General features: G+C 62.0%; 46 protein-coding genes, 1 tRNA gene and 1 pseudogene (2 of these 48 running past the window's edge). 21 read left to right on the top strand and 27 right to left on the bottom strand.

The window, feature by feature from the left end:
• From GV002_RS19865 to hutC, 6 genes are all read left to right on the top strand, one after another.
• Positions 1 to 347, top strand: the final stretch of a protein-coding gene (locus GV002_RS19865; protein WP_160019981.1) for a TonB-dependent receptor. The gene continues 1,714 nt to the left of window position 1, outside the view; only the last 347 of its 2,061 coding nucleotides appear in the window; the start codon falls outside the window, past its left edge; its stop codon occupies positions 345 to 347.
• Positions 348 to 629: 282 nt separating this feature from the next.
• A complete protein-coding gene (gene hutI, locus GV002_RS19860; protein WP_160019980.1) occupies positions 630 to 1,868 on the top strand; it encodes an imidazolonepropionase in 1,239 nt (412 codons plus the stop codon).
• On the top strand, positions 1,858 to 2,793 hold the full coding sequence (hutG, locus tag GV002_RS19855; RefSeq protein WP_160019979.1) for a formimidoylglutamase: 936 nt from the start codon (positions 1,858 to 1,860) through the stop codon (positions 2,791 to 2,793). Before hutI ends, hutG begins: the two co-directional genes overlap by 11 nt.
• A 26-nt stretch (positions 2,794 to 2,819) precedes the next feature.
• Entirely contained in the window at positions 2,820 to 4,484 is a 1,665-nt protein-coding gene (gene hutU, locus GV002_RS19850) for a urocanate hydratase (RefSeq protein WP_160019978.1), read from the top strand.
• A gap of 157 nt (positions 4,485 to 4,641) precedes the next feature.
• Positions 4,642 to 6,177 (top strand): histidine ammonia-lyase, encoded by a 1,536-nt coding sequence (gene hutH, locus GV002_RS19845; protein ID WP_160019977.1) that lies wholly within the window; start codon positions 4,642 to 4,644, stop codon positions 6,175 to 6,177.
• A gap of 116 nt (positions 6,178 to 6,293) precedes the next feature.
• Complete coding sequence (gene hutC, locus GV002_RS19840) at positions 6,294 to 7,007, top strand: histidine utilization repressor (RefSeq protein ID WP_160019976.1); 714 nt, start codon at positions 6,294 to 6,296, stop codon at positions 7,005 to 7,007.
• An 84-nt stretch (positions 7,008 to 7,091) separates the two neighbouring features.
• Here the strand turns inward: hutC and GV002_RS19835 are convergent, their stop codons facing one another.
• From GV002_RS19835 to GV002_RS19825, 3 genes are all read right to left on the bottom strand, one after another.
• The gene (locus GV002_RS19835) at positions 7,092 to 7,751 is read right to left on the bottom strand and encodes an endonuclease (protein ID WP_160019975.1); all 660 of its coding nucleotides are present in this window, start codon (positions 7,749 to 7,751) and stop codon (positions 7,092 to 7,094) included.
• 415 nt (positions 7,752 to 8,166) lie between these two features.
• Positions 8,167 to 9,198: an AraC family transcriptional regulator gene (locus GV002_RS19830; protein WP_160019974.1), complete on the bottom strand. Its 1,032-nt coding sequence runs from the start codon at positions 9,196 to 9,198 to the stop codon at positions 8,167 to 8,169.
• Positions 9,199 to 9,208: 10 nt separating this feature from the next.
• The gene (locus GV002_RS19825; protein ID WP_160019973.1) at positions 9,209 to 10,126 is read right to left on the bottom strand and encodes a GGDEF domain-containing protein; all 918 of its coding nucleotides are present in this window, start codon (positions 10,124 to 10,126) and stop codon (positions 9,209 to 9,211) included.
• Between the two features lie 374 nt (positions 10,127 to 10,500).
• On the opposite strand from GV002_RS19825, the gene GV002_RS19820 reads away from it, so the two are divergent.
• The 6 genes from GV002_RS19820 (at position 10,501) to GV002_RS19795 (ending at position 19,151) form a co-directional block, all read left to right on the top strand.
• On the top strand, positions 10,501 to 13,011 hold the full coding sequence (locus GV002_RS19820; protein WP_160019972.1) for a TonB-dependent receptor: 2,511 nt from the start codon (positions 10,501 to 10,503) through the stop codon (positions 13,009 to 13,011).
• 62 nt (positions 13,012 to 13,073) lie between these two features.
• The gene (locus GV002_RS19815) at positions 13,074 to 15,035 is read left to right on the top strand and encodes a phytase (protein ID WP_178094735.1); all 1,962 of its coding nucleotides are present in this window, start codon (positions 13,074 to 13,076) and stop codon (positions 15,033 to 15,035) included.
• 140 nt (positions 15,036 to 15,175) lie between these two features.
• A complete protein-coding gene (tolQ, locus tag GV002_RS19810; RefSeq protein WP_160019971.1) occupies positions 15,176 to 15,886 on the top strand; it encodes a protein TolQ in 711 nt (236 codons plus the stop codon).
• A 10-nt stretch (positions 15,887 to 15,896) separates the two neighbouring features.
• The gene (gene tolR / locus GV002_RS19805; RefSeq protein ID WP_160019970.1) at positions 15,897 to 16,346 is read left to right on the top strand and encodes a protein TolR; all 450 of its coding nucleotides are present in this window, start codon (positions 15,897 to 15,899) and stop codon (positions 16,344 to 16,346) included.
• A complete protein-coding gene (locus GV002_RS19800) occupies positions 16,343 to 17,128 on the top strand; it encodes an energy transducer TonB (protein WP_256667144.1) in 786 nt (261 codons plus the stop codon). The genes tolR and GV002_RS19800 overlap by 4 nt, the downstream gene beginning before the upstream one ends.
• A 67-nt stretch (positions 17,129 to 17,195) precedes the next feature.
• Positions 17,196 to 19,151: a PhoX family protein gene (locus GV002_RS19795; protein WP_160019969.1), complete on the top strand. Its 1,956-nt coding sequence runs from the start codon at positions 17,196 to 17,198 to the stop codon at positions 19,149 to 19,151.
• A gap of 207 nt (positions 19,152 to 19,358) precedes the next feature.
• Here the strand turns inward: GV002_RS19795 and GV002_RS19790 are convergent, their stop codons facing one another.
• From GV002_RS19790 to GV002_RS19755, 8 genes are all read right to left on the bottom strand, one after another.
• Entirely contained in the window at positions 19,359 to 20,237 is an 879-nt protein-coding gene (locus GV002_RS19790; RefSeq protein ID WP_160019968.1) for an alpha/beta fold hydrolase, read from the bottom strand.
• Positions 20,234 to 20,815 (bottom strand): TetR/AcrR family transcriptional regulator, encoded by a 582-nt coding sequence (locus GV002_RS19785; RefSeq protein ID WP_160019967.1) that lies wholly within the window; start codon positions 20,813 to 20,815, stop codon positions 20,234 to 20,236. The genes GV002_RS19790 and GV002_RS19785 overlap by 4 nt, the downstream gene beginning before the upstream one ends.
• 159 nt (positions 20,816 to 20,974) lie before the next feature.
• Positions 20,975 to 21,604 carry a hypothetical protein gene (locus GV002_RS19780; protein ID WP_160019966.1) on the bottom strand — a complete coding sequence of 210 codons (630 nt, stop codon included), beginning with the start codon at positions 21,602 to 21,604 and terminating at the stop codon, positions 20,975 to 20,977.
• A gap of 131 nt (positions 21,605 to 21,735) precedes the next feature.
• Entirely contained in the window at positions 21,736 to 22,293 is a 558-nt protein-coding gene (locus GV002_RS19775) for an NADPH-dependent FMN reductase (protein ID WP_160019965.1), read from the bottom strand.
• A 259-nt stretch (positions 22,294 to 22,552) separates the two neighbouring features.
• Positions 22,553 to 23,881, bottom strand: a complete 1,329-nt coding sequence (locus tag GV002_RS19770) for a hypothetical protein (RefSeq protein ID WP_160019964.1) — start codon at positions 23,879 to 23,881, stop codon at positions 22,553 to 22,555.
• Between the two features lie 127 nt (positions 23,882 to 24,008).
• A complete protein-coding gene (locus tag GV002_RS19765) occupies positions 24,009 to 25,568 on the bottom strand; it encodes an acyl CoA:acetate/3-ketoacid CoA transferase (protein WP_160019963.1) in 1,560 nt (519 codons plus the stop codon).
• A 145-nt stretch (positions 25,569 to 25,713) separates the two neighbouring features.
• Entirely contained in the window at positions 25,714 to 27,099 is a 1,386-nt protein-coding gene (locus GV002_RS19760; RefSeq protein WP_160019962.1) for a GntP family permease, read from the bottom strand.
• Positions 27,100 to 28,173: 1,074 nt separating this feature from the next.
• Positions 28,174 to 29,634 carry a sigma-54 interaction domain-containing protein gene (locus GV002_RS19755; protein WP_160019961.1) on the bottom strand — a complete coding sequence of 487 codons (1,461 nt, stop codon included), beginning with the start codon at positions 29,632 to 29,634 and terminating at the stop codon, positions 28,174 to 28,176.
• 300 nt (positions 29,635 to 29,934) lie between these two features.
• Here GV002_RS19755 and GV002_RS19750 point away from each other — a divergent pair, with 300 nt between their 5' ends.
• From GV002_RS19750 to GV002_RS19735, 4 genes are all read left to right on the top strand, one after another.
• Positions 29,935 to 30,936 (top strand): DctP family TRAP transporter solute-binding subunit, encoded by a 1,002-nt coding sequence (locus GV002_RS19750; RefSeq protein ID WP_160019960.1) that lies wholly within the window; start codon positions 29,935 to 29,937, stop codon positions 30,934 to 30,936.
• Positions 30,937 to 31,092: 156 nt separating this feature from the next.
• Positions 31,093 to 31,569: a TRAP transporter small permease gene (locus tag GV002_RS19745; RefSeq protein WP_160019959.1), complete on the top strand. Its 477-nt coding sequence runs from the start codon at positions 31,093 to 31,095 to the stop codon at positions 31,567 to 31,569.
• Positions 31,559 to 32,854, top strand: a complete 1,296-nt coding sequence (locus GV002_RS19740; RefSeq protein WP_160019958.1) for a TRAP transporter large permease — start codon at positions 31,559 to 31,561, stop codon at positions 32,852 to 32,854. The genes GV002_RS19745 and GV002_RS19740 overlap by 11 nt, the downstream gene beginning before the upstream one ends.
• Before the next feature lie 83 nt (positions 32,855 to 32,937).
• Positions 32,938 to 34,038 carry a GGDEF domain-containing protein gene (locus GV002_RS19735; protein ID WP_160019957.1) on the top strand — a complete coding sequence of 367 codons (1,101 nt, stop codon included), beginning with the start codon at positions 32,938 to 32,940 and terminating at the stop codon, positions 34,036 to 34,038.
• Between the two features lie 7 nt (positions 34,039 to 34,045).
• On the opposite strand, the gene GV002_RS19730 is transcribed toward GV002_RS19735, so the two are convergent.
• Positions 34,046 to 34,414 carry a hypothetical protein gene (locus GV002_RS19730; protein ID WP_160019956.1) on the bottom strand — a complete coding sequence of 123 codons (369 nt, stop codon included), beginning with the start codon at positions 34,412 to 34,414 and terminating at the stop codon, positions 34,046 to 34,048.
• 196 nt (positions 34,415 to 34,610) lie between these two features.
• Between GV002_RS19730 and GV002_RS19725 the strand changes: the two genes are divergently transcribed.
• Complete coding sequence (locus tag GV002_RS19725) at positions 34,611 to 36,242, top strand: hybrid sensor histidine kinase/response regulator (protein ID WP_160019955.1); 1,632 nt, start codon at positions 34,611 to 34,613, stop codon at positions 36,240 to 36,242.
• A 3-nt stretch (positions 36,243 to 36,245) separates the two neighbouring features.
• Here the strand turns inward: GV002_RS19725 and GV002_RS19720 are convergent, their stop codons facing one another.
• Complete coding sequence (locus GV002_RS19720) at positions 36,246 to 36,881, bottom strand: response regulator transcription factor (RefSeq protein ID WP_160019954.1); 636 nt, start codon at positions 36,879 to 36,881, stop codon at positions 36,246 to 36,248.
• 159 nt (positions 36,882 to 37,040) lie between these two features.
• Between GV002_RS19720 and GV002_RS19715 the strand changes: the two genes are divergently transcribed.
• The gene (locus GV002_RS19715) at positions 37,041 to 37,199 is read left to right on the top strand and encodes a YqaE/Pmp3 family membrane protein (protein WP_003084988.1); all 159 of its coding nucleotides are present in this window, start codon (positions 37,041 to 37,043) and stop codon (positions 37,197 to 37,199) included.
• Positions 37,200 to 37,629: 430 nt separating this feature from the next.
• Here the strand turns inward: GV002_RS19715 and egtD are convergent, their stop codons facing one another.
• The 3 genes from egtD to GV002_RS19700 form a co-directional block, all read right to left on the bottom strand.
• A complete protein-coding gene (egtD, locus tag GV002_RS19710) occupies positions 37,630 to 38,592 on the bottom strand; it encodes an L-histidine N(alpha)-methyltransferase (RefSeq protein ID WP_160019953.1) in 963 nt (320 codons plus the stop codon).
• 2 nt (positions 38,593 to 38,594) lie between these two features.
• The gene (egtB, locus tag GV002_RS19705; protein WP_160019952.1) at positions 38,595 to 39,878 is read right to left on the bottom strand and encodes an ergothioneine biosynthesis protein EgtB; all 1,284 of its coding nucleotides are present in this window, start codon (positions 39,876 to 39,878) and stop codon (positions 38,595 to 38,597) included.
• Between the two features lie 160 nt (positions 39,879 to 40,038).
• Positions 40,039 to 40,584, bottom strand: coding sequence for a Bro-N domain-containing protein (locus tag GV002_RS19700; protein ID WP_160019951.1), 546 nt, complete (start codon positions 40,582 to 40,584; stop codon positions 40,039 to 40,041).
• A gap of 97 nt (positions 40,585 to 40,681) precedes the next feature.
• On the opposite strand from GV002_RS19700, the gene GV002_RS19695 reads away from it, so the two are divergent.
• Positions 40,682 to 40,939 carry a helix-turn-helix domain-containing protein gene (locus GV002_RS19695; RefSeq protein WP_160019950.1) on the top strand — a complete coding sequence of 86 codons (258 nt, stop codon included), beginning with the start codon at positions 40,682 to 40,684 and terminating at the stop codon, positions 40,937 to 40,939.
• 235 nt (positions 40,940 to 41,174) lie between these two features.
• Here the strand turns inward: GV002_RS19695 and drt3b are convergent, their stop codons facing one another.
• The 6 genes from drt3b to GV002_RS19665 form a co-directional block, all read right to left on the bottom strand.
• Positions 41,175 to 43,184: an antiviral reverse transcriptase Drt3b gene (gene drt3b, locus GV002_RS19690; RefSeq protein WP_160019949.1), complete on the bottom strand. Its 2,010-nt coding sequence runs from the start codon at positions 43,182 to 43,184 to the stop codon at positions 41,175 to 41,177.
• A complete protein-coding gene (drt3a, locus tag GV002_RS19685) occupies positions 43,168 to 44,391 on the bottom strand; it encodes an antiviral reverse transcriptase Drt3a (protein WP_160019948.1) in 1,224 nt (407 codons plus the stop codon). Before drt3a ends, drt3b begins: the two co-directional genes overlap by 17 nt.
• Positions 44,392 to 44,393: 2 nt before the next feature.
• Positions 44,394 to 45,011, bottom strand: a complete 618-nt coding sequence (locus GV002_RS19680) for an SLATT domain-containing protein (protein WP_160019947.1) — start codon at positions 45,009 to 45,011, stop codon at positions 44,394 to 44,396.
• An 87-nt stretch (positions 45,012 to 45,098) separates the two neighbouring features.
• The gene (locus GV002_RS19675) at positions 45,099 to 45,869 is read right to left on the bottom strand and encodes a nuclease-related domain-containing protein (protein WP_160019946.1); all 771 of its coding nucleotides are present in this window, start codon (positions 45,867 to 45,869) and stop codon (positions 45,099 to 45,101) included.
• Positions 45,870 to 46,205: 336 nt separating this feature from the next.
• Entirely contained in the window at positions 46,206 to 47,540 is a 1,335-nt protein-coding gene (locus GV002_RS19670) for a type II toxin-antitoxin system HipA family toxin (protein WP_160019945.1), read from the bottom strand.
• A gap of 2 nt (positions 47,541 to 47,542) precedes the next feature.
• Positions 47,543 to 47,803: a helix-turn-helix transcriptional regulator gene (locus GV002_RS19665; protein ID WP_074917247.1), complete on the bottom strand. Its 261-nt coding sequence runs from the start codon at positions 47,801 to 47,803 to the stop codon at positions 47,543 to 47,545.
• Positions 47,804 to 48,608: 805 nt separating this feature from the next.
• On the opposite strand from GV002_RS19665, the gene GV002_RS19660 reads away from it, so the two are divergent.
• Complete coding sequence (locus tag GV002_RS19660) at positions 48,609 to 49,814, top strand: acyltransferase family protein (RefSeq protein ID WP_160019944.1); 1,206 nt, start codon at positions 48,609 to 48,611, stop codon at positions 49,812 to 49,814.
• A gap of 115 nt (positions 49,815 to 49,929) precedes the next feature.
• On the opposite strand, the gene GV002_RS19655 is transcribed toward GV002_RS19660, so the two are convergent.
• A complete protein-coding gene (locus tag GV002_RS19655; protein ID WP_160019943.1) occupies positions 49,930 to 50,883 on the bottom strand; it encodes a hypothetical protein in 954 nt (317 codons plus the stop codon).
• Positions 50,856 to 51,236, bottom strand: a pseudogene (locus tag GV002_RS19650) (hypothetical protein); the annotation flags it as partial. The pseudogene GV002_RS19650 and the gene GV002_RS19655, both read right to left, overlap by 28 nt.
• Positions 51,237 to 51,240: 4 nt before the next feature.
• On the opposite strand from GV002_RS19650, the gene GV002_RS19645 reads away from it, so the two are divergent.
• Entirely contained in the window at positions 51,241 to 52,014 is a 774-nt protein-coding gene (locus GV002_RS19645; protein WP_160019942.1) for an SH3 domain-containing protein, read from the top strand.
• A gap of 99 nt (positions 52,015 to 52,113) precedes the next feature.
• Here the strand turns inward: GV002_RS19645 and GV002_RS19640 are convergent.
• From GV002_RS19640 to rpoD, 3 genes are all read right to left on the bottom strand, one after another.
• Positions 52,114 to 52,190 (bottom strand) — tRNA-Ile (locus tag GV002_RS19640).
• 16 nt (positions 52,191 to 52,206) lie between these two features.
• Positions 52,207 to 55,941 carry a bifunctional diguanylate cyclase/phosphodiesterase gene (locus GV002_RS19635; protein ID WP_160019941.1) on the bottom strand — a complete coding sequence of 1,245 codons (3,735 nt, stop codon included), beginning with the start codon at positions 55,939 to 55,941 and terminating at the stop codon, positions 52,207 to 52,209.
• 155 nt (positions 55,942 to 56,096) lie between these two features.
• Positions 56,097 to 57,671 carry the 3' portion of an RNA polymerase sigma factor RpoD gene (rpoD, locus tag GV002_RS19630; protein WP_160019940.1) on the bottom strand. The gene runs 273 nt beyond the window's last position, so the window shows 1,575 of its 1,848 coding nt (coding positions 274-1,848); its start codon lies beyond the right edge, outside the window; it ends in the stop codon at positions 56,097 to 56,099.

The following is a 57,671-nucleotide window of genomic DNA, read 5'->3' as shown; positions in this document are numbered from 1 at the left end:
TGCGTGGCAAGTTGCGTCAGGGTGGCGGTGACCTGCCACGTATTCCGGCAGACCGCCTTGGTGTGCGCCTGGATCAGGCGTTCACCTCGGCCATCGACGGTCAGTTGGAGTTCTATCGGGTGCAGCGCCAGAGTGATAGCGCGGACTACGAGGGTGATACCGGCGGCTATAACATGCTCGGTGCCGGCGTCGGCTATCGCGGTAACCTCGGCCGGACCGACTACAAGGTCTATCTGCGCGGTGACAACCTGCTCGACAGCAAGGCCCGTGAACACACTTCGTTCATCAAGGATGAGGTGCTGCTACCCGGTCGCAACCTGACGCTGGGCATGCGCTTGACCTTCTGAGTGCGTTGATTGGAGGGGGCGGTGCCTTTGAATGCCGACCTGCTCCCCTCCCTCTCCTCCGTTTCGCGGCGCCGCCCTGGCGCCGTCGCCTTGTTCGACCTCCGTCCGGATGATTCGACAAGGCGTTATGTATATACAATATGGATAGTTCTCATACCTTCCCCAAGTCTCAGCAGACTTTCGTGTCCGGTTCTGTCTGATTCCGGTCTTAAGGACTGGGAGGGGCTTGACGGCGTCTGTCCTGCCTCATATTGTATATACAAATTGCAGGTGGAGGCTTCCATGTCAGTGCATTCCCATTCACGGCTGTTGTGGCGTGACGTGCAGCTCTTCGATGGGCTGATGCAGCTGGACGAGGCGATGACCGTGCTTGTCGAGAACGGCCGCATTGCCGGCCTGTGGCCGTCGCGCAGTTTCGACGAGATGCAGGCTCAGGACGCTGTCGAAGCTGGGCGCGGCGGCGTGATGACGCCTGGCCTGGTTGACTGCCACACCCACCTGATCTATGCCGGTAACCGCGCCGTCGAGTTCGAGCAGCGCCTTGAAGGCGCGAGCTACGAAGAGATCGCCCGCGCCGGTGGCGGCATTCTCAGCAGCGTGCGCGCCACTCGTGCAGCGAGCGAGGACGAACTGATCGCCGCCAGCCTGCCGCGTCTCGATGCGCTGCTGGCCGATGGTGTGACCACGGTGGAGATCAAGTCCGGCTACGGCCTGACCGTCGACAGCGAGTTGAAGATGCTGCGCGTGGCCCGCCGTCTCGGTGAACTGCGCCCGGTGCGTGTGCTGACCACGCTGCTCGGTGCCCATGCTTTGCCGCCGGAATATGCCGGGCATGCCGACGACTACGTGAGCCTGGTCTGCGAGGAGATGATTCCGGCTGCCGCCCGTGAAGGGCTCGCCGATGCAGTGGATGTGTTCTGCGAAGGCATCGGCTTTTCCCTGGCGCAGTGCGAGCGCATCTATCAGGCGGCCAAGGCGCATGGCCTGGCGATCAAGGCGCATGCCGAGCAACTGTCCAATCTCGGTGGCAGTGCCCTGGCTGCACGTTACGGCGCGCTGTCAGCCGACCATATCGAATACCTGGATGAGGACGGCGTGCGCGCCATGGCCGAGGCCGGCACAGTCGCCGTGCTGTTGCCCGGCGCCTTCCATGTGCTGCGCGAAACCCAGCTGCCGCCCATCGAGCTGCTGCGCCAGTACGGTGTGCCGATGGCCGTGGCCAGCGACGCCAACCCCGGCACCTCGCCGATCTGCATGCCCACGCTGATGGCCAACCTGGCCTGCACCCTGTTCCGGCTGACCCCGCGCGAGGCCCTGGCCGGCATGACCGCCCATGGCGCCCGCGCCCTCGGCCTGCCCGAGTTGGGGCGCATCGTCGTCGGCGCCCCGGCGGACCTGTGCCTGTGGGATATCCAGCAACCGGCCGAGTTGGCCTACGCGGTGCAAGCCGGGCGCCTGCGTCAGCGCGTGTTCAAGGGTGCTATCAGCTATGACAAAGGGGTCATCACTCATGCTCGCTGATCGTCACAGCATGGCCGCCTGGAGCGGTCGTACCGACCCGGAAAGCGACAGCGCGCGCTGGCACCAGCGCATCCGCGCACTCACTGAAGACAGTCAGCCGGGCCTGGCTCTGCTCGGCTTCGCCTGCGACGAGGGTGTGCGCCGCAACCATGGCCGCGTCGGTGCTGCCGCTGCGCCCCAGGGCGTGCGCAAGGCGCTGGCCAACCTGGCCTGGCACCGTCAGGCGCCGGCCTACGATGCTGGCGACGTCGTCTGTGAGGATGGTGACCTGGAAGCAGCACAGGCTCGCCTCGGTCGCAATGTCTGCGCGCTTTTGGATGCCGGCCACCTGCCCGTGGTTATCGGCGGCGGTCATGAGGTGGCCTTCGGTAGCTGGTCGGGACTGGCCGAACACCTGAGCGGGCAGGCCGCCCCACGTATCGGCATCGTCAACTTCGACGCGCACTTCGACCTGCGCGACCCGGCCCACATACATTCCTCCGGTACCCCCTTCGCACAGATCGCCGAACAGTGCGCGGCGCGCGGCTGGCCGTTCCGCTATGCCTGTCTGGGCGTCAGCCGCGCCAGCAACACCCGCGCGCTGTTCGCCCGCGCCGCCGAACTGGACGTGCTGGTGCGCGAGGATCACGAGATTCGTGAATCGACCCTCGATGCTATCGGCGCCGACCTGGACGCCTTCGCTGCCAATTGCGACGCGCTCTACCTGACCCTCGACATCGACGTGCTGCCGGCCTGCGAGGCGCCGGGCGTCAGCGCACCGGCCGCGCGTGGCGTGCGTCTGGAACTGCTCGAGCCGCTGCTCGAACGGCTCAAGGCCAGCGGCAAGCTGCGCCTGGCTGACCTGGCCGAGATCAATCCGCAATACGACATCGACAACCGTACCGCCAAGGTGGCGGCGCGACTGATTCATCTGCTCAGCCTCTGAGCACCGAACAACAAGAGGAAAACGCTGTGACCACCAAGTACCGCGATATCGAAATCCGCGCCCCGCGCGGCACCACGCTCACCGCCAAGAGCTGGCTGACCGAGGCGCCGCTGCGCATGCTGATGAACAACCTCGACCCGGACGTGGCCGAGAATCCCAAGGAGCTGGTGGTGTATGGCGGTATCGGCCGCGCCGCGCGCAACTGGGAGTGCTATGACAAGATCGTCGAGAGCCTGACCAACCTGAATGACGACGAGACCCTGCTGGTGCAATCCGGCAAGCCGGTCGGCGTGTTCAAGACCCATAGCAACGCGCCGCGCGTGCTGATCGCCAACTCCAACCTGGTGCCGCACTGGGCGAGCTGGGAGCACTTCAACGAGCTGGATGCCAAGGGCCTGGCCATGTACGGCCAGATGACCGCCGGTAGCTGGATCTACATCGGCAGCCAGGGCATCGTCCAGGGCACCTACGAAACCTTCGTCGAAGCCGGTCGCCAGCACTACGCCGGCAACCTCAAAGGCCGCTGGGTGCTGACCGCAGGCCTGGGTGGCATGGGTGGCGCCCAGCCGCTGGCCGCCACCCTGGCCGGCGCCTGCTCGCTGAACATCGAGTGCCAGCAGACCAGCATCGACTTCCGCCTGCGCAGCCGCTACGTCGACGAGCAGGCCACTGACCTCGACGACGCCCTGGCGCGTATCGCCAAGTACACCGGCGAAGGCAAGGCCATCTCCATCGCTCTGCTGGGCAACGCCGCCGAGATCCTGCCGGAGCTGGTACGCCGTGGCGTGCGCCCGGACATGGTCACCGACCAGACCAGCGCCCACGATCCGCTCAATGGCTACCTGCCGATCGGCTGGAGCTGGGCCGAGTACAAGGATCGTGCAGCCACCGATCCGGCTGGCGTGGTCAAGGCCGCCAAGCAGTCCATGGCCGTGCACGTGCAGGCCATGCTCGACTTCCAGAAGATGGGCGTGCCGACCTTCGACTACGGCAACAACATCCGCCAGATGGCCAAGCAAGAGGGCGTGAGCAATGCCTTCGACTTCCCCGGGTTCGTCCCGGCTTACATCCGTCCGCTGTTCTGCCGCGGTGTCGGCCCGTTCCGCTGGGCGGCGCTGTCCGGCAACCCCGAGGACATCTACAAGACCGACGCCAAGGTCAAGGAATTGATCCCGGACGATGCCCACCTGCACCGCTGGCTGGACATGGCCCGCGAGCGCATCTCGTTCCAGGGGCTGCCGGCGCGTATCTGCTGGGTCGGCCTGGGCCTGCGCGCCAAGCTCGGCCTGGCGTTCAACGAGATGGTGCGTTCGGGTGAGCTGAGCGCGCCCATCGTCATCGGCCGTGACCACCTGGACAGCGGCTCGGTATCGAGTCCCAACCGCGAGACCGAAGCGATGCAGGATGGCTCCGATGCCGTGTCCGACTGGCCGCTGCTCAACGCCCTGCTCAACACCGCCAGCGGTGCGACCTGGGTCTCGCTGCACCATGGCGGTGGCGTGGGCATGGGCTTCTCCCAGCATTCGGGTATGGTCATCGTCTGCGATGGCACCGACGAAGCTGCCGCGCGCATTGCCCGCGTGCTGACCAACGACCCGGGTACCGGTGTGATGCGTCACGCCGACGCCGGTTACCAGATCGCCATCGATTGCGCCAAGGAGCAGGGTTTGAATCTGCCGATGATCGGCTGAGAGCATGTCCAAAGTCTGCTGCGCGTCGGCCAAACGGCGTTGCAAACGACTTCGGACTGCTCATTTACAGCTCGTAAACTCCGCGTCCTCAGCCATTTGCGCCACCGTTTGGCTCTAGCTCGCGAGACTTTGAACACGCTCTTTGGAAGAACACTTGATGAATACCCTGAACCTGAAACCCGGCCACCTGACCCTGGCCGACCTGCGCTCTGCCTACCAGGCCCCCGTGCAACTGCGTCTGGACGCCAGCGCCCACGAGGCCATCGACGCCAGCGTCGCCTGCGTCAACCAGATCATCGCCGAGGGCCGCACCGCCTATGGCATCAACACCGGTTTCGGCCTGCTGGCCTCGACCCGCATCGCCAACGACGACCTGGAAAAGCTGCAACGCTCGCTGGTGCTGTCGCATGCCGCCGGCATTGGCGAGCCGCTGGAGGACGCCATGGTGCGCCTGATCATGCTGCTGAAGATCAACAGCCTGGCGCGCGGCTTCTCCGGTATCCGCCGCAAGGTGATCGACGCGCTGATCACCCTGGTCAACGCCGAGGTCTACCCGCACATTCCGTTGAAAGGCTCGGTCGGTGCCTCCGGTGACCTGGCGCCGCTGGCGCACATGTCGCTGGTGCTGCTCGGCGAAAGCCAGGCGCGACACAAGGGCCAATGGCTGCCGGCCACCGAGGCGCTGGCCATCGCCGGCCTGGAGCCGATGACCCTGGCCGCCAAGGAGGGCCTGGCCCTGCTCAACGGCACTCAGGTGTCCACTGCCTATGCCCTGCGCGGACTGTTCGAGGCCGAAGACCTGTACGCCGCTGCCAGCGTCTGCGGCGCGCTGAGCGTCGAGGCGCTGCTGGGCTCGCGCTCGCCTTTCGATGCACGCATTCATGCTGCCCGTGGTCAGCGCGGGCAGATCGACGCGGCGGCGGCGTTCCGTCACCTGCTCGGCGACAGCAGTGAGATCGGCCGCTCCCACGTCGACTGCGACAAGGTGCAGGACCCGTATTCGCTGCGCTGCCAGCCGCAGGTCATGGGCGCTTGCCTGACCCAGCTGCGTCAGGCTGCAGAAGTGCTCGGCGTCGAGGCCAACGCCGTGTCGGATAACCCGCTGGTGTTCGCCGCCGAGGGCGAAGTGATTTCCGGTGGCAACTTCCACGCCGAGCCGGTGGCCATGGCCGCCGACAATATCGCCCTGGCCATCGCCGAGATCGGCTCGCTGTCCGAGCGCCGTGTATCGCTGATGATGGACAAGCACATGTCGCAACTGCCGCCGTTCCTGGTGGCCAATGGCGGCGTGAACTCCGGCTTCATGATCGCCCAGGTCACCGCTGCGGCACTCGCCAGCGAGAACAAGGCACTGTCTCACCCGCACAGCGTCGACAGTCTGCCGACTTCGGCGAACCAGGAAGACCACGTTTCCATGGCCCCGGCTGCCGGCAAGCGCCTGTGGGACATGGCCGCCAACACCCGTGGCGTGCTTGCCGTGGAATGGCTCGGCGCCTGCCAGGGCCTGGATTTCCGTGAAGGGCTAAAGAGCACCCCTGCGTTGGAACAGGCACGTCAGGCGCTGCGCGCCAAGGTGCCGTATTACGTCGAAGACCGCTTCTTCGCCCCGGACATCGCTGCAGCCGATGCACTGCTCGCCGAGCGCGTGCTGACGCCGCTGCTGCCGGCCGGCATGTTGCCTTCGGTAGACTGAGCCGCAATCCGGGGTCCTGGTTTCGGGGCTCCCGGATTTCATCCGGGCTACGGCGCTGGGAGCGGAGTGGTTCGCTCCGCTATCATCCGCGCACCGGGCATTTCCAAGGAGCAGTCGTGACCAGTCCCACCCCGCGCTACAAGGCCATCGAGGATTTTCTCCTCGAGCGCATTCACGGCGGTGCCTATCCGGTCAATCATCAGATTCCGCCCGAGGAACAGCTGGCGCGCGACTTCGCCGTCAGCCGCATGACTGCCAACAAGGCGATCCAGAATCTGGTGCAGAAGGGCTACCTGGTGCGTCAGGCCGGGCTTGGCACCTTCGTCACCGACCGCAAGGCCGAGTCGCCGCTGCACGAGGTGATGAACATCGCCAGCGAAGTGCGTGGTCGCGGCCATGCCTACAGCAATACCGTGGTGCGTTGCGAGGCCATCGCCGCCGATGATGAGGTGGCCCTGCGTCTGGGGCTGCGCCTGGGCGGGGAGGTGTTTCACAGCATCCTCGTGCACCTGCAGGACGATCTGCCGATCCAGCTCGAGGACCGCTTCGTCAACCCGCGCTGGGTACCGCATTACCTGCAGAGCGACTTCACCCAGGTCACGCCCAACGAGGTGCTGGTCGCCAGTTGCCCGATCTCGGATGTCGAGCATGTGGTTGAAGCGGTGCTGGTGGATGCGCGCACGGCCGAGCTGCTGCAGATCGACCCGGCCATGCCTTGCCTGAGCGTGATTCGCCGCACCTGGTCGGACGATCACCTGATCAGCTATGCACGGCTGATCCATCCCGGTGACCGCTATAAGCTGCGTTCGCTGCACAAGCGCAGAGGGTAGTCTGTCCACAAACCGTAGGAGCCGGCTTGCCGGCGATCCGCAGTGGTTTCGTCGCGGCTAAAGCCCCTCCCACAGTGAGCAGGGTCAATCGCGGATCAGTTGATCCACCAACGCGGGATCGTCGATAAAGCGATTGCGGGTGCCCTGCAGGATCTCGATCTTGTCGTTGCGTGCCTTTTCCTCGGCATCAGCCGGGTCCATGCGGTGCCAGGCCTTGTACATCGGCGTGAGGCCGACGATGGGCAGGTCGTACTCGACATGCATGTAGAAGATCGCTCTGGCGATGTTGCCCTTGGCTTCGTCACGCGGCTCCACCAGCTGGAAGCTGGCTTTCATGTCGCAGCCTATGTCGGCGAACTTGCTCGGTACGTCTTCGGCCAGTTCGGCGAACTGGGCGTTGCGTCGTGCCAGCTCCACGCGGCTGAGCGCCGGGTAGTGGTTATGCAGGTCGGCGGCGATGTACGGATAGCGCGGATTCATGATGGTGCATTGGCGGTCGGTGACGCAGCGCATCGCGCTCTTGAGCTGCTTGCTGCTGTAGATCGGGCTGGCAGTCAGGGTGCCGCTTTCGCGGGCGAAGGTCTGGCCGCAATAGAGCGTGGTGCCGCCATTACCGTAGAGATCCTGCCAGAACGCCTGATCGATGGCCTGTTTGACATCGCCCAGTTGGGTCTGGCCATTGGCCAGGGAGAACGTGCTGATGCAGGTTGCCAGGCAACCGAGAAGCAAGGTGACTGCGCGCATACTCTAGCCCCAGTGACCACCGTTGTCGGAGTCTGTTGTTTTTGTAGGACAAGATGGAGTCTAGCAAGACGCACGTCGCAAAAAACATGGCTAAATGCTTTCTCCCAACCCAGGATCGCCACAGCAAAGTCGAGCGGCTGAAAGAGGGAGAGCTCGTGTAAGCCATTGCTTACACGATGTCACGTGTTTTGCCACTGTCGGTCGATCAGGTACGAGCGTACTATGCCGCTTATGGATTCAGCGCAGGAAGCGCCTAGACGAACAAGGACACGCTGGACAGCCGCCAGGATGGTGAGCAGATCAAGGATGTCAGGACTACAGTCTGCAAGGCCCCGCGAACGCGGGGTTTTCTTTTTTGGGCGTTCGCCCATCCCCGCTCGATCCCCTCCGAATCGCCTCAACAGGGTGCGCGCCATCAACCCAGCAACTGACGCAGCGCACTGGGTGACAGACCGGTCCAGCGTTTGAACGAGCGGCGGAAGTTGGTGCTGTCGTGGAACTGCAGGTAGGCGGCCACTTCGTCATTGCTGTAGCCCTTGACCCGGTACAGGTGCAGCGCCACGTGCTTGCGCACCAGATCGAGTTGCTCCTGAAAGTGGCTGTCGTGCTTGCCCAGCTTGCGCTTGAGAGTGGCCGGGCTCATGGCGAAGGTGTGCGCCACCTTGTCCAGATTAGGCGTCTCGCGAATCTGCTCGTGCAGGTGATCGTAAAGGCGATCGAGCAGGCTGGCGGAGAATCCCAGCGCCTCCAGTTGCGTCAGGCTCTGTTGCTCGGCCACCTGTCCGGCGGTGAGAGAAGCGCCTGGCCAGGGGCGGGCCAGGTATTCACGCGGCAGGCTCATCATGTCCACCTGGCGTGCGAACGCCACGTCTTCTCCCAGGTGCACCCAATACTGTTCGATGTAGCGTGGCTGCTCGTGAGCGAATTCGAACTGCCAGGGCAGGCGTTCGCCAGCCAGCCAGCGGCTGCAGGAGGCCAGGGCGGTCATGCTCGCCTCGAGCAGAAAGCGGCGTTGCTCGCCGCAGCCGCAGGCATCCAGCCAGACGATGTAGATGCGCTGTTCGTCGAGCAGCAGGCGCGGCGCTAGCAGCGGGCTGAGCAGGGCGCGCAGACGTGTCAGCAACTCCAGCGCCTGCTGCAGGTTGCCGGCTTGCTGCAGGGCCTGGCTGGCGGCGCCGTAGTGGCCAGGCAGCAGGCGCTGGCCGAACAGGAAGCTGCTGTCGTCGGCGTCCAGCAGGCGCCGCGTGTTGTCGATCAGTTGCAGAAACTGCTGTGGGCTGATGCGCGCCTGACCGCTGAGAATGTCTTCGTGGAACAGGCCGCTGCCGCGCAGCAGGCGATGGCTGTCCAGCTCGCGGGCCAGAGCCAGATCGAGCAGCAATGCTGGTTGGTGGTGGGCGGCGATGAAGCGGCTGTCGCGTTCGTACCAACTGCCCTTGATGGTCATGGCGTCTTCCTCAGGCGCGCTTGGCAGATGGCGTTTGCTTGGCCCGCGCCAGGGCCAGGTTGAGGCGCTTGAGCAGGCTGTCGCCGTCCTCGTCCTGCGCCAGCACGCTGGCCACGCTGGCCGACAGCTGCAGGCGCTCGCCGTTGCGGCTGCTACGGTAGGCAAGGTGGCGTACGGCGTCCTGCAGCTCGATGGCGATCTGTTGCGCCTGTTGCGCGCCGGTGCCTGGCAGCAGCACGACGAAACGGTCGCCAGCCAGGCGGCAGAGCAGGTCCTGGCGGCGCAGGTTGAGCAGCAGCAACTGGGTCAGGCTCTGCAGCACCCGATCACCCTCGGCGTGGCCGTGCTCGCGATTGAGGCGGTCGAAGCCATCCAGGTCGAGAATCGCCAGGGCCAGCGGCTGGCCTTCGGCGCGGCTTTGCTGCAGCGCCTGCTGTACTTGCAGGCGCAGGTACTCGGCGCCGCCCAGTGGGGTGAGCTTGTCGAACAGGCGGTGTTCGCGAAACAGCCGCTCGCGCTTTTCCATCTGCGCGCTGATCGCCAGCTGCTCGCGGTGCCAGTGGTAGATGCCCAGGGTCATGAGGATGAAGCCTACCGGCATCGGCCCGGACTCCAGCCACTTGTCCCAGTTGGCGCTGGCCGGCAGTTGCACGAACTCGTCCACCGAGTCCATCCACAGCGAGAGGAACAGGCAGGCCAGGCCGCAGAACAGCAGGTTGGTCACCCGGCCGGCCGGGCGGCTTTTCAGCAACAGGCCGATCCACAGCAGCACCAGTAGCGCCGAGCCACCTTCGCCGAGGATATCGGTCCAGTTCCATTCGCTGACGGGTTTGATATGGCCGGCGATCAGGTGAGCGAGCAGGCCGAGGTTGGCCAGCAGCAAGAGGCCGGCGAGTTTCCAGGCATGCAGTTTCAGCAGGGGTGGCATCGGCGGTGCTCCGCGGGCTTCGATGGCGGCAGCAGAACAGATGCCCATGACACTTTGGTTGCAGCCGGGGAGGTCGATTCGGCTCAGGGCAGTTGCACGATTTTTTGCTGCGCACGGCCGTAGGGTGCGCCGCGCGCACCAACCCCGCGGCCGTTCAGGCGCCACACACCACTTGCCACGAGCAGGCAGCCCGCCGTCGAGGCGCGCCGCGTCAGGTCATTTCGGCTCATCTGCCGCCGATAGTGCCGCTAAAACCCGGGTATTTGCGCTGTTCGCTCCAGGTCTGTCACAGAAGCGTCATTCGCCCCACCTAGCTTGCGCCTCCAGCGAGCCGGCCCCGTGCCGGTAGATTTCACTCTTGGGGAGAGCAGGCCATGCGCCTAGGTCACAGCAGCACCCGCCATGCGGGCTTTCGTATCAGCACCCTGGCGCTGGCCATCGCCGCCAGTACCGTCGTCCTGGCCGAGGAGCCGGTGCTCCTCGAACACGTCGAGGTGGTCGGCCAGGCGGTGAGCATCGACAAGGCGTTGCAGGATCAGCGCCGCTCCGACAGTGTCACCAGCGTGGTGCATGCCGACGGCATCGGCCAGTTGCCGGACGACAACGCCGCCGAGGCACTGCAGCGTATTCCCGGCCTGTCGGTGGAGCGCGACCAGGGCGAGGGCCGCTTCGTCAGCGTGCGCGGCATCGGCCCGGACCTGAACAGCGTGACCATCAATGGCACCTTGGTGCCCTCGCCGGAGAGCGACCGCCGCGCGGTGGCCCTGGACGTACTGCCGTCCGAGTTGGTGCAGTCGCTGTCGGTGGTCAAGACCCTGACTCCGGACATGGACGCCAACTCCCTCGGCGGCACCGTGCAAGTGGAAAGCCTGTCGGCCTTCGACCACGACGGTCTGTTCTACACCCTCAGCGGCGAGGCCAGCCATGACGACAACAGCAGCCAGACCAGCCCGAAATTCTCCGGCGCGATCAGCGAGCGCTTCAGTCTCGGCGACGGTATCGACAACTTCGGCGTGGCCGCGGCGCTGAGCTGGCAAAAACGCGATTTCGCTTCGGACAACGTGGAGACCGGCGGTGCCTGGGACTTCAGCGACGGTGCCAGGCTCGAAGAGCTGGAACAGCGCGCCTACGACATCCGCCGTGAGCGCACCGGCTTCGGCCTGAACTTCGACTACAAGCCGGACGACGCCTCCAGTTACTACCTGCGTACTCTCTACAGCCGCTACAAGGACACGGAAACGCGCAACGCCGCCGGCGTCGGGTTCGCCGACGCGCAGTTGCCCGGTGAGACTGGCGAGGCCGAAGGCTGGCGTGAGCTGAAAAGCCGTGAAGAAACCCAGCAGATCCAGTCCTACGTGTTCGGCGGCGAGCGCAGCCTGGGCCTGTGGACGGTCAGCGGCCAGCTTGGCTACAGCAAGGCCAGCGAGAAGACCCCGGAAGGCATCGCCGGCGCCACCTTCGAGGGCAACGACGACTTTGCCGATGTCGGCTTCGGCGGCACGCGCAAGCCGAAGCTGAACATCGGTTCGGATTTCTACGACCCGGCCAACTTCACCCTCGACGAAGTGGCGTGGGAGAAGCAGAAGACCACTGACACCGAAAAGAACATCAAGCTCGACCTTGCCCGCGACTACGAGCTAAGTGGCTATGCGGCACAGGCCAAGTTCGGTGGCAAGCTCAGCCGGCGCAAGAAGGACAACGACCTGGAGGCCTGGGTCTATGAGGATCTGGGCGACTTCGGCCTGACGGACGAGCAGCTTAACCTCGGCCAGTTCGTCAAGGGCGAGGTCGACTACGGTCTCGGCCGCTTCGGCCCGGGCATCAGCGCGAAGGCCATCGAGCGTCTGCTCGCCGGGCTGAACAAAGCCGACTTCTATGACGAGGAAGAATCACGCATCAACGACTTCTCGATGCGCGAGGACATCAACGCCGCCTACCTGATGAACAGCGTCGACATCGACGACTGGCGCTTTATCGCCGGCATGCGCTACGAGGGCACCGAGTTCGAGGCCAAGGGCACCGGCCTGCGCGACGATGCCTACGAGTCGATCAGCAGCCGCAAGCGCTACGACCACTGGCTGCCGGGCTTGCACGCACGCTATCAGCTCGATGCCAGCACGCAGATCCGCGCCGCCTGGACCAACTCGGTGGTGCGCCCGACCTTCGGCCAGCTGGCGCCAGGTTTCGTCATCGACGGTGACGAGGCCAGTTTCGGCAACCCCAACCTCAAGCCGCTGGAGTCGAGCAACTTCGACCTCGGTATTGAGCGCTACCTAGGCCGCGCCGGGGTGGTCTCGGCTTTCGCCTTCTACAAGGATATCGACAATTTCGTCTATGCCACGGACCTGGCCGGCAGCGGCGCCTGGGCCGATTTCAGCGAGGCCAATACCTTCGCCAACGGCACCAGCGCCAAGCTCTACGGCATCGAGCTGGCCTACTCGCAGAAGTTCGAGTGGCTGCCGGCACCCTGGAACGGCCTGCTGCTGGGCGCCAACGCCACCTTCAGCCGCTCCGATGCGCGCATTGAAGGCCAGGGCAGCAAGCGCAGCATCGACCTGCCGAACCAGTCCGACCAGGTTGGCAACCTGACCCTGGGCTGGGAGAACGACCAGCTCAGCCTGCGTCTGGCGGCCAACTACAAATCGAGGTACCTGGCCGAGGTGGCGGCTGTGGACGACAAGGCCCATGACCTCTATGCCGATGCTCAGCTGTTCGTCGATTTCAGCGCCGGGTACTTCCTCAGCGACAACCTGCAGCTCAAGTTCGAGGCGCAGAACATCACGGACGAGTCTTATTACCTCTACACCGGCAACCGTCGCTACAACGCCCAGTACGAGGAATACGGCCCGACCTACACGCTCGGCCTGACCTTTACCCACTTCTAAAAGCTCTGCCCTGCGCGCCCGCCGGGCAGCGCAGGGCGACCCGTACAAGGATCGCCCCTGTAATGAACCGTGTTATTACCCCTTCGCCCCTGGCTCTCGCTCTACTCGCCAGTGTCCTGCTCCTCGCTGGTTGTGAGCCACAGGCGCAGGCCGTCCAGGCCCAGCCCTCTGCGGACGAGGCTGCGCCGCTGGCACCACAGGCCTGGCAGCCTGCCACCGAGATTGCTGTCGAAGACCTGCAACTGCTGACCGACACCACGTTCTGGCCGGGTGCGCGCTACCTGCTCAGCAGCGAGAAGCAGGGCCTCTACCTGCTCGATGAACAGGGCGCCAAGCTGGCTCATCTGCCCGGTCGCTTCGGCGCCCTGGATCAGCGCGTCGATGCCGAGGGCCTGCTGCTGGCCAGTGTCGACATCGACCGTCAGCAGCCCGTGCTGGTGGCGCTGCGCGGTGCCGAGCGGCGCTGGGGGGCGCCGGTATATCTGCCGCGCGCCAGCTTCAAGGTGGACGGCCTGTGCCTGTCGCGCGACGAGGCCGACAACCAGTTCCTGTTCCTGGTCGGCGAAGAGGGCATTGGCGAACAGTGGTTGGTGGCCCAGGGCCTGCAGCCGCTGGCCGAGCCGCGCCTGGTGCGGCGCCTGAGCCTGCCGCCGGCCAGCGAGCATTGCCGCGTCGATGACGCTGCCGAGCTGCTCTACGTAAACGAGGAAAACGTCGGCCTGTGGGCCTACGCCGCCCACGCCGAGGCCGACCTGACCCGCCAGCCAGTGGGCCTGCGTCAGCCGTTCGGTGATATCGCCGAGGCCATGGCCGGCATGGCCGTGATTCCTGCTGGCGTGCTTGCCCTCGACCCCGAGGCCGGCGTGCTGCACCGCTACAGCCGCCAGGGCAAAGGCTGGCGCGCCGAGGCGCCGCTGCCGCTGGCTGGGCTGGAGGAGCCTGAGCGCCTCAGTGCGCGGGTGGTCGAGGGCGGTCTGCAATTGCTGATCGGCGACGACCGTGGCCTGCACCGTGCTCAGCTCGACTGGCTGCCGGAGCCACCGGCGCCGATCAGAGCGCTGCCGGTGCTGACGTCGCTGGTACAGACCGACGAGGTGCCGAGCCTGGGCGACGCCGCCGACGACCCGGCGATCTGGCTGCACCCGGACGAGCCGAGCCGTAGTCGCGTGCTGGGCACCGACAAGCAGGGCGGCCTGCTGGTCTACGACCTGCAGGGCAAGCAGCTGCAGGACCTGCGCGTCGGCCGGGTCAACAACGTCGACCTGCGCCCGGGTTTTCGCCTCGGCAGTGCCACGGTGGACCTGGCCGTAGCCAGCCACCGCGACCACAACAGCCTGCAGTTCTTCGCCATCGACCGCGCCAGCGGCGAGCTCAGTGATCTCGGCCAGGCGCCGACCGAACTGACCGATATCTACGGCCTGTGCCTGTTCCAGGAGCCCGGCGGCGCAATCCACGCCATCGCCAACGACAAGGACGGCACCTTTGTGCAGTACCGCCTGGACGGCAGCAGCGGCCGTGTACAGGCCACCTTGGCGCGCCAGTTCAAGGTCGCTAGCCAGCCAGAAGGCTGCGTCGCCGATGACCGTAACCAGCGCTTGTTCGTCGGCGAGGAGGATGTCGCTGTGTGGGCTCTGGATGCTGGCGCAGAGGTGCCGGCCGAGCTGCAGCAGGTAATCGGTGTCGGCGACGTGGTGCACGCCGATATCGAGGGTTTGGCCTTTTACCAGGGCGAGCAGCGCGACTACCTGGTGATCTCCAGTCAGGGCAACGACAGCTATGTGGTGCTCGACGGCCAGGCGCCCTATGCGGTGCGCGGCGCCTTCCGTATCGGTCTGGATGCAGAGCGCGGCATCGACGGTGTGTCGGAGACCGATGGCCTGGAGGTGACTTCGGCCAACCTTGGCGGCCCCTGGAGCCAGGGGATGTTGGTGGTGCAGGACGGCCGCAAGCGCATGCCCGAAGGCCGGCAGAACTACAAGTACCTGCCCTGGAGCGCAGTGGCCGAAGCCTTGGGCCTGGAATAGCGACGCATGAGGGGCGGTAGTCGAGGGGCGAAAAGCTCGCGGCTAAAGCCCCTCCCACGGCAGCGGGGCAATTTCGCCGGTAACCGCAATAGACATGGCGCTCGCCACCCATGGTGGGCGCGACAAGCAAGGAGTCGAAGATGCACAGTTCACTCGAACAGATGACCGTCTGGAGCCTGGTCAGCGAGGCCAGCCTGCTGGTGCAGGCAGTGATGCTCAGCCTGGTGCTGGCGTCGCTGGCCAGCTGGTATTTGATCGTTCAGCGCAGCGCCGTGCTGCGCCGTAGCGAGCGTGAGGCGCGGAGCTTCCTGCAGCGCTTTCGCGGCACCGCCGATCTGGCCCAGTTGCAGCGCGAATGCGGCGCCGAGGCGGATCAGGATGCAGGCCTGCAGCAGTTGTTCCAGGCCGGTTACCGCGAGTACCAGCACCTGCAACGCGAGCCCGGCGTCGCCAGCGAGGCGGTGGTCGAGAGTGTCGAACGTAGCCTGCTGGTGGCCATCGCCGAACAGGAAGAACGTCTGGAAAAGGGCCTGCCGCTGCTCGCCACGGTAGGTTCGGTGAGCCCCTATGTCGGCCTGTTCGGCACCGTCTGGGGCATCATGAATTCCTTCATTGGCCTGTCCCAGGTGCAGCAGGCGACCCTCTCCACCGTCGCACCGGGCATTGCCGAGGCGCTGATCGCTACCGCCATCGGCCTGTTCGCGGCGATTCCCGCAGTAATCGCCTACAACCGCTTCTCCGCTCGGGTAGCCAGCCTCGGCGCGCGCTACTACGGCTTCGGCAACGAGTTGCAGGGGCGCCTGCAGCGCAAGCTGCACGCCGGTAGCGGCCGCATCGCCGCAGCGGCCTGAGGGGAAAGCCATGCGCAGGCCACAGAGCAAGCACGGCCCCAAGGCCGAGATGAACGTGGTGCCCTATATCGACGTGATGCTGGTGCTACTGGTGATCTTCATGGTCACCGCGCCCATGCTCACCCAGGGGGTGCAGATCGAGTTGCCCAAGGTCGCCGCCGAAGCGCTGCCCAGTGATCACCAGCAACGCATCCTGACCCTCTCGGTACAGGCCGATGGCAGCTACTACTGGAACCTCGGCAGCGAACTGGACACCGAACTGGGCGCGGCCAGCGAGCAGGCGGTGGACCTGACGGTGATGAGTGCGCGGGTGGCGCAACTGGTCGCCGAGGGTGGCGACACCCAGGTGTATATCCGCGCTGATCAGGCCGCCGACTACGCCAGCGTGGTGGCCGGCATCGCCGCCTTGCAGCAGGGCGGGGTGAGCAGCCTGGGGTTGGTCACCGAGGCTCCGCAATGAGCAGCCTGGCCATGCCTGCCGTAGACGATGCTCGACGGTCAGTACTGCTGTCGTTGCACTGGCGTCGTCGCTGCGTGGCCCTGGGCGCGACCCTCGGTCTGCACCTGGGGCTGGGCGCGCTGTTGCTGACTCATTGGCAGGTTGACGAACCACCGGTGCCGCTGGTCAGCACGGTGCAGTTGCAACTGCTGACCCTGACCCCGCCGGCACCGCCGCAGCCGCCTGCCGTGATTCCCGAGCCACCGCAGCCGGCCCAGCCCGATCCGGCCATCGAGCAACAGCGGCTGGAGCAGGCTGCCCTGGCGCGCCAACGCGTCGAGCAACAGCGCCTTGAGCAGGAGCAGCAACGCCAGCGCGAGACGCTGCGGCGTGAGCGAGAGCGCCGCGAGGCCGAGGTGCGCGAGCAACTGGAGCAGCAGCGTCTGGCCGAGCTGCGTGAACAGGCCGAGCGTCAGCAGGCGGCCGCTGCTGCGGCCGAACGCGCGCGCCAGGCCGAAGCAGCTGCAGCCGCCAGTCGCGAGTTCCTGCCCATCGCCAAACAGGCCCCGGCCTATCCGCAGCGCGCCCTGGACAAGGGGCTCGAAGGACAGTGCACGGTGCGTTACCGGGTCAATGAGCAGGGCCGGGTGGAAAACCCCGAGGCCGAACCCGACTGCCACCCACTGTTCGTCCGCCCCTCACTGAACGCGGCGAAGAGCTTTCGCTACCAGCCACGGGTGATCGATGGCCGCGCCGTGGCGGTGGCCAACGTGAGGAACACCTTTACCTACCGTATCGAATAACGCTGCTCCTCAATCCAACCGTAGCCCGGATGCAATCCGGGAACACCAGCCAGCATAGAGAAGCTCGATGAAGCACGATCTGCAGGACTTTCACCAACGCCTTGAAGCCCACGACGACCAGTCGATCAACCCCAGCGCCAATGCGCCGCTGGCCACGCTGATCGACCCCACCCGGCGCAACCTGCTCAAGGGCGGCCTCGGCCTGGCCGCCCTGGGCTTCTTCGGCGTCGGCCTGGCCGCCTGCGGCAAGGCGTCGGCCAGCCCGTTGCTGAACTTCACCAGCGTGCCGCTGCAGTTCGATGCCCAGTTCGATCAGGTGCTGGTCCCGCCGGGCTACCGCGCTGTGCCGTTCTTCTCCTGGGGCGACGCGGTGGAGCCCGGCGCGCCGGACTGGCGCCCGGATGCCAGTGACGACTGGCATGCCCAGCTCAAGCAGGCCGGCGACAACCACGACGGCATGAACTTCTTCGCCTTCGAGGGCGAAGAGGATCGTGGCCTGCTGGTGATGAACCACGAATACGTCAATCCGCCGCTGCATCCGTCTGGGGTGATCGACCAGTCCAAGCCGCGCCCGCTGGATGAGGTGCGCAAGGAGCAAGCCGCTCATGGCGTCTCGGTGATCGAAGTGAGGAAGGGCTCGGACGGCCAGTGGCACAGAGTGCTGGATTCGCCCTACAACCGGCGCATCAGCATGTTCACGCCGATGCGCCTGTCCGGGCCGCTGGCGGGTTTGGAGATGATGAAGACCGCCAGCGATCCCGAAGGCCTGACGGTGCTCGGTACGTTGAACAACTGCGCCACCGGTGTCACGCCCTGGGGCACATTCCTCACCTGCGAGGAAAACTGGCACAACTACTTCATCAACCGCGACAAGCAGGACTACCCGCGTCGGGTGTCGCACAAGCGTTACGGCCTGGCCAACGAGGGCACCAGCAAGAACTACGCGTGGGAAACCGCCGATCCGCGTTTCGACGCCACCCCCTATGCCGACCAGCCCCACGGCGGCCACGTCAACGAACCGCACCGCTTCGGCTGGGTGGTCGAGATCGACCCCTTCGATCCGAGCGCGCAGCCGATCAAGCGCACCGCCTTCGGCCGCATCAGTCGCGAGTGCGCGGCACTGGCGCTTGGCGAAGATGGGCGTATGGCCTTTTACTCGGGCGATGACGCCCGCGGCGAGTACGTCTACAAGTTCGTCCCGGCCGGGCGTTTCGACGCCGCCAATCCTCGCGCCAACCGCGACCTGCTGGACGAAGGCACCCTGTACGCCGCACGGTTCGATGCTGATGGCAGCGGTCAGTGGCTGGCCCTGGTGCACGGGCAGAACGGCCTGAGCGCCGAGCACGGCTTCGCCAGCCAGGCTGAGGTGCTGCTCAACGCTCGTGCCGCCGCCGACCGTGCTGGCGCCACGCCGATGGATCGTCCCGAGTGGGCCACGGTGCACCCCGGCACCCGCGAAGTCTATGTCGCCTTGACCAACAACGATGGCCGTGGCGACAAGCAGCCTACCGACGCCGCCAACCCGCGTCCGCACAACCTGCACGGGCAGATCCTGCGCTTCAAAGAGCAGGGCGCCGACCCGACCGCCACCGCCTTCACCTGGGAGCTGTTTCTGCTGGCCGGAGAGGCCAAGGGCGCGCGGACTGCCGAGGGTGAGCCGGTATCGGCCAACCTCACCGGCACCGTCAATGGCGACATCTTCTCTTCACCGGACGGCCTGGCTTTCGATGCCGCCGGGCGCCTGTGGATCCAGACCGACTATGACGACGAGGAGGCGTCGATGCAGGGCATGGGTTGCAACATGATGCTCTGCGCCGACCCCGTTACCCGCGAGGTGCGTCGCTTCATGGTCGGCCCGCGCGGCTGCGAGATCACCGGCTTGGCCTGGAGCCCTGACGGCAAGGCGATGTGGGCCAACATCCAGCACCCGGGCATCAGCTACCCGGCCAGCGATGGACGTAGCCGTCCGCGCTCGACCACGGTGCTGGTGACCCGGATCGACGGCGGAGTGATCGGCGGCTGATTCCTGCGGCGCACCCTACGTAAATGTCCAGGCTGCAGGGCTCCGCCGTAGGGTGCGCCGTGCGCACCAATGTCTCCGCCCACCATGGCCGGTGCGCACAGCGCACCCTACGTAAATGTCCAGACTGCAGGGTTCCCCCGTAGGGTGCGCCGCGCGCACCAATGCCTCCGCCCACCATGGCTGGTGCGCACAGCGCACCCTACGAGATCAGGCTGCCTGTCGCCCGGCGTTGATCTGCTCGAACCAGTCCAGCGTCTCGTCCCACAGACGCTGTGCGGCGGGACGGAAATAACCCATATGACCGATAGTGCCCAGGCCCTCGGCTTGCGAGTCGAGCGTGCGCGCCTGGTAGGGCGCATTCACATAGGCGGCCATGAAGGCATCGCGTGATGCGGGCGGCGCCCAAAGATCGTCCAGGCTGTTGAGCGCCACCATCGGTGTGTTCACCTGGGCGAAGCGCTCGGCTAACCCCTGCATCTGCGGGTCGTCGAAGAAGTAGCGCGGGAAGCGGCACCAGCGCTTCCACTGACGGTATACGCCCAGCGGCAGATCTTCGCCCATGCCCAGTTTGCTCCAGGCCAGATAACCTTTGTAGCGCGTCATCAGTGGGCCGATCACTCGCCACATGGCCAGGACGCGCACCTGCTCGGCCCTGGGCATCCAGCCGTGCCAGCCGGCACCGGTGCCGAAAGTGTAGAGGCCGGCGACCTGATCATGATTGGGCAGCAGGCCAAAGGCGTGACCGCCGAACGAGTGGCCGATCATGAACAGCGGGCGCTCGGCGTGCCGGTGCTGATCCACCGCCGCGGCCAGGTCAAGATTGGCCCAGTCCAGATACTCCATCTCGAAACCACGCAGGCTGTCTGGCCTGGATTGGCCGATGCCACGGTAGTCCAGGGTCATGGTATTGAAACCGCGGCTGGCGGCATGTTCGGCGAAGCGCCGATAGAAACCTTGCGGCACCCCGGTTGCGCCGGCGATCAGCAACTGCGCCTGTGGTCGCTCGGCGTGATAGCGCGTGGCGGTCAACTGGTAGTCGTCGAGGGCGAGCAGTGGCAGGGTTTCGCTGCGAATGGCTGTGTTCATGCTGGCGGGGACTCCGTGCGGTGCTGGCGGGTCAGGTGGAGCAGGGTGGCAACGGCCTGTTTCAGCGGCTCGCTGCTGCCGGCGACACGTGCTTGCAGCAGACCGCCTTCGTAGAGCGCGACGAACAGGGCAGCGAGCCCCTCTGGCTGTGGGTAACCATGGCGCTGCAACTGCTGCTGCAGTGCCTGGCGAATGGCGACGAAGGCACTAGCCAGGGCTGCACGAATTTCATGATCTTGCGGACCACTCTCCAGAGCGACGGTGGCCAACGGGCAGCCGCGCTCGAAGGCGCTGTCCTGCAACTGGCCAAGCGCACTCTGCAACCAGATAGTCAACGCATCGAGCGGATCGGACTGACGTTCGAAGAGCGTGGCGAACGCCTGCTCGGCGCGCTGGCCGACGCGTTCGATGGCGGCTACCGCCAGTTCGGTCTTGCCGTTCGGGAAGTGGTGATAAAGGCTGCCCTTGGGCGCATCGGCGGCGGCCAGCAGTTCGCTCAGGCCGACGCCATGCAGGCCTCTGCGCTGCAGGGCATCGATCATGGCGTCGATCAGTTTGTCGCGAGTGGTCTTGGTCATGGGCGGAATTATGTAGACCGGTCGGTCTAGTTGGGCAAGCGACATTCAGGCCATGAATCAGGTCATATCGGCAGTCAGGGTCTGCTTAGCGACCGACAGATTTTCGCCGCTCGTTGGCGTGGAGCAGGCGTCGCAGTGGCGCCGGGGAGCTTGTCAGCTCTAGCTGGGCTCGTGCCCGCAATGCTGCAGAAGCTCGGCAAGCCCTTGCTCGTAAAGCGGCGCTGCCATTTCTCGACTCTGCCTGGGAATTACATAGGCAAGCCCCATGATCCGTTGGGACGTGCTGGCCAAGCGATAGAAGCTGGCGCTTCGGGTTACGCAGGCGATGGTTTTCCAGGCGATTTCCGTCTGTTGTCCACCTGGTGAAGTCATTCGCAGTGCCTGAGGGGTTATCTGCCAGACATGTACGCCCAGCAGCTGGTCGCGGTTGCTTTCCAATTGCTTGTGCAGGCTGATGCCCAGCCTATCGCTGCTGCGCTGACGGATGCGGGCGTTTCGCTCCTGCCCTTGCTCGGTAAGGCGAGAGGTATAGCGTCGTCCGAGCACGAACAGCAGTGGCATCGCCAACAGCAGGGCAATGATGCTTTCCGCTGTATAGCGACCGTACACAACCCAGGGCGCCAACGCCGCGCAAGTCAGGGCCAGGCCGAGGATCAGAGCGGGCGCATAGCGCTTCTGCCAATTGCCTAGCGTCTCGAAGTGTTGGTCATTGTCCTTCACGCGCGCATCGACGGTTTCGTCGGCCAGCGTCTGAAGGTCTGCGGGGGTGAGGCTGAAACGGATTTCCATATCGTGTCGTTCGGGTGTGGGGATGAGCTTACCTGACGGACTTTCGGCACTGGGTGTGCTTGAGTTTCCTGGCATCAATGCCGCTCTGGGCCGAGTTTCTTCCCAGGCCCCGAGCGGCAACTATTGTCGGCTCAGCCTGCGTGCTTGGCCACCCACGCCGCGTAGGCGTCGATGAATTTCTGCAGGAACGGCTTGATGCCGTCGCTCAGCTTGCCGTTGTCGTCGAAGAAACTGCCAGCGCCGCCGAGGTAGGCTTCCGGCTGCTGCATCATGTGCACGTCGAGAAACACCATGCATTGGCGCAGGTGGTGGTTGGCACCGAAGCCGCCAGCGGCGCCCGGCGAGGCGCTCAACACGGCGCCGGGCTTGCCGCTGAATGCGCTCTGGCCATAAGGGCGCGAGCCGACGTCGATGGCGTTCTTCATCGGCGCCGGCATCGAGCGGTTGTACTCCGGGGTGACGAACAGCAGCGCATCGGCGCCCTTGAGCTTGGTGCGGAAGGCGCTGTAAGCGGATGGCGCCGGGTCGACGTCGATGTCCTCGTTGTACAGCGGCAGTTCGCCGATCTCGACGATCTCCAGTTGCAGCGAGGCTGGCGCCAGTTCGGCCAGGGCCAGGGCCAGTTTGCGGTTGATCGAGGCCTTGCGCAGACTGCCGACCAGTACGGCGACCTTGTGAGTCGTGCTCATGAAAACTCCTTGCGGCGGGAACGAATGGGAGTGAACAACTATAGACCCCGGTTTTTGCCGTACGTCGCTTCGTGGACTCAGGTCAGGGTAACCGCCTGTCTTCAACGAATGCCTGCCGCGCTTCATTTGGCGGTGGCTGCGCTCCGTCTCCCTGGCTCGTCGTTTTGCAGTTACGACGCAGGGGCAGGGATGGTTCAGGTTGTCTGTCTGGCGTTGGTCGAAGCCAGCCCGGGGCAGTCCGTAGCCGGCTGTGCGGCACTTAACCCCTGAGCAGAATTGCTGTCAGCATTGCAACGATCACGGCGGCCAGGAGCAGAGGTCCGTAGCTGCCCGACTTATGGGGAGTCGCTTGGTCGTTACGCGGGCTCGCTGCCGGCTGTTCGACCCCTGCTGCGCCAGCCTCCAATGCCGGTGCCGGTGTCTGTTCGGCCTCCGGCAAGGGCGTCGCTGCGACCTCCTCTGCCTGCTGTTCGGCGGGTTCTGCCATGAACTCGCTGTCGCGGTAGCTTTCCAGCACCTGCAGTTGCTGCTCCGCACCGATGGCGAGCACCTCCAGTGTGCAGGCCACTTCCAGGTTGAGCATCAGTGAGCGGTCTGCCACGTCCTTGCTTGTTTGCACCCTCTGCCATTCGACGAGCATGTCTTCGTGTGCCAGAGCCTCCCATATCTGCTCCAGGGCCGGCAGGTCGAGATGGTCCGGCAGCAGAATGCTCTGCGTACCCGCCAGCTTCAGGCCGCGCACCGCGTTACCGAAGGCCGGCTGATAGGTCTCGGGGTTGAGCATGAACTGCGCGCTGTAGTGCAGACCGCTGCCGATCACCAGGCGTACCCGCTGCCATTGTTGCTGGCGCGCGGACAGGTCGGGTTGATCGTTCTCGAGTGCGCGCTGGCGCAGCAGGCGAAGCATCATGGACAGGATGTCGTAAGCGATGCCGTATGCCGGCTGCGCTTCGTTCAGCAACTGGTCGCCGAGCAGGATTTCACAGCGCTGTTGCGGCAGGCCGGCCAACTCTTCGAGTTTGAGCTGCTGCTGATAGGTGTCCAGCCGGCTTGGGTAAACCAGGGTGCGGCTATCGGCGAAGGGCGGGGTCAGGGTGATGGTCATGCCTGGCAGCAGTGCGCATATCAGGTTGATGGGCGGCATGTCCGAGGCCTGCAACTTGGCCAGAGCGTTGGTCGTGGCATCTACCGGTTTCAGGCGTTCATGCAGTTCCTCGATGCCGACACAACCCGGCTCGTTCGCAACCAGAAGCAGTTTGCCGATGGCAAGGCCAGGCGTCACCTGATGCTCTTTCACTTCAGCATCCGAATGCTCGTCGCCGAAATCGAAACAACCACCTGAGTGCAATTGCACATGAGCCCGTAAACCATAGAGCGCCGACTCGACATCGCTTGCCTGCTTGAGGCGCTCAGGTTGCTGGTCGACCAGCGCCTGGCGCACCAGAAAACCTGCCAGGTTCAGAAGGTTTTCGTTGTGTTCGGGCTGGCCATCAATTTCCAGAGACAGATCGGACCAGGCCTGGAAAGGCAGGTCGCCGTCGAAGGGGTTGGAGCAGAAAACCAGCGGAGTGGGGGCAGGCAGGCTCATTCGGTAACGTTCCTTGTTAATGAGAGAGGCGCACCATGCCAGCCTCGAACTGTGCACGCAACCGACACGGTCAGGCAGCGTGAGCCTGAGCAAAAAAACGGGCCTGTTCAGGCCCGCAAGTTCACGCTCAAAGAGTTTCCAGGCATTGCGCCAGGCCAATGGGCTCGGGCTTGAATAGCCGTGCATCCATCAGTTTCGGTTCACGCACGATGGGGGCGAAATCCATGCGTGCGAGGATGTCGCGCTGGATATCCACGCCCGGCGCCACTTCGATCAGTTCCAGCCCTTCGAGGCTCAGGCGCAGCACACAACGTTCGGTGACGTAGAGCACCGGCTGGCTGCGTTCGGCGGCCAGGCGGCCGGCGAAGGTACGGTGTTCAACCTCGGCGACGAACTTGCGCAGCTCGCCGTCCTGGACGATACGCAACTGGCCGTTTTCGATGCGGATCTCCTGTTTGCCAGCACTGAACGTACCGACGAACACGACCTGCTTGGCGTTCTGGCTGATGTTGATGAAACCGCCGGCACCGGCCAGGCGTGAGCCGAACCTGGACACGTTGAGGTTGCCCGCCGCGTCGGCCTGGGCCAGGCCGAGGAAGGCGATGTCCAGGCCGCCGCCATCGTAGAAATCGAACTGATAGGGCTGGTCGAGCAAGGCGCTGTGGTTGCTCGCTGCGCCGAAATCCAGGCCGGAGGCCGGTACGCCGCCGATCACGCCGGGCTCGGCGGTCAGGGTCAGGCGCTCGATCACACCTTCTTCGGCAGCCACCGCAGCGACACCCTCGGGCATGCCGATGCCGAGGTTGACCACCGCACCGCTTTTCAGCTCCAGCGCGGCGCGGCGGGCGATCAGCTTGCGCACGTCCAGCGGCATCGGGGTCAGGCTGTCCACCGGTACGCGGGTCTCGGCGGCGAAGGCGGGGTTGTAGGCGGTAGCGAAGGTCTGCTGGTGATTGGCCGGCTCGGCCACCACCACGCAGTCCACCAGGATGCCGGGAATCTTCACATGTCGTGGGTTGAGCGAGCCGCGCTCGACCACCCGCTCGACCTGGGCGATGACCAGGCCGCCGCTGTTGCGCGCAGCCATGGCGATGGCCAGGCTCTCGATGGTCAGCGCCTCGCGCTCGAAACTGAGGTTGCCGTCAGGGTCGGCACTGGTGGCGCGAACGATGCCGACGTTGATCGGGAAGGTTGGGTAGAACAGGTAGTCCTCGCCGTCGATGGGCATCAGCCGCACCAGATCGGCAGTGGTGCGCGCATTGAGTTTGCCGCCACCATGGCGCGGATCGACGTAGGTGCCCAGGCCGACGCGCGACAGCTGTCCCGGCTTGCCGGCGGCTATGTCGCGAAACAGTTGGGAAATCACCCCCTGCGGCAGGTTGTAGGCCTCGATGCGGTTGTCCACCGCGAGCTTCTGCAACCCCGGCACCAGGCCCCAGTGACCGCCGATCACCCGGCGCACCAGGCCTTCATGGGCCAGGTGGTTGAGGCCGCGACCCTTGCCGTCGCCTTGGCCAGCGGCATACACCAGGGTCAGGTCGCGCGGCGCCTGTTCAGCCACGAAACGCTGCTCCAGGGCGATGGCGATCTGCTCGGCGAAACCGATGCCGACGAAGCCGCCGGTGGCCAGGTTGGCGTTGTCCGGGATGCGCGCCACGGCTTCGGCGGCGGTCATGATCTTGCTCATTAACGGGTACTCGTGACGAAGGGGCCATGTAGGAGCCGGCTTGCCGGCGATCCATGCGGTTCAAAAGCATTCGCCAGCAAGCTGGCTCCTACACCTTTTGTTGAGCGACAGTGCAGCGTCTGGAGGGCTCCTGGAGGCTTATGGCTTAGAAACTGCCGAACAGCGTGCCCAGCGTGATGACCACGGCCAGTGCCACCATCGGGAAGGCCACGGTGTTAACGAAAATGAACTTGTACGACTCGCGGTGGGTGAGCTTGCAGATCGCCAGCAGCGAGATCACCGCGCCGTTGTGCGGCAGGGTGTCCATGCAGCCCGAGGCCATGGCGGCGACGCGGTGCAGCAGCTCGGGGCTGATGCCGGCGGCGTTGGCCATTTCCAGGTACTGCGCACCGAGGGTCTTCAGCGCGATGGACATGCCGCCGGAGGCCGAACCGGTGATACCGGCGAGGATGTTCACCGCCACCGCTTCGGAGATCAGCGGGTTGCTGGAGACGCCCAGTACCAGGTCACGGATGATCACGAAGCCGGCCAAGGATGCGATCACCGTGCCGTAACCCACCTCGGCGGCGGTGTTGAGGATCGGCAGCATGGAACCGAAGGCGCCGTCGTTGACGCTCTTCTTCAGGTCCATCCAGCGCTTCCAGTGCATCGCGATCAGCAGCACGATGGCGGCGCTGAGAGCGACGATGATCGACCAGATACCGATCAGCGACTTGGCATCCTGCAGGCCGCCGTATTCCGGCTTGGCCAGGTAGCTGGTGTCGACGCTCGGCAGAATCTGCTTGGCCATCAGGAAGTTGAGGCCGATGACCACGAAGATCGGCAGCAGCGCCAGCCAGAAACCGGGAATGTCGCGGCGCTCTTCGACGACCGGGTCGTCGCGGTGCTCGCCGTAACCTTCGCCCGCCGCCATCAACTTGCGCGACTGCGCAGTGAGCCACCAGGTGCCGAGGCCGAACATGATCAGGCCGGCGATCACTCCCAGGCCCGGGGCTGCGAATGCGTCGGTGCCGAAGAAGGGGTTGGGAATGGCGTTCTGGATCGCCGGGGTGCCGGGCAGCGCGGTCATGGTGAAGGTGAACGAGCCGAGGGCGATGGCACCGGGGATCAGGCGTTTGGGAATGCCCGCCTCGCGGAACAGCGCGGCGCCGATCGGGTACACGGCGAAGGCCACCACGAACAGCGACACGCCGCCGTAGGTGAGGATGCCGCACGCCAGCACGATGGCCAGAATCGCCCGCTCGCTGCCGACCTTGGCGACGATGCCGTGGGCGATAGCGCGCGCTGATCCCGAGTCGTCCATCAACTTGCCGAACAAGGCGCCGAGCAAAAACAGCGGGAAGAACTGGATCACATAGCCGCCCATGGCCTTCATGAACACCTGGGTGTAGGTGGGCAGCAGCAGGGCGATATCGCCGGCGAACAGCAACGCCAGCAGGGCCAGCAGCGGGGCGAGGATCAGGACGTTGATGCCGCGATAGGCGAGGTACATCAACAATGCGAGGGAAATCAGAATACCGAGGGTACCCATGGGTGGTTCCTTTTGTTGTTGTTCTAGCGGCTCGAGGCCGTTTTATCGGAAGGCGCGGATGCGGCAGCGTGCCTTTGCCGGATACAGAGCCAGAGTCGTGCCAGGCGGCGTTACGACTTTGGTCGATAGGGCGGGAAGCCGCTCCCGACGGGGTTTTCGGGCTGGTTTGGGTACGTACGTGAGGCTGGGGGTGGTGAATCGCTTGTCCATAATTATGGAATTTGTCCAGATTAATGGATTATTTGGTGGATAATTTGTCCAGATTTCTAGACGTCTGGGTGCGTGAGTCGCGTCGTCCTGTAGGAGCGAGCTTGCTCGCGATCAGATCGGCAGGCGGACACTGAGGGATCGCCGGCAAGCCAGCTCCTACGCAAGCGATGGCGCGGGTAGCCCGGATGCAATCCGGGAGCTTTGTGGGCGCCTGATCCCGGATTTCATCCGGGCTACGTAATTACGGCCGGCCACGCTTTTTGTAGGAGCGAGCTTGCTCGCGATCAGATCGGCAGGCGGACACTGAGGGATCGCCGGCAAGCCGGCTCCTACGCAAGGGGCGCACGGGTAGCCCGGATGCAATCCGGGGCTTCTGTGGGCGCCTGATCCCCGGATTTCATCCGGGCTACGCAATTGCGGCCGGCCACGCTTTTTGTAGGAGCGAGCTTGCCCGCGATCAGATCGGCAGGCGGACACTGAGGGATCGCCGGCAAGCCGGCTCCTACGCAAGGGGCGCGCGGGTAGCCCGGATGCAATCCGGGAGCTTTATGGGTGCCTGCTCCCGGATTTCATCCGGGCTACGTAATTGCGGCCGGCCACGCTTTTTGTAGGAGCGAGCTTGCTCGCGATCAGATCGGGAGACGAAGATCGAGGGATCGCCGGCAAGCCGGCTCCTACGCAAGGGGCGCGCGGGTAGCCCGGATGCAATCCGGGGCTTCTGTGGGCGCCTGATCCCCGGATTTCATCCGGGCTACGTAATTGCGGCCCGCCACGCTTTTTTGTAGGAGCGAGCTTGCTCGCGATCAGGTCGGGAGGCGAACACTGAGGGATCGTCGGCAAGCCGGCTCCTACAGGGTGAGGCGTTCAGCCCCGCCGCCCCAGCCCGTGCTGTGCCAGCTTGGCGTAGAAACCGGCACGGGAAATCCCCAGGCGTTCGGCTGCCAATTGGCGGTTGCCATCCGTTGCTGCCAAGGCCGCCAATAGCGCCTGGCGCTCGGCTTGCGCCAGTTGTTCGGCCAACGACTGCGCTGCACCAGTGATTACCGGCGCAACGGGCGTCGGTGCACTCGGCGTTACCGGATCGACCAGCAAACCGCGCAAGGCTTCGCCATCCAGCCGCCCATCGACCGCCAGTTGCGCCCGCTCCAGCAGGTTGCGCAACTCACGCACGTTGCCGCGCCAGGGCTGCGCGCAGAGCAGGGCGAGGGCATCTTCCGTCAGCTCCATGGGCGCCAGGCCGGAGCGGTTGGCCAGGTCATCGAGCAGATGCTCGATCAGCGCGGGAATGTCGCTCGCGCGCTCACGCAACGGCGGCACGCGTAGGGCCAGTACGTTGAGGCGGTAGTAGAGATCGTCACGGAACTGCCCGGCGGCCACCTTGGCCTCCAGGTCGATATGGGTGGCGGCGATTACCCGCACGTTCAGCGGCTTGACCTGATTGGAACCGAGCGGCTCCACCTCCTGCTCCTGCAACACGCGCAACAGCTTGGCCTGCAGGGGCAGCGGAAGATCGCCGATCTCGTCGAGGAACAGGGTGCCGCCGTTGGCCACTTCGAACTTGCCGATGCGCGCCTTGCGGTCGGCGCCGGTAAAGGCGCCGGGTGCCGTGCCGAACAGTTCGGCCTCGACCAGGGTTTCCGGAATCGCCGCGACGTTCACGGCGACGAAGGGGCCGTTGGCGCGCGGCGACAGGTTATGGATGCCCTGCGCCAACAGCTCCTTGCCGGTACCGGTTTCGCCGCGGATCAGCACCGTCGCGTCCAGTTGCGCGGCGCGGCGGGCCTGGCGCTTTACCTCGCTGGCCGCGCTGCTGGCGCCGATGAAACCCGCGATGGTGTAGCGCGCCCGTCGTGCCTTGGCCAGCTCATGCTGGGTGGCGAGCAGTTGTGTCTGCAGGTTGGCGTACTTGGCCATCAGCGGCTTGAGATGACGGGCGCGGTCGAACAGCACGAAGCCGAGCGCGCCGACCAGGGTGCCGTCCTCGTCGCGCAGCGGAATGCGGGTAACCACGAAGTGCTCGCTGCCGAAGGCCATCAGGTCGAGCATGCTCGGCTGGCCGCTTTCCACCACCTCGCGCAGGCGGCTGGCCGGCAGCACTTCCTCGATCTCCTTGCCCAGCGCCGTGCGCGCATCGGCGATGCCGACCTTCTGCGCGTACTTGTCGTTGATCCAGACGATGCGCGCCTGGCGGTTGACCGCGATGGTGCCTTCGCACTGCGCATCGAGGTGATCGAACAGCAGTGGCATGGCCACCGCGCGAAAGCGCTCGGGCGACACGCCGATGATCAGGCCGTGCTGGTCGAGGTCGTCGCGGGAAATGGCCATGGGCGAGTGTCCGGAAGTGAGATGCCGGTGATTATGGGCAGCGCCGATCAGGCCGGGCAACGTCAACAGTCATCGGACAATGGCATTCGCTGCGCGCTTCTGGAATAGTTGGGCGGCCGCGCGTAACCCGCCGGCACCTGCCGATCGCCCACAAGGCCTGCCCGGCAGCCGTGACACCTGCCGTGTCCCTATTTGCGTGCCGACCAGGTGCGCCAGGCGAGCCATCCGCCCGCCGCTGGATCCGCACCGCTTTGCCGGTGCCACAACGACAATGACCAAGATCCATACAAGGACGCCCCGATGAAACTCAAGCGACTCTTCTGCGCGCTCGCCGCCGGCGCTGCGCTGACCGCCCTGTGCGCCACCGCGCAGGCGCGTGAATACTCCGTTTCCACTGTACTTTCCGACGCCTTCCCCTGGGGCCAGGCCGCGCAGAAGTGGGCCGATCTGGTCAACGAGCGCTCCGAGGGGCGCATCACCCTGCGCGTGTACCCCAATGCGCAGCTGGTCGCCGGCGACCAGACCAAGGAGTTTTCCGCCATGCGCTCGGGCCTGATCGACATGGCCGTGGGCTCGACGATCAACTGGTCGCCGCAGGTGCCGGAACTCAACCTGTTCTCCCTGCCGTTTTTGATGAAGAACGATGCCGACCTCGACGCCATCACCCAGGGCGAAGCCGGCAAGCTGGCTTTCGCCGCCATCGAGCAACGCGGCATCGTACCGCTGGCCTGGGGTGAGAACGGCTTCCGCCAGCTGTCCAACTCGGCCAAGCCGGTGCGCAGCCCCGCCGACATGGCCGGCCTGAAGATCCGCGTGGTTGGCTCGCCACTGTTCCAGGACACCTTCACCGCCCTCGGCGCCAACCCGACGCAAATGAGCTGGGCCGATGCCAAGCCGGCACTGACCACCGGCGCGGTGGACGGCCAGGAAAACCCGCTGTCGGTATTCGACGTGGCGCGTGTCGACCAGGTTGGCCAGAAGTACCTGACCCTGTGGGACTACATGGCCGACCCGCTGGTGTTCGCCGTCAACCAGCGCGTATGGAAATCCCTGCCCGAGGAGGATCGCGAGCTGCTCAGCCAGGCCGCTATCGACGCCGGCAAGTGGGAGATCGAACTGTCGCGCGGCGCCCAGGCGCAGCGCCTGCTCGACGTGCGTGAGCGCGGCGTGGAAGTGATCGAACTGAGCGACGCCGAGCGCGCGGCCTTCGTCGAAGCCACGTCCAGCGTGCATGAGAAATGGGCACCGCGCATCGGCGATGCGCTGATGGACGCCGCGCGCAAGGCCGTGGCCCAGCCCTGATTCGTTTCATCTGACCGGAAGCCCACACTACGGGGCGTAGTGGTGGTTGCCCATCAGCCAGCTCTGCTCCCCTCTCCCGCTTGCGGGAGAGGGGCCGGGGGAGAGGGCAGGGGGCGCCACCGCATGAGCGTATTGCTCCGGTCGTTCGAGGTTCTTATGAGCAAGCAAGTCGACGCGCCGCTGGAGCGCGTGCTCGCCACCCTGGCCCTGGTGATCATCAGTCTGATCAGCCTGGCCAACGTCGTGGTGCGTTATTTCACCGATGCATCCTTTGCCTTCACCGAGGAAATCTCGGTGTTCCTGCTGGTCATCCTCACCTTCGCCGGTGCCTCGGTGGCCATGCGCAGCAACCGGCACATTCGTATCGGCCTGCTGGAGCGCATGTTCCCGCGTCTGCGCACGCCGCTGATCCTGTTGCAGTGGCTGGCCGGCGTGCTGGTGCTGGCTCTGGTGTGCTGGTTCGGTGGCCAGTTCGCCTGGGAGGAATTCCAGTGGGATTCCGAGTCGCCCGGCCTCGGCCTGCCCAACTGGTGGTACGTGATCTGGCTGCCGATCCTGGCACTGCTGGTGTTCGTGCGCCTGACCCAGATGACCGTCGATCGTCTGCGCGGGAGGATCAGTGATGAGCCCTGATCTCTGGCTGATCCTCAGTTTCGCCGTGCTGCTGGCACTCGGTGTGCCGGTGGCCTTCGCTCTTGGCCTGTCCGGCGCCATCGGCATCATTGCCGGCCTGTCGCCGGACATGCTCGCCACCCTCGGCACCAACACCTACAACGGCGTGGCCAAGTACCCGCTGATCGCCATTCCGTTGTTCATCCTCACCGGCCTGGTGTTCGAGAAAGCCGGTGTGGCGCTGCGGCTGGTGCGCTTCGCCCAGGCGTTGATCGGCCCGCGTCACGGTGGCCTGGCCATGGTCGCGGTGCTGGTGTGCCTGATCATGGGCGGCATAAGCGGCTCCGGTCCGGCCGATGCCGCCGCCGTGGCCATGGTGATGCTGCCGAGCATGACCAAGGCGGGTTATCCGAGACCGTTCTCCGCCACGCTGATCGCCGCGTCGGCCTCGACGGCGATCCTGATTCCGCCGTCGATTGCGCTGATCCTTTACTCCATCGTGGTGCCGGGCGTGGACCTGCGCGCTCTGTTCGCCGCCGGCCTGTTCCCCGGCATCCTGGCCGGCCTGGTGCTGTTGCTGCCGGCCTGGCTGCTGTCGCGCCGTTACGGCTGGGAGTCCCCGGAGCAGGGTGAGCGTCCGCCGCTGGGCGAGAGCTTCAAGCAGGCGCTGCCGGCGCTGTTCGCCCCGATACTGATCCTCGGCGGCCTGCGCAGCGGGCTGTTCACGCCCACTGAAGCGGCCGTGGTCGGCGTGACCTACGGCGTGCTGGTCGGCCTGTTCGTCACCCGCGAGCTGGACTGGCGCAGCCTCTGGCGCCTGTGTGGCGAGGCTGGGGTGATCTCCGGTGTGGTGATGCTGATCATCGCCCTGGCCGGCATCTTCGCCTGGGCCGGCACCATGCTCGGCACCTTCCGTCATCTGGCCGAATGGCTGATCTCGCTGTCGGATAACGGCTGGGTGCTGCTGGCGCTGGTGATGCTTGCCGTGCTGCTGGCCGGCATGCTGCTCGATGCCATCTCCATCTACCTGATCCTGATGCCGATCCTGATTCCGGTGATGCAGCACTTCGGCTGGAACCCGGTGTGGTTCGGCATCCTGTTGGCGATGAACATCGCCATCGGTCAGTTCACCCCACCAGTGGCGATCAACCTGATGGTCACGGCGGAGGTCGCCAAGATACGCCTGGAACAGACCGTCGGCTGGGCCGCGCTATTCGTCGTGGTGATGTCCAGCGCCCTGCTGCTGGTGGCGATCTTCCCGGAAATCGCCCTGTGGCTGCCGCGCGTGCTGGGTTACGCGGTGTAAAACAGGCAAGGCCGTCTATAGTTGCCTGATGGTGCGCAGCGGGGGGCTGCGCACCGCTGAGGGCGGCAGCGCTGGGCACCAAGATGAGTGACGGCAACTATAACGATCACAGGGATGTAGGCGCAGGGCACTGCGAAGGGCTGCGCGAGTCGGGCAAGCGCAAGCTGATGCGCACTATCCTGCTCGCCACCGGCCTGACCCTGGGCGGCTTTGCCGTGCTGCAGGCCCTGGCCGGCAACTATCCCTTCGCCATCGTCGAAGTGCTGTGCACTGCGCTGTTGCTGTTCGGCGCCTGGCGCATCGAGCGTGCCCGTCATCTGTACCTGTGGATCTACCTGTACCTGATCCCGACCTTCTGCTTCATCCTCTACATCATCGTCATGCCGGACGCCTCAGCGGCGGCGTTCGTCTGGCTGTACATGATCCCGCTGCTGGCTTACCTGCTGCTGGGCAAGCAGCGCGCCTTCCTGCTCACCGCCCCCTTCATGTTCGCCGGGCTTTTGCTGTACTTCGCCGACAACCACCTGACCCTGGATACACACGGCCTGATCGACCTGGGCAACGCCGCCTTGTGCGGCGTGCTGATCCTGGTGTTCGTGCACATCTACGATGGCTTGCGCATGCAGGCCTACGAGGAGTTGCAGCGCCTGGCGCAGACCGATTCACTGACCGGCGTGGCCAGCCGCGGCAGCTTTCAGCACGCCCTGCAACGCAGCATTCAGGAGGCCGAGCGCAGCAACGGCCATCTGGTACTGGTGCTGCTCGACGTCGATCACTTCAAGCAGGTCAACGATCAGTGGGGGCACGAGGCGGGCGACATGGCGCTGCAGCACATCTGCCAGATCCTGCAGCAGCGCCTGCGCGTGACCGACTTTCTCGGTCGCCTGGGTGGGGAGGAGTTCGGCCTGCTACTACGTTATACCGACAGCACTGGCGCCGACCCGCTGGTGGACAAACTGCGCAAGCAGATCGCCGAACAGCCGCTTGAGTACGACGGTGAGCAGATCGCGCTGTCCGCCACCTTCGGCCTGGCCACCTGGCCCGTGGACGGCCGCAGCGCCGCCGAGCTCTACCGCGCCGCTGATCGTCGCCTTTACAGCGGTAAGCAGCGCGGACGCAACCAGCTGGTCAGCGCCGACATACCGACCGAGCTGCTATTGGACAAATTCGACGTGCGACTTTGAGTGCCGGCTAGCGTGCTGCGCTGTTAGATGCAGCGGGCACGCAGGGCTGCTGGCCCATGCCCGCGAGGTTCTCCACGTCATTCAGCACGTTATGGCCCTGGTTGACCTTCTGCGCGTTCTCCGCAACTTCCATGCGTTTTGCATAGGTCGCCGAGTTGCCATTGAAGCTCTGCTGAGTCTCCAACACGGTGTTGGCCATCTCCAGCAGGCTGCGCCCGGTAGCGATCAGGTTGCTGGTCGCGTTCGGCGCGCATGGATCGTTGGCCAACTGGGTGTTCTGCAGCCCCTGGGTTTGCGTGTTCTGCGCCAGGCAGCCGCTCAGCGAGGCCAGCACGGCGACGCTCATCAGGACACCCAGGGTTCCTTTGGTGTTCATCAGACATTCCCTTCTATGACCGGGCCCCGACCCTGTGCCGAGGCGTTGCCCGGATTCTAGGAACGGGTGGGGACGCGCGAAATAGTACGGGTGTACTAGTGTCGTTGTGCCTGCCAGGCAGCTCCTTGCGCTGGCTGCAGGCTCCGGCCTAAGGTGCCGATACGACCACATGCGCTGTCATCAGCAGGGAAATGTCATGTACCGGAATGTCTCCGCCGCTTACGACACCGAACGCGCCCAGGCCGGGGTGCGGATGATCTTCATGTCGGTCGCCGCCTGCTACATCGTGATCCTCTACCATCTCGCGCTGATCGATCCGGCGCTGGTATGGAAGGTCTTTCTCCTCGAGGGTGTCTTCAGCGTCGCTGCCACACTGATCTGGTTCGATATCCGACGTCGTCCGGGCAGCTATCGCGGGCGCCGTCTGATCACCATGCTCACCGACTATGCCGGCATCACGGTGGTCCTGGCATGTGGTGGCGCGGCCATGCTGCCGGTCTACGCGATCCTGATCTGGGTCACCATCGGTTATGGCTTGCGCTACGGTTCCGGCTACCTGCTGCTGGCCACCCTGCTGGCGCTGCTGTCGCTGAGTGTGGCCGCCAGCCTGTCGGCGTACTGGCAATCGCAGCCCTACCTGATCGTCACGCTGCTGCTCACCACCTTGATGGCGCCGGCCTACATGCACGTGCTGCTCAAGCGCTCGCGCCAGGCGGCCGAGGCCGAGCAGGCTGCCAATCGGGCCAAGTCGCAGTTTCTCGCCCAGGCCAGCCACGACTTGAGACAACCCATTCATTCCATCAGCCTGTTCACCGCCTGCCTGCGCGACAGCAGCCTGGGCACCGAGCAGCGGCGCCTGGTAGAGAACATCGACAAATCACTGCACAGCGTCGCACGTCTGTTTCGCACGATTCTCGATATGTACTCGCTCGACAGCGGCAAGGTGGTGCCGCAGTTGGAGTCGCTGGAGCTGCGTGGCCTGCTGCAGCAACTCATCCAGCAGAATGCCGAGGCGGCGCGCTGGGCCGGAGTCGAGATGCGCCTGCGCTGCCCGTCGCTGCATGTGTGCGCCGACCCGGTGTTGCTCACCACCATGCTGCAGAACCTGCTGTCCAATGCCCTGAAATATGCGCCAGGAAAACCAGTGCTGATCGCCTGTCGTCGCCGGCGGGCAGGCGTTGCCATCGAGGTCTACGACAAAGGGCGCGGCATCGCCGCCGGCCATCTCGACAACATCTTCGAGGAGTTCTACCGCGTGCGTCAGGAGCGAGACAGCGATGTCGAGGGAATGGGCCTCGGCCTGGCCATCGTCAGGCGTCTGGGAGCGTTGATGGACATGCATGTGAGCATTCGCTCCGTGGAGGCACGCGGCACACGGGTGGTGATCGACGGCCTGCAGCACGTCGAGGCGCCGCGCGAGATGTCCACCGCCAAGGGCGTTGGCCTGCAGGCACCGCGCATGCTCGATGGCTTGCGCGTGTGCCTGATCGAGGATGACCAGAACGTGCTTATGGCCACCGCCACCTTGCTGCAGAAATGGGGCTGCGAAGTCGCCACCTTCAGCACGCTGCCCGATGCCTCTGCGCATTTCGATCTGGTGGTGACCGACTTCGACCTCGGCACCGAAGCGTCGGGGGCCGACTGCATCCGGCACGTGCGGCGCAGCAGTGGGCGCAGGGTGCCGGCGATCATCATGACCGGGCACGACGTGCGTCGTGTGCAGGAACAGGTGGGCGACAGCGATATTCCGATCCTGTCGAAACCGGTGCAGCCCGCCGAGCTGCGTTCGCTGTTGGTGGCGTTGAAACTCCAGCTCAAAACTGCGTGATGATCACACCAGCCCGGCCTTGGCTCCCTTGGCGGCGGCTGCGGCGCGGGTGCTGACGTCCAGCGTGCGCAGTAGCGACGAAACGTGAATGCGTACGGTAAAGGGCGATATCGCCAGCTCGCGGGCGATTTCCTTGTTAGACAGGCCGCGCACCACCAGCCGCAAGACCTCCTGCTGACGTGGTGTCAGTTGCTCCAGCAGATGGCGGTCCTCGGCGAAGGCCGGCACGCCGGATGGGCCCAGGGTCAGGACGAACTCCCCGGCGCGCACGGCCAGCAAGGCAGCGGCGATCTCATCCGGCGGCGTCGCCTTGCCGATGAAACCGTCCGCGCCTGCCGTCATCACTTCATCGATCAACTCGCGGTTGTCGACCATCGACACGATCACGATCGAGCTGCGCGCAAACGTCTGGCGCAGCGCGCTGATGGCCTGCGGCGACTGGCCGGGGAACAGCAGGTCGAGCATGAACAGGCTTGGTGCCGTGCCAGCGTGCCCCAGGCTCAGCACTTCATCCATGTCTCCGGCTTCGAGAATGCATGCCTGGGGGAAGACGCGCTGGGCGATACGACACAGGCCATCGCGGAAAACCGGATGATCGTCGGCGACGATGATGCGTTCGTGTGGTGACTGTTCAGACATGCTGGGCGCCTTCATATTGGCGCCAGACTAGAGTCATATCCCTGGCGGCGCCAGTGGCAGGTTCTCAGTATTACCGCTGGCTTGGTCGCCCCGAGTGAACTGCAAGGCGTCAGCCGCAGTCTGTTCAGGTACCCCTTATGGAATGTAAAGGAGTACCACATGGACCTTATCCGTATCCTCATCGCCATCCTGCTGCCGCCGCTGGGCGTGTTTCTCCAGGTCGGTTTCGGCGGCGCGTTCTGGCTGAACATCCTGCTCACCCTGCTCGGCTACATCCCCGGCATCGTCCACGCGGTGTACATCATCGCCAAACGCTGAGGCCCTATTGGCTGATGTGTTTGGGCAAGCGGCGCCGAGCGCTGCTCTCCTAGGGTGGGTTAGCCGCCTGTGACATTGCCGATCGACTCGCAGTGTCGGCTGCGGCGTAACCCACCATCGGCGCAACGCGGTCCATCGTCTGGTGGGTTACGCGGCGCACCACCTTCATCTGCGTCTGGAATACTCGGCATTCGGCGCCGCTAACCCACCCTACGCTACTGAGGCCTGTCCCGAGCGCGCTCGCCTACTAATGTCGAAAGCGCTTTGCTCCCCTCTCCCATTCATGGGGCTACAGCGGAAACAGCGAAGCACCGCTTCGCCCGCTGTTGCGACCTGAGCTCTGCGAAGGGCTGGGGCACAGGGTGGGGGCCGGGGGAGAGGGCAGAAGATCACGCAGCAATTTGCTTATCTCGCCCCTGGCGAAGCCCCCTCATTCCCGCCGCAAAAAATGCACGCTGAACAACTGCGCCGGGTCGCGCCACATGGCGACCGAGGCGAAGCCACATGCGCCCGCCAGATCACGAAAACCGCTCGGCGTGTACTTGTAGGAGTTCTCCGTGTGCAGGGTTTCGCCAGCGGCGAAGTCGAACACGCGGTCTTCGATGCGCACCCGCTGCGTCTGCCGGCTGACCAGATGCATCTCGATGCGTGACTCGGCTTCGTTGTAGAAGGCCCGGTGCTGAAAGCGGCGCGGGTCGATGTCGCTGTGCAGCTCGTTGCGGATGCGTTCGAGCAGGTTGAGGTTGAACAGCGCAGTGACCCCGGCCGCATCGTTGTAGGCGCGCTCCAGCACCTGGCGGTCCTTGACCAGATCCACGCCGATCAGCAAGCCACTGCCTGCCGGGAGTGCCTGATGCAGGTTGCGCAGAAAGGCACGCGCCTCGTCCGGGTCGAAATTGCCGATGCTGGAGCCGGGAAAGAACGCCAGTGGGCGTTGCCCCAGCGCCTCTGCGGGCAGCTTCAGCGGCTGGCTGAAGTCGGCGCACAGCGCGTGCACGTCGAGCCAGCGATAGTCGGCGGCCAGGCGGCGGGTGCTGCTATGCAGAAACTCGCGGGAGATATCGATGCCCAGATAACGCGCCGGGCGCAGGGCTTCGAGCAGCAGGCGGATCTTGCGGCTGGCGCCGCTGCCCAGCTCCACCAGGCTGGCGTTGCGCCCGGCCAGCTCGGCGATATCGCTCGCCGCCAGGCGCAGAATGGTTTCCTCGGTACGCGTCGGGTAGTACTCCGGCTGCAGGCAGATCAGCTCGAACAGCTGCGAGCCGCGATGATCGTAGAAGAACTTCGGCGACATCGCCTTCGGGCTGGCCGCGAAGCCGCGCAGCGCCTCTTCGCGCAACGACTCCAGTTCCGGGCTGATGGATCGTTCATGGGTACGGATTGCCAATGCCATGCTCAGAGCTCCCTGGCCAGGCGCAGGCCGGAGAATTGCCAGCGCATCGTGGGGTAGAAGAAATTGCGATAGGTGGGGCGCACGTGGTCTTCAGGCGTGGCGCAACTGCCGCCGCGCAGCACCATCTGCCCGGACATGAACTTGCCGTTGTACTCACCCAGGCTGCCGCCCAGCGGCCGAAAGCCGGGGTAGGGCCGATAGGAGCTGGCCGTCCATTCCCAGACATCGCCATAGAGCTGCTGCAAGCCATCGCCGGCACCTGCAGCCACCGGCTGCAGGTGATCGTTCTCGACGAAATTGCCCCACAGCGGTTCGTCCTGCGCGGCCACTTCCCATTCCTCTTCGCGTGGCAAGCGCGCCTGCGCCCAGGTGGCGAAGGCCTCGGCCTCGAAGTAGCTCAGGTGGCAGACCGGCGCATCCAGATCCAGCTCGCGCGGGCCGCCCAGGGTCAGCTCCAGCCAATCATCGCCCTCGCGCAGCCAATACAGCGGCGACTGCCAGCCAGCGCGCTGGATATGGTCCCAACCGTCCGCCAGCCACAGAGCCGTGCTGCGATAACCGCCATCGCGGATGAACTCCAGGTACTCGCCATTGCTCACGGGCCGACTGGCCAGCTGAAAGGCCTCGACGAACACCCGGTGTTGCGGTCGCTCGCAGTCGAAGGCAAAGCCATCGCCGGCATGGCCGACATGCCGCAGCCCGGCGGGAAACTCGACCCAGCGCAACTCGCCTGCAGTGGCGCCGCCCGGCTTGAGGTTGTGGCGGTAAACCGGGCGCATCGGGTTCTGCGCCAGGATGTGCTTGATATCCATCAGCAGCAGTTCCTGGTGCTGCTGCTCGTGCTCCAGCCCCAGCTCGATGCGCTGCAACACCTCATCGGCCAGGTCGCTGTGCGGTTGGCTGAGCAGTTGCTGCATGGCCAGGTCGACATGGCTGCGATAGGCATACACCTCGCTCACCGTCGGCCGCGACAACAACCCCCGCCGCGCCCGCTCGAAGGGCGTGCCGTGGGTCTTGTAATAGGAATTGAACAGATGGTCGTAGCGCGCATCCAGCGGGCGATAACCCGGCAGAAAGGGCTGCAGCACGAAGGCCTCGAAGAACCAGGTGACATGCGCCAGATGCCACTTCGGCGGGCTGACATCCGCCATGCTCTGGATCACATAATCTTCAGCCTCCAGCGGCTCGCAAAGCCGCTCGCTGGCAGCGCGCACCCGCTGATAACGCTGCCAGAGCTGTTCGAGGTGCGGCGGTGAAACGGCGATCCTGCTGGTGCGGTCTCGCATAACACGCATCCTTTGCTGGCGCCGCGTAGCGCGACGGTTCTAAAGCCGACTGGCCAATAAGGGCAAAGGTTCAAGGAAAAGTGTGTCGTTTACATGGCAGGGGTCCGAAACGCATCGCAGCATGCGCCCATCCTGATGGCGGCGATCAGGCGCTGCGCTGTCACCACTTGCCCGGCGCTCCGCGCGCCGCCCCGGCTCGAAAACGCCCACGCCACCAGCGAGCCAACCACGATTGAGGCTCGCGCGCTGCTGAGAGGGGCTGCCGATGGAAGCGCGGCAACTCGCCCAGAGCGATCCACAGCTCACCCTGCCACTCCAGCAGATTGACCTGCTGGTTGTCCCAGGTCATCAGGCAGCGGGATGGCTCATGATCGGCCCGCGCCGCACTGTCGCGCAGCGCCGGCAAGGCCACATGGCTGAGCCAGCGACGCAGATGACGGTTCTCCGGGTGCGAGAAGCGCCACAACGCCCTGTAAAGGCCCGACTCACTGAGCACCTCCACCGTCTCCAACTGCCCGCTGGCCAGCTGGAAATGCACCGTCTGCACCTGGTCGGCATCCATCAACCGACAGATGCGCTCCGGGTGGCGATGGCCCAGCAACCGCGCAAAATCCCGGGCACAGACCCACGGCTGGCGGTCGATCATCACCCCGCGCAACGGGCGGTTGTGCCGCATCAGTACGATGGGGATAAAGGCATCTTCCATAAGGCCTCCCGGCTGCTTGGTTTTCTATATCTGAAAATCAGATATCTGGAGAGTAGATATACCGTGACTGTCCTGTCAACGGACGGATGCGCCTCCTGTGGAAAAGTCGGTTTATCGAGACGAAAACCTGGTTTTCTTGAAATTGCTCAAACAGTGTCGGGTCGAGGCAGGGCTGACCCAGGACGATTTCGCCAAAGCGCTTGATCGCCCACAGTCATTTGTCAGCGACGTAGAACGCGGGCTGCGTCGGCTGGATCTGATACAGCTGCGGGATATCTGTCAGGTGCTGGGCATTAGCTTGAGCAGCTTTGTGCAGCGTTTTGAGGATGAGTTGGCTGGTGATGGTGGGGATTAAGGGTAAGAGCTAGGGCGACGGGGAGTGATGCACCCAAAGCTATGTGCCGCCACAGAGGCACATAAATCTGTCCCCATTTCATCCGCTTCCCCTTCGTTATTGAGGAGAAGAGGCAGGCACTGAGCCAGGGTTGTTGGTGTGTGTCCAGCTAAAGCTGGAATCATCATGGGGGAATAAATTCCCGCATGGGTATTTTGCACCTTGGCTGTAAACGCACCTGCACTTGAATTCTGCATTACTCGTAAGGCGTTTTCAATTCCTTTTTCTGAAGAAGTCTTTCAATTTTAATACCATTCTCACTCCAGTCAACGAACCAGTCAGCCGTACACATATTTTTATATTCATTTTTCACCTCGGAAGATGTTGGTTTTCTACCAAACTCAAGCTCAAAGGCGCGTGCAACTAATCGGTTTTTAAAAGCCCTATCCACATACGGGCAGCGAACAAGATCTAGCAAGGCGTGAGCCGACTCTGAGTACACCGAAGCCCGTTGTGTAGATATTTTCTGTAATGCAAGTACCTTGATTTTGCTTTTTAGCTGATCATATGTGGGGTTATTTTTAATGTAAAAAAGAACTGATATGACTTGAAAATAGTTCAAGTCTTTGATGTTTTTAGTTTCTTCGTTAAAGATAAATTTTGATATATCCTCTTCGGAAATTAAATCGTGATTGTCTGATATTTCTCGAAGCGCGATGAGGAGGTTAACTACCTCTACTCCAGATGCTATCTTATCTGAGCTTCGGTTTTTTATTATAAAGATGATTTCATCTTGGATTTTTCTTAAAATTTCCTCGCCATAAATAGGTTTCATTAGTTTTGCTATTCTACAGCACAAGATAGAAATCTGGCTGATTAGAAAAGTGCTTCTGACTCTTACATCCATGGAGTATACAAAGAAGGCGACGTCGATAATGACTAGTAGAAATTTTAAAACATTATCTTGCTGGACATCATCTAGGCCCCCGCTGTAGCCATATACCTCGTGAATCTTGTTCTTGATTACGGTGAAGAAGTAGCCTGTTATATTTTCAAATTCAATTTCGTTGCTTCTTACTACAGCCTTGATGTCTCTGATGAGTCGATTGGCTACAATGCTTGGGCCTTTAAAGAACTTAATAAATGTTATTTTTTCTTCAGGTTGATCTGCATAGCTATCCGTGGTTTCAGGCGTTTCACCGTCAGGTGTAACGCTTTTTTTAGACTCGTCAAAAGTATCAAATAAGGCAGAGAAAATATCTTGTATGTCTTTCTTTGCCATTGTGATGCCGGTTAAGAAAGGGGCCTTATGCCTAGAAATTTTCGATTCATTTAGATAGAGTTTGACTTCCTCTAGCGATGATTGGAATTCTTCTAAAACATGTTTGCCAACTCTTTCATCATTGTAAAATAGAAAATAGTCATCTACATATCGCCTAACCTCAAAAGATCCTCTTATTCCCAGGGTTTTTTGAAGTACCTTGTTATCTATACCCTGCAGTACTATCTCTGCAAATATCCTGCTGAACTCGGGGCCTATTACTAATCCGTCATTTCGACCAAAATTAGCCTGTTCCATTAGGAGAGAGAATTTGTTTTCAAAATTATTTTTTGAGAAGTGCTCTTTGTGATATAGCTCGTTCTTGACTGTTTCGGCTAGGCGCTTAGTGGATATATTGTCAAAGCACTTTGAAATGTCAAATTTCAAGAGTCTTTTAAATTTCTTCTCTATTCTGTGAAATTCATAGGAGTCATAGAACTTGTAGAGGAATGCATATTTTTTATACAGAAAAAATGAGCTGGCGTACTTGAACTGAACGGCTAGTCCGTCGTCTACGTTCGCCTCGGTCCCTTCGTCTTTTAGTGAGTTGTCACGCAGCGAGTTATCTGATTCATAATACTTCGCAGCGACTTCAGCGGGTGCCCGCAAGCTATATTCGCTGCGTGATGTAAGGCCGCACATTAGACTATGGTATGTTTTATAAAAGCTTACAAAATCTCTCTGGCTGGACGGGTGTATTAGATGAAGGGTGCGGTAACTATTTGCAGTCTTTACTATTTTATATTGGAATGGGTGTGTTTCCTTGTGTGGGCCTAAAATTGCCCCCAATAGGCCTTTGTTGGCAAGGCTGATAGAGCGAGCGTAGAATCCTTCATTGGTTAAAAGAATTGGTATTTCGTATGGAAGTACTTCTGTTAGTAATACGCGATTATAGTTAGAGCTTGATACTTTTTTTAATTCGCCATTTCTACTGTTTTTTCTCATATGTCTCTTCCCGCTTCCAGCATGCTTTTATCAGCGAGAATTCATTCTTCGCGATCTTGTAAATCTTGCGTTGATTGAAACCTTTGTCAAAGCTAATTCCTTGCGCGGCGCGACAAGCTTGCCTCATGTGTAAGTCACCAACTGATCTATAGATACTTCCACGTTTAGAGCGGCATAGGCGCATAAGATAGCTGTCTAACTCAAATACCTGCTCAAGATCAGTTAATGCCTTATTGTTGTAGTAGAAGCCGGCCATTAGTCCTCTCGCACCCAGGCTGGAGTCTTCTCGAATTTGATAATTGCCAGTGACAAACCTAAGTCTAAGACAGAGCAAGTTGGTGTTATGATTTCTTGCGTAGTCTAAGAAGGCAAGCGCAATTCGAGTTTTTATCTTTCGGATTCTGTTTTTTGATATTCTTGTTTTCCCAGAGCCGTCTGAGTCTATATAGTGTTCGTAACCTAGAAAGCTCAATGTTTGCGAGCCTTCTAACATTTTCGTTGATTTGATTTTTTTGATTTTCTTGTCGTTAAGCTCAAGGCTTATGCTTTTAAGCTTGAGCGCTATCATGGAAAGTATATCTTCTCCAGTGGTGTGGGAGAATATTATAAAATCATCTACATAGCGCGCATAGTAATAAACGCCCTCTAGTGATCTGACGTATCTGTCAAAATCTCTAAGATATAACTCGGAAAGAGAGGAGCTAATGCTGATGCCTCTGGGAAGACCGTTTTCTGCGGAAATGCTCTTGCAAGTAAAAACTTGTTTTATCAAATTCCGGTTCTGGTATGAGAGTATACGATTAGATTCTATTTTCTCGAGGACAGCTTCTCTCGGTATCGATTCGTAGAAATTGCTTATGTCGCCCTTGATGATTACATAAGGGCTGGTGTCTGTAATTAACGCATTTAGCTGTCTCGTAATGCTATCTCTATCAGATTGCTTTACTTTGTATATCCTGCCTAAAATTTTGTTAACTCGTCTTAAGCTATATACACTCTCCAGCAAATGGGGTTTAAATATCTTCTTTCCTTTTATTGAAAAGGGGGAGATGTCTGAAAAATCACAGTTTCCATCAGCTACCTTTTTTGCAGCTATTTCTAGTTTTTCTAAATATTCTGCTCTTTCTCGGCCGAGCTTGAATCTAATTATATCTCTTAGGGATGTCAGCCTTAAAAAGCTTTTCCCTGTAAAGCTCTGATTCAACAAGGCTAAATACCTTTAGTTACGGAGTATAGTCCTAAGAAAATCCAGGCTAGTGATAAAATTGAAACAGTCGCGTAACAGTAATAGATCCATCCTTTTTCAATAATTTCTATCGGAATAACCGCTAGCCAGGAAATACATTTCCCTTCAAACCATGAACGGACCTTCTCCACATAAACATCTGCATCTGCATGATTGTCGTATTTTGAGATGGTCCTCGCGTATCTGAGAGAGTCTTTATTGAATTCATCAAATTTAGGATCAAAATTTTCGTTCTGGATCTTGAAGTTAAATAGCTTCTTCAGATGATTTAGTGTCTGGGCGCACTCATGCATCTTTTCTGCTCTAATGCCGTACTTGGCGCCTGAAACCATGATGGAAACTGCTAGCATTATTACTGGCATGCAATTCTGTCCAATTGTAATGATCTTCTCGTATTGTCCGAGTTCATTAGAGTAAAGCGCGACAATAACCGAGACTACAATAAGTGCGGTTGAAGCTGAGATGAGCGCCAGATTAGATGCGTGCTCAAGTCTAAGGAGGCGTCTGTAAGCATTAAATCTATAGTCAGCTGTGCAGCTGGCTGATGCTAAAAGTTTCTTATATGCCGCCAATTTATCCATGTTGCTATTCCAGTTGATAATGGTTAATAAGTATTTGAGTATTTGAGTATTCGGGGATAGGCCATGATTCTTTGCTGCCCCTTGCATCTATAAGCTTTGCATCGTCCTGCACTTCGGAAAGCCCGAGCAGCCCCAGAATTGCTGCCCCGCTTTCGGGCCTGACTTCACTGTACGAATCAGCAGAGCACTGTCGCATTTCGGACATTGCCGCTCGGCTGTTGGGTCTCTACGCCGCTTGAGGTTTTGCACATGCTCGCGGTGCGTAGCGAAGGTTGGTGCGCGGCGGCCGGTTTGCAGGGTGTGCAGCATGGCGTCGACCTCAGCCTCGCTGAATACCGCCTGCTGGAATGACTTGATGTAGCGAATAAAGCCAATGCCCTGGGTCACGTTGGCCGGCACTTCGGTTTTGAAGGTGCTGCCGCCGACAAAAGTGATCACCGAGTGCAGGTGCGCGGGATCAACGCCAAGGGTGGCTTCCAGGGCTTTGAGGTGTTTGTAGTTCTGCCGCAGCGGGTTCTGGAATTTGATGCTGCGTTTGGGAAACTTCTGCGTCCACTGCGCTTGCTTCTCGCTGCCGAAGATCCAGCCGCTCATGTTCTTCGTTTCCAGCACGAAGATGCCGTAGGGCGAGAGGAATACGTGGTCGATCTGCGTGGTGCCGTCTGGGGTGTTCAGGGTGACATTGTGCAGGCGGCGGTAGGTTTGCTTGTTCAGTTGCCAGTGGGCGAACAGGCGCACCAGGAGTTCGCCAATATGACCCTTGGCCCAAGGCGACTTGAGCAGGCCGATCAGCAGGGCCGCCGGGATGAACCAGGTCAGCATGCCCCAGACCTGGGCGACTATCGGGCTGTAATCCATTTTCTTCCTTGAGCCGAGCTGCTTGAGGGAGAGGCGAGCAGGTGTGCCGAAATCCAGATGCTTGGCACTGATCTGGATAATGGCTAATTGCTTTCAATCGCTCAAGAGGATCGCGACCATTGTCCTATGGCCGCTAGGCGGTTACGCCAGGTTTGGGGGCATTGCGCAGGGCTGAGCGCGGCCGAGCTGCCCGATCCAGGCCGGGTCATTTGGCAGGAGTTTTTGTTCATGAGCCGATTAGCGCACCTATTCGGCTCATTTGGTGAGCCGAATAAGGGCTATCTGGCCCACCGTCTTCTCACCTGACGCTCGTTGGGCTGTCGTGTCGCTTGCTGGTCAGCGCTTCTTCGCCAGCAATTCGGAGCGGCCAATCACTTCTCTGCTGCGCTCAGGTTTGCGCGGGCCGGAGAAACCGGCGTCTTCGATGGCGCTATCCAGGCCACGAAAGTGCGGGGCGGCTTTGGGGCTGCGGACTGTTTCCATGCCTTCGTTCCAGGCATGCACCATATGTTTGGCTACGTCGCGCCAGGCGGGCTCGTTCTTCGCAGCTTCGATCACTTCGCTGCCGACCTCTACGGCGGACTCGCAGAGTTGCTCGAGCATGGCTGCGTATTTGCTCGGGGCAATGCCCAGTACGGCCTTGAAGAAAGTTTCCAAGGACCGACCCGGTGTCCAGGTTTGTCTGCCTCCCACGGACAGGCCAGGCGGGTTGCCGGCGAAGCGCGGGTAGGCCTGAGTGGTCACCAGGTCATAGACCGGCGTGAAGCCCACGTCCGCTCGGGAGGAGTAGAACAGCGCGATATTCTTCGCGTGGCAGTCGGCATTGCGTACCACGTAATTGGTCAGCAGGTGCCAGCCCAGGTGCTCGCGCTGTGCTTGCAGGCGGTCAGCGGGAATATAGGCGCGTGTGGCATTCCACACCCGTTCGGTGGTGGGTGCGTACTTTTCATGGGGCGGTAAACCCAGCAGCCCGCAGGCATCCTCGACGCCGTAGCGGGGGATGCCGTGTTCGTCCACGTCGAAGCGATCCACTACCAGGACCTTGCCGTCGTCAGACATGCGGCAGGCAGCGACCGGCACGACATTCAGTCGCTCCAGTACGCGCATGGTGTAGAACTCGTTGAAGCCCAGAAATGGGGTGGTTTCGTCAGAGCCCTTGATGATGTGAAAGCCGGTGCGCAGGGTCGGTTTGCCCAGCGGCTCCCGAGAGGCGACGGCGTCGCTGGCAATGAACTTTGGCACGACCCCCGATACGGCGACCCGAGCGTACTGCCGCACCAGTGCGGCGAACCGTTCGCTGGTGTTTTCCGCTTTGAGCAGGTGTTCTATCTCCAGCGGCGCCATATCAACACCGGGTTCAACACCTTCTGGCGTGACCGAGACTCGGCCGATACCGGTGCCGCCCACCACGGCCAGCAGTGACAGGTCAGTACCATCGAGCAGTGGGCCGAACTCTTCGCGAATGACGCCCAGCAGATACCCCTCGGGCAGGTTCTGCCGGAAGAACGGGAAGAGGTCGCGCGGCCAGCGCCATGCTTCTTCCCGTACCGGCATCGTCAGGCTGACGAAGTCTTCCGGTGCTGTGCTCGGAAGGTACTTCAGCACATATTCATCGCGCTCCCGATAGAGCTTGGCCACCCGCCGTGAGCTGACGTGGACGTCGAGGATCATGCTCAAGCACTCCCTGAGCGTTGCTCGTCGAGAATGTCTTCAACCGTGCGTTGATGCCCGGCCTTGACCAGCTTCAGGTCGTAGCCTGCCGCCTCCAGCAGGCGAACCAGCACCGAGACGCTCATATCGCCTTTGGCCAGGGTTTCCATGCGCGCTACCGTGGTGCGTGAAACACCGGCACGACTGGCAAGCGCTTCCTGGCTCAGTTTCGCGTCACCACGCGCCTGTTTCAGCATTTCCGAAACGTCGTAGAGAGAGGTCATTTGTAGCCCCTGGGCGTCAAAAATCGAAGTAATGCCGAAAAATGTAGCTCGTGGGCTACAGCTATACAAGCAGCCTGAATCAATTATTGTGTCTTATGGGCTACAGGATGCGCCTGGTGATCGTTTTTTGTAGCTCTTGGGCTACATTTTTCGTAGGCAATGGCTGCGCAGCTTCTCAGCGCCTGGAGGCGTAGTGGCGAGTGAGGAGGGGGGTTCCATTTGAGGTGTGCAAAAACACGAAAGCCGCGCAATGCGCGGCTTTGAAGGTGGTGGGCCCACACGGACTCGAACCGTGGACCAAAGGATTATGAGCCCCAGTCAGCGTCACGTGCCATCAGGGGAAAAGCCCATGGCATGGGGTTTTCCGGGCTATATGGCTGAATATGCTGCACATGTTTTCCAGCGGTGTGGACGCAATGTGGACACTCTCGACTGTACTGTTTTACACAGCCTTGCAAAGCCTTTCACAGCGTGAAAACACCCATCACCCGCCAAGGCCCGCGCCACTGCTGCCCCGGCACCCCTCTTTCACCACCACCCAGGTTTGCACAAAAAATTCGCGCAAGGCCCGTCGGCGGGAGGGGGAAAAGTGCGTTCCCAAACCGCCTTTTCTGGCTTGTGATCGATTTTTGGGAGGACTTAGCTGCTGGTTGTTTCATCGCTGATGAGCGACGTCACTAAGGTGCAGTGGCAAGAAACGCTTAGGGTTGGTTCGCGTAGGTATTAGTATGTGTCGGATTTCATGCACGGCTGTGCATGAAACGGTTGGCCCTAGACGGTTTATATTGAAGCGAGCGTACTACTAATGGATTTTTCACCTAAGCCAATACCATCTCGGTTTTACTCTCTTGATGTGGTGAGAGGTCTTGCCGCATTAAGTGTAGTGTTCTGGCATTGGCAGCACTTTCTATACGGTACTGCCCAGGATGGCGGATATAGAATTAGCGAGCAGCCTTTCTATAGTTTCTTTTCAATTATTTATCACTGGGGCTGGCTGGCTGTTGATTTTTTCTTTGCTCTTTCAGGGTTTGTTTTCTTTTGGCTGTATGCGGGTTCAATTTCAGCAGGGAAAGTGAGTGGTAAATTATTTTTTGTGGCTCGTTTCTCGCGATTATATCCCCTGCATTTTCTAACTTTATTGCTTGTTTTGGTTGGTCAGTATGTTTATTTTCAGTGGCAGGGGAGATATTTCACATATCAATATAATGACCTTTATCATTTTTCTTTGAATTTGTTCATGGCTTCCGAGTGGGGTTTTCAGTCGGGTGCTTCATTTAATGCTCCTATTTGGTCTGTATCGATAGAGGTTCTTTTGTACTTGGCGTTCTTCGCCCTATGTCTTATTGGGAAGCCACGTGTATCAGTGCTATGTGTTTTGCTAGTGCTGGGGGTTTTCATGAGTAAGATAAACCCAGGATTAGGCCGTGGCATCACCTCATTCTTTGCCGGGGGGGTAGCTTTTTATTGCTACGATTGGCTTAGGCAGAGCGCGCCAAATGTTCGCCTAGTCTTGTCTTTGTGGCTTATTACCGCGGTGTCTTGGGTTTTTCTAGTTTTCACTTTTAAAAGCGGGCAGCCTTCGCCGGCTATTGTTGATTTTTTTAGCTCTGTGCTCCCTCGGCAGGTATTTGATTTGCTTGTTTTGGTGGTTACTAAGTTTACGTTTTATGTGGTTACTGTTTTTATGTTTCCGATGGCAATTGTTTCGATTGCATTAATTGAGACTTTTCGGGGTGGCTTGGGGCGTAGAGTTTCATTCTTGGGGCACTTAAGTTACTCGTCTTATTTGATCCACTTTCCTCTGCAGTTGTTTTTTGCGGTTTGCAGTGTGTGGTTGGGTGTTGGCGGTGAATTCTTTTATACTGAATATTCTATAATTATATTTATGGCTGCTTTGATACCTATGTGTTTTGCTAGTTATTATTATTTTGAGGTGCCTATGCAAAGTTATATTAGGCAGAAGCTAAGTCCGCGCAAGATATCTTCCTCTCTGGAAAGTCCTGCTCAATGACTTGATAAAATAAGATCATCAATACAGCTACAGTCTGGCCTTTTGGCCATAGCAGCGCTCGGTGGAATAAGTTGATTACATAAACAATAAGGGCGCCGATTGGCGCCCTTATTGTTTATGCAGTGATGGGCTTCAGCTTACCTGCCAACACCAGAGCCTGGGCGGCCTTGGCGTTGAACTGCGCCGCGTCTGTGGGGCTTGGGTTTGGCCCTGGCACGTGGGTGTGGGTTGCCAGCTGGGTGTTCATGGCCTGCACTAGGTCGATCAGATCGCACAGTACCTGCAGCACGTTGACGCCTTCGGATCCGAGCCAGGTCTGTGGGGCAATGCTGCGGCGAATGCCCTCGATCCGTTCCTGCATATCGCCGCCCACCGTGGCGTTGTGCTTCTGACCCACCACTAGGTTCAGGTCGCGCCCGGTGGCTTGGTGCAGATCGTCCACTGCTGCCAGGCTGGCGGATCCACCCGACAGCAGCTTGAGCGCGCCCAGTGCCTCCACTTTCTTGATGCCGCCCACCGATTCGGTGGAATGGTCGGCCACTTCCACGGTGCTGCTCTGGTAGCTCTCCGCGTTGTCCAGGGCCTCCACCTGGCGCTCCACGGCTTGATCGCGGATCCGTCCGTCTGTCTGGCGCAGCCAGTTGCCGTCGGCGTCCACGCGCTGCTGGCAGGCCTCACTGTGCTGCCACAGCTGGTCACCCTTGGGCACGCGGGGCAGGCTCAGGCCGTGGGCCAGGATCTGCGCGATATAGGGCTTGTGGGGTAGGCCATAGGCGAAGCACACCACCACGGTGGTGCCTTCCTCGGGAAAACCGAACATGCCGGCTTCCTGTCCACCACCTGGCACCGGTAGGGGCAGACTCTGCAGGATGGGCAGTGCCGGATCCGGCTCGCCGTCGGGCAGCAGCACTTCCACGTCCACGGCGAAGCGCGGGCGGAAGTCGTCGCACAGGCCTTGCGTCTTTGGCGCGTCAGGAACGGCCAACACGCGCCCGAAGCGTGGGAGGTGGTAGCCGCCGGTCAGCTCGGGAAAGCGGCGCTCTACTGTGCGCTGGATTGCGTCTTCCATCGGATGGCCATCTGCGTGCTGGCAAGCGTCACCGACGTGATGCGCTCGCCTTGGTTGATTGATACGCCAGGGCGCAGCCCGGGCAGGGCAGCCACGGTGGCGCTCTGATTGCCCTGATAGCTGTCGAACAATTCCTGTGGCAGGTTCAGCGGTTCGCGTGCGCCCCAGTAGCTGTCGGCCCAGCTGCCGGCGAATACCTCGCCATCACCCTGCTGCTGCCAGATGTAGTCGGGGATCCCGAACACCTGGGCGAGGCTGTCCATGGCTTGGAAGCCGGTGGCCAGGCTGTGGAAGTAAGGGGCCTTCACCTTTGCATAGGGCTTGTCTGGCACCCGGAAGCGCAGCCCGGTGCGGGCGGTGAAGCAACTGATCACTTTCACGGAGCGATTTGCCAGTGGTGTCATCAGGTACTTGCAGACGCCGGAGGTGCAGGCGGGGCTCAAAGCCATTGAAGGATTTATGGCTTCGCCACAGCTGCACCAGGCAATCAGATCTGCAGCGGAGTTGTCTGCCGCAATGCAGCGGTTTGAAGGCTCGCCGCTTGCCGAGTACCTACTGTCAGGGCGCGGGCCAGATATCGGGCAGCTCATTGAAGGGGCTGGTGTTGCAACCGTATCGGTCGAGACAACATGCGATGCAAGGGTGGTCAGCAGTGATCACTTGGAGCTTGAACAGCAGATCATTGAACGCCTTGATCGTGGTGAATCACCAGGCGCTTTACCCAAGGATCACAGGCAGTATTTGGCTTTAGTGCTGATGCTGATCATCAGCTTTATGGGTAGGTACATAGAGTTTCAGAGCGCCGCCAGGCAGGAACTGTGCTTCTTCCAGCCAAAAATTGCACCGATGTTGACGGCAAACCAGGCAGGCAAAGCCGTTCGGAATTTCCTGTGCGAGACGGATGTGCCAGCGGAGTTTCTGCAGGGCTATCGTCTAGTGAACGGCGTTGGTGTTCGATTGCGTGAGGGGCCAGGAATGAAGCACGGGATTATCTCTGTAAGTATCCCAGACCGTTCCGTGCTTGAGGTTCTGGACAGCAGCAACAGGGATTGGCTGCATGTTTCTGTGGTTGGCGAAGACGGTGTGGAAGGCTGGATCTCCCGAAAGTACGCCCACCGCTTGGTTCGATAACTGTACTGATGTGGACGTTTTGTGGACTTTGGCGTTTGTGAAATGCCCAATTTCGACCGATCAGAAAGACAAAAGCCGCGCAGTGCGCGGCTTTGAAGGTGGTGGGCCCACACGGACTCGAACCGTGGACCAAAGGATTATGAGTCCTCTGCTCTAACCAACTGAGCTATAGGCCCCCAGAAGGCCGGCGGATTATACCGGCGCGTTCTCGTCAGCGCCAACCGCTTGACCTGGCGGGAGAAATTTCCGGGTGAAGGCCTCGGCCGAGAGCGGGCAACTGACCACGTAGCCCTGGATCTGCAGGCAGCCTTCGGCGGCCAGGCAGAGTTCCTGGGCCTTGGTTTCCACGCCTTCGGCGATCACCGTCAGTTGCATGCTGTTGCCCAGGGCGATGATGGCGCGGGTGATCGCCAGGTCGTGCGGGTCGTCCGGCAGGCCACGGACGAAGGACTGGTCGATTTTCAGCACGTCCAGCGGCAGGCGCTTGAGGTAGCTGAGCGAGGAGTAGCCGGTGCCGAAGTCGTCGATGGCCAGTTGTACGCCGAGCTGTTTGAGGCGGTGGAGGATGTCCAGCGCTTCGCCGGCCTGGTTCATGATGAAGTTCTCGGTGATCTCCAGTTGCAGCAGCTCCGGCGCCAGGTTGTAGCGCTGCAGCAGTGCGCTGATGCGCGGCAGCAGGCCGGGCTGATGCAGCTGGGCGCCGGCGAGGTTGACCGAGAGAGCGCCGAAGCTGCTACCACTTTCCTGCCAGACCTGCAGTTGGCGGCAGGCTTGTTCCAGCACCCAGTCGCCCAGCGGCAGGATCAGCCCGCTTTCTTCGGCCACCGGGATGAAGCGATCCGGCGGGATGTCGCCGAACACCGGGTGCGGCCAGCGTACCAGTGCTTCGGCGCCGACCAGGCTCTGGCTGCGCAGGCAGTACTTGGGCTGGTAGTACAGGCACAGTTCGTCGCGCTCCATGGCGCGGCGCAGTTCCTGTTCCATGGCCATGCGCTCGTTGACCTGGAAGGTCAGCGAGCGGGTGTAGAACTCGCTGCGGTTGCGGCCCTTGGCCTTGGATTGGTACATGGCCGCGTCGGCGTTCTTCACCAGGGTGGCGACGTCGAGGCCGTCCTTGGGGTAGAGGCTGATGCCGATGCTGGCGCTGATGAAGAACTCATGGTTGTCGAGCTGGAACGGTTCGCCGAAGCATTCGAGCAGTTTCTGCGCGACCTGTTCGGCGTCCTGCGGCTGGTGCAGGCCGGGCAGCAGGATGATGAATTCGTCGCCGCCGAGACGGGCCACGGTGTCGATATCGCGCAGTTGCAGTTTCAGGCGCGCGGCGATGGCCTTGAGCAACTGGTCGCCGACCGGGTGGCCGAGGCTGTCGTTGATCTGCTTGAAGCGGTCGAGGTCGAGAAACAGCACAGCGCCCAGCTGGTCGTCGGCGCGTGAGCCATCCAGAGCGCTGCGCAGGCGATTCTCGAACAGCAGGCGGTTAGGCAGGCCGGTCAGCGGGTCGTGGTGGGCCTGATGATCGAGACGTGCCTGGGCATGCTTGAGGCTGGAGATGTCGGCGAATACCCCGACGAAGTGGGTGATTTGGTTATCGCTGTTGCGCACGGCACTGATGGTCAACCACTCGGGGTACAGCTCGCCGTTCTTGCGCCGGTTCCAGATTTCCCCTTGCCAGTGGCCGTTGGCTGCCAGGCTGTGCCACATGGTGGTGTAGAAGGCCTTGTCGTGCTGGCCGGAGGAAAGCAGGCTGGGGCGCTGGCCGAGGGCCTCGGCCTCGCTGTAGCCGGTGATCTGGGTAAAGGCGCGGTTGACCGCGGTGATGCGCTGTTCGAGGTCGGTGATCAGCACGCCTTCGGCAGTGCTTTCGAAGACGGTGGCGGCCTGCTGCAGTTCTTCCTGCATCTGCTGGCGTTCGGTGATGTCGCGGGCGATGGTCAGCAGGCATTCGTCGCCACCGATGGGCAACGGCTGCGCGGAGAGTTCGCAGAGGCGCAGGTGGCCGCTCTTGGTGCGCACCGGGGCGATCAGGTCGCGCACGCTGCCTTGCTCGCGAATGCGTTGCACCAGGCGTTCACGATCTTTCGGGTCGGCCCAGATGCCCAGGCTGAGGGTGCTTTGTTCGGCAATCTCGTCGAGGCTGTAGCCGGTAATGCGGCTGAAACCGTCGTTGGCTTCCACCAGCAAGCCGTCGCGCAAGCGGGTGATCAGCAAGCCGTCGGGCGAGGCGTGGAAAGCCTTGGCGAACTTCTCTTCGGAAATCTGCAACTGCTGCTGGGTGCTCTTGAGCTGGCTGATGTCGCGCACCACCACGACCAGTGCCGGGGTGTTGTCGAGCACGAACTGGCTGGCCGAGATAAGGCCGGTGAACAGGCTGCCATCGGCGCGGCGGAAGGGCATTTCCAGGTTGCGCAGGCTTTCGTCCTGCAGGCGCAACAGCAGATTCGGGCCGATCCCCGGAACGCCCCAGATATCCAGTTCGGTGGCGGTCTTGCCGATGGCCTGTTCGAGGCTGATGCCGGTTTGTTCGGTGAACGCGGCGTTGACTTCGAGCAGCACACCGTCGGCGCGGCGGGCGATGACCAGGATGTCCGGGCACTGCTGGAACACCGAGGCGAACTTCTGTTCCGACAGGCGTAGCGCCTGCTCGGTCCGCTTGGCGTCGCTGATGTCGACCATTACGCCGCGAATCACCTGGCGGTCGTCGCGTTGCAGCAGGGTGACGATATCGCGCACCCACACCGTGCGCCCGTCAGCGGCGAGCAGGCGATATTCCAGGGCGTGGTCGTTGCCGGCCGCGCATTGTTCCAGGCAGGTGCGCAGGGTGCGTTGGTGATCGTCCGGGTGCAGGTGGCGCTGCCAGAAGCCGGACTCCAGCCATTCTTGCAAGGGGTAGCCCAGCAATTTTTCCGCATGGGGCGAGACGTAGGTATAGGTGAGCCCGCTGGGCTCGGTTTCCCAGGTGATGGCCGAGAGGCTTTCGACCATGTCGCGGAAGTGCTGCTCGCGGTTGCGCAGCTCCTGCTCCAGCGCTTCGCGGTTGCGCATCTCGCGTTTCAGGCGGCGGTTGATGCGCAGGATGATGGCGATGATCGCCAGCAGGCCGAGTACGGCGGGCAGGCCGTAGAGCAGGGTTTCGTACCAGAGGTTGCGTTTGTCCAGTACGCTGCCGACCCAGGGTTCCTGCAAGGCGGCGATTTCTTCGGCGCTGAGCTCGGCGAAGACTTTGTCGAGGATGCCGACCAGTATGCTCTGGCCACGCGGTGCGGCCATGGCCAACTGGTAGCGATAGGGCGTCTCGCCGCTGATATAGAGGCCGTCGAGCTTGAGTTGGCGCAGGCTCCAGACGCTGGAGGCAAGATCGCCGACCATGGCGTCGACCTGGTTGGTCGCCAACGCCTGCAGGGCAGCGGCGACATTGCGCAGCGGCAGCAGGTTGAGGTCGGGATGGTGCTGGCGCAGCAGTTCGTGCGGTGCGTAGTCGCTGACGACTGCGACTTTCAGGCCGTACAGGTCCCTGAGCTGCTTGGGCTGCGGTCCGCCAGTGCGGGCCAGGATGATGATGGGGAAATCCAGGTAGGGGCGAGTGAAGGCCAGGTATTGCTGGCGTTCGGGTGTCGACATCACGCCGGGGAGCAGGTCGACCTGGCCCATGCGCGCCTGTTCCAGTATCGCGCTCCAGTTGCTGGCCTCGACGGGCTGCAGATTCACGTCAAGGCGTTCTTCGATCAGCCGTACATAGGCGGCGGTCAGACCGAGATAGTTGCCCTGTTCGTCACGAAACTCGAAAGGTGGCCAGGATGCATCGACACCCAGGCGTATTTCTGGGTGGGCTGCCAGCCAGGTGCGCTCGTCCTCGTTGAGTGTCAGGGCTAGGGCCGGGGTCATCCAGTACGCCAGGCACAGCAGCACAATGGCCGGCAAGCGGGGCATAACGGCCTCGTTTCGCGATCAGTATCGTCGTAGTGTAGATCGGCCATAGCAGGGATGGCAGTTTGATTGCAGCGTCTGTGCTGCCTTTGGCTGGCGAGTGATCGGGCGCGCTGCCCAGAAAGCAAAACCCCCGGACTGGCCCGGGGGTTCTGGTATCACTCGTCGAGGAAGGAGCGCAGATGCTCGCTTCGCGTCGGGTGGCGCAGCTTGCGCAGCGCCTTGGCTTCGATCTGACGGATACGCTCACGGGTGACATCGAACTGCTTGCCCACTTCCTCGAGGGTGTGGTCAGTGTTCATGTCGATACCGAAGCGCATGCGCAGGACCTTGGCTTCACGGGCAGTGAGACCGGCCAGCACTTCGCGAGTGGCTTCCTTGAGGCTTTCGACCGTGGCTACGTCGATCGGGGACTGCATGGTGCTGTCCTCGATGAAGTCGCCCAGGTGCGAATCTTCGTCGTCGCCAATCGGGGTTTCCATGGAGATCGGCTCTTTGGCGATCTTCAATACCTTGCGGATCTTGTCCTCGGGCATTTCCATGCGCTCACCCAGCTCTTCCGGCGTGGGCTCGCGGCCCATTTCCTGGAGCATCTGACGGGAGATGCGGTTGAGCTTGTTGATGGTCTCGATCATGTGCACCGGGATACGGATGGTGCGCGCCTGGTCGGCGATCGAGCGGGTGATCGCCTGGCGAATCCACCAGGTGGCGTAGGTCGAGAACTTGTAGCCGCGACGGTATTCGAACTTGTCCACCGCCTTCATCAGACCGATGTTGCCTTCCTGGATCAGGTCGAGGAACTGCAGGCCGCGGTTGGTGTACTTCTTGGCGATGGAGATCACCAGACGCAGGTTGGCCTCGACCATTTCCTTCTTGGCGCGGCGAGCCTTGGCTTCACCGATGGACATGCGACGGTTGATGTCCTTGATCTCGGCCAGGGTCAGGCTGCACTCGGCTTCCAGGTCGGCCAGCTTCTGCTGGCAGCGCTGGATGTCGCCCTGCAGGTTGCCCAGGGCTTCGGCGTACTTGGCCTTGCCCTTGGCCAGGTCGGCGGCCCAGTCCATGTCGATTTCGTTGCCCGGGAACAGGCGCAGGAAGTCGGCACGCGGCATGCGCGCATCACGTACGCACAGCTGCATGATGGCGCGCTCTTGCGAGCGCAGACGGTCGAGGGCGTCGCGCACCTGGGTGACCAGGGCGTCGTACTGCTTGGGCACCAGCTTGATCGGCATGAACAGCTCGGCCAGGGTGGCCAGCTCTTCGATGGCCTGCTTGCTGCCACGACCATGCTTCTTCAGCGCCTTGAGGACTTTGTCCTGCTGCTCGGCCACGGCGGTGAAGCGGCGAGCCGCTTCTTCCGGGTCCGGGCCGCCATCGCCTTCTTCTTCCTCGTCGTCGCCGCTCTCGTCTTCTTCTTCGTCGTCGCTTTCTTCAGCGGCGGCGCCGTCCTTGACGGGAACGGGGGCGGCGGCTTCGTCAGGCACGCTGCCGTCATCCGGGTCGATGTAGCCACTGAGGACTTCGGCCAGACGGCCGCCCTCGGTGGTGACGCGGGTGTACTCGGCGAGGATGCCGTCGACGGTGCCGGGGAAGTGAGCGATGGCGCTCATGACTTCGCGGATGCCTTCCTCGATGCGCTTGGCGATTTCGATCTCGCCTTCGCGGGTCAGCAGTTCCACGGTACCCATTTCGCGCATGTACATGCGCACCGGGTCAGTGGTGCGGCCGATATC

Source organism: Pseudomonas sp. 8O (assembly GCF_902506495.1).
Taxonomy (GTDB): Bacteria; Pseudomonadota; Gammaproteobacteria; order Pseudomonadales; family Pseudomonadaceae; genus Aquipseudomonas; species Aquipseudomonas chaetocerotis.
Note: the sequence above shows the minus strand (reverse complement) of the source record. Positions and strands in the feature narration are given on the sequence as shown.

Bases quoted from the DNA above. Each gene is read 5' to 3' on its own strand.
- hutI (WP_160019980.1), top strand. From the start codon at position 630: ATGTCAGTGCATTCCCATTCACGGCTGTTGTGGCGTGACGTGCAGCTC.
- hutG (WP_160019979.1), top strand. From the start codon at position 1,858: ATGCTCGCTGATCGTCACAGCATGGCCGCCTGGAGCGGTCGTACCGAC.
- hutH (WP_160019977.1), top strand. From the start codon at position 4,642: ATGAATACCCTGAACCTGAAACCCGGCCACCTGACCCTGGCCGACCTG.
- GV002_RS19835 (WP_160019975.1), bottom strand. From the start codon at position 7,751: ATGCGCGCAGTCACCTTGCTTCTCGGTTGCCTGGCAACCTGCATCAGC.
- GV002_RS19830 (WP_160019974.1), bottom strand. From the start codon at position 9,198: ATGACCATCAAGGGCAGTTGGTACGAACGCGACAGCCGCTTCATCGCC.
- GV002_RS19825 (WP_160019973.1), bottom strand. From the start codon at position 10,126: ATGCCACCCCTGCTGAAACTGCATGCCTGGAAACTCGCCGGCCTCTTG.
- GV002_RS19820 (WP_160019972.1), top strand. From the start codon at position 10,501: ATGCGCCTAGGTCACAGCAGCACCCGCCATGCGGGCTTTCGTATCAGC.
- GV002_RS19815 (WP_178094735.1), top strand. From the start codon at position 13,074: ATGAACCGTGTTATTACCCCTTCGCCCCTGGCTCTCGCTCTACTCGCC.
- tolQ (WP_160019971.1), top strand. From the start codon at position 15,176: ATGCACAGTTCACTCGAACAGATGACCGTCTGGAGCCTGGTCAGCGAG.
- tolR (WP_160019970.1), top strand. From the start codon at position 15,897: ATGCGCAGGCCACAGAGCAAGCACGGCCCCAAGGCCGAGATGAACGTG.
- GV002_RS19800 (WP_256667144.1), top strand. From the start codon at position 16,343: ATGAGCAGCCTGGCCATGCCTGCCGTAGACGATGCTCGACGGTCAGTA.
- GV002_RS19795 (WP_160019969.1), top strand. From the start codon at position 17,196: ATGAAGCACGATCTGCAGGACTTTCACCAACGCCTTGAAGCCCACGAC.
- GV002_RS19790 (WP_160019968.1), bottom strand. From the start codon at position 20,237: ATGAACACAGCCATTCGCAGCGAAACCCTGCCACTGCTCGCCCTCGAC.
- GV002_RS19785 (WP_160019967.1), bottom strand. From the start codon at position 20,815: ATGACCAAGACCACTCGCGACAAACTGATCGACGCCATGATCGATGCC.
- GV002_RS19780 (WP_160019966.1), bottom strand. From the start codon at position 21,604: ATGGAAATCCGTTTCAGCCTCACCCCCGCAGACCTTCAGACGCTGGCC.
- GV002_RS19775 (WP_160019965.1), bottom strand. From the start codon at position 22,293: ATGAGCACGACTCACAAGGTCGCCGTACTGGTCGGCAGTCTGCGCAAG.
- GV002_RS19770 (WP_160019964.1), bottom strand. From the start codon at position 23,881: ATGAGCCTGCCTGCCCCCACTCCGCTGGTTTTCTGCTCCAACCCCTTC.
- GV002_RS19765 (WP_160019963.1), bottom strand. From the start codon at position 25,568: ATGAGCAAGATCATGACCGCCGCCGAAGCCGTGGCGCGCATCCCGGAC.
- GV002_RS19760 (WP_160019962.1), bottom strand. From the start codon at position 27,099: ATGGGTACCCTCGGTATTCTGATTTCCCTCGCATTGTTGATGTACCTC.
- GV002_RS19755 (WP_160019961.1), bottom strand. From the start codon at position 29,634: ATGGCCATTTCCCGCGACGACCTCGACCAGCACGGCCTGATCATCGGC.
- GV002_RS19750 (WP_160019960.1), top strand. From the start codon at position 29,935: ATGAAACTCAAGCGACTCTTCTGCGCGCTCGCCGCCGGCGCTGCGCTG.
- GV002_RS19745 (WP_160019959.1), top strand. From the start codon at position 31,093: ATGAGCAAGCAAGTCGACGCGCCGCTGGAGCGCGTGCTCGCCACCCTG.
- GV002_RS19740 (WP_160019958.1), top strand. From the start codon at position 31,559: ATGAGCCCTGATCTCTGGCTGATCCTCAGTTTCGCCGTGCTGCTGGCA.
- GV002_RS19735 (WP_160019957.1), top strand. From the start codon at position 32,938: ATGAGTGACGGCAACTATAACGATCACAGGGATGTAGGCGCAGGGCAC.
- GV002_RS19730 (WP_160019956.1), bottom strand. From the start codon at position 34,414: ATGAACACCAAAGGAACCCTGGGTGTCCTGATGAGCGTCGCCGTGCTG.
- GV002_RS19725 (WP_160019955.1), top strand. From the start codon at position 34,611: ATGTACCGGAATGTCTCCGCCGCTTACGACACCGAACGCGCCCAGGCC.
- GV002_RS19720 (WP_160019954.1), bottom strand. From the start codon at position 36,881: ATGTCTGAACAGTCACCACACGAACGCATCATCGTCGCCGACGATCAT.
- GV002_RS19715 (WP_003084988.1), top strand. From the start codon at position 37,041: ATGGACCTTATCCGTATCCTCATCGCCATCCTGCTGCCGCCGCTGGGC.
- egtD (WP_160019953.1), bottom strand. From the start codon at position 38,592: ATGGCATTGGCAATCCGTACCCATGAACGATCCATCAGCCCGGAACTG.
- egtB (WP_160019952.1), bottom strand. From the start codon at position 39,878: ATGCGAGACCGCACCAGCAGGATCGCCGTTTCACCGCCGCACCTCGAA.
- GV002_RS19700 (WP_160019951.1), bottom strand. From the start codon at position 40,584: ATGGAAGATGCCTTTATCCCCATCGTACTGATGCGGCACAACCGCCCG.
- drt3b (WP_160019949.1), bottom strand. From the start codon at position 43,184: ATGAGAAAAAACAGTAGAAATGGCGAATTAAAAAAAGTATCAAGCTCT.
- GV002_RS19680 (WP_160019947.1), bottom strand. From the start codon at position 45,011: ATGGATAAATTGGCGGCATATAAGAAACTTTTAGCATCAGCCAGCTGC.
- GV002_RS19675 (WP_160019946.1), bottom strand. From the start codon at position 45,869: ATGGATTACAGCCCGATAGTCGCCCAGGTCTGGGGCATGCTGACCTGG.
- GV002_RS19670 (WP_160019945.1), bottom strand. From the start codon at position 47,540: ATGATCCTCGACGTCCACGTCAGCTCACGGCGGGTGGCCAAGCTCTAT.
- GV002_RS19665 (WP_074917247.1), bottom strand. From the start codon at position 47,803: ATGACCTCTCTCTACGACGTTTCGGAAATGCTGAAACAGGCGCGTGGT.
- GV002_RS19660 (WP_160019944.1), top strand. From the start codon at position 48,609: ATGGATTTTTCACCTAAGCCAATACCATCTCGGTTTTACTCTCTTGAT.
- GV002_RS19655 (WP_160019943.1), bottom strand. From the start codon at position 50,883: ATGGAAGACGCAATCCAGCGCACAGTAGAGCGCCGCTTTCCCGAGCTG.
- GV002_RS19635 (WP_160019941.1), bottom strand. From the start codon at position 55,941: ATGCCCCGCTTGCCGGCCATTGTGCTGCTGTGCCTGGCGTACTGGATG.